Origin of the sequence: Oscillibacter valericigenes (assembly GCF_016902445.1) — a bacterium.
Classification (GTDB): Bacteria; Bacillota; Clostridia; order Oscillospirales; family Oscillospiraceae; genus Oscillibacter; species Oscillibacter avistercoris.
Map to the genome: position 1 here is coordinate 1 of NZ_JACSNX010000010.1, position 56,600 is coordinate 56,600.

Sequence of the window (56,600 nt, forward strand, 5' to 3'; positions counted from 1 at the left end):
GGTGCCATAGGGCTGCAGCGTGCCGTCGGAATAGCCGATGATGTAGGAGTAGTGGTCCTCCGTGTTCAGGGTGGGCCGGCTGGGACGGCTGCTGCCGCCGCCACCGGTGTGGCCGCCGGAGGAACCGCTGTCCTCCTCCCAGAACAGGCCAAAGGGAGAGAAGGAAGTCACTGTGATCTTGATGCCCTGATCGGTAGTCTCCAGATTTTTGTTCTCTTCGGAGTATACTTCGATGAAGAACTCCTCAGAACCTTCGTTCACATCTGCGATCTCGCTCTCCGCCGTTGCGTCGCGGTCCTGGTTCGCATAGTGAACGATGTGGAACTCAGTATCCGCATCGGTTCCTTCGGGATAGGGGAAGAACAGGGTCACATGCTTGTCCTTTGTAGTCACCACGGTGTTTCCGTTGTCCGTGTCCACCAGATCCAGATAGTAGAACTGTGCCTCGTGGCCATTCGTAATGGCGTCGACCTGATCCACGGCGCTGTCCTTCAGATCCTGCACCGCCGTACTCACGACACTGTCCACCAGCAGCTGGACGTCGTTTTCCGACGCGACCTCCAGACTGCTCTCGTTGATGTAGAGATTCGTGTCAGAGCCGATCACAGCGGTGACCTTGTCCACCTTGCTTGTGGGCGCAGTCTCCACGATCTCTGTCGTTGTGGCCTCGCCATCTGCATCGGTGATGCCACGGACGGTGAGTTCACCGCTGCCCACAGTCACGTCGTGATTCGGGATATCCGCAGCACCAGACCAGTCCAGAACCGCCTGGACATCTCCCTGTTTCAGAGCGCCCGGATAGATGGTCATGCCGTAGGTCTGATACAGGTTCTCTTCACTGAGCGTAAAGACATCGTCTGTTGTGGTTACTCCCGCTTCGTCAGTGAACTGGAGCCGGACATCCACCTGGCCTTCGGCAGGCACCAGACGGTAAATATAGCGGCTATAGGCCATGCTGCCGTTGCCGGCCTTATTGTCGTACCGTTGCAGAGACCACTCTCTCGTTACAGGATTTCCTGCATCGTCTACGCTGTCATAGGTGAACTTCAGATACCCGGACAGATCGATGACCTGCCGTGTTTCACCATCAATCGTAACTGTTGTGATATCCTCTGTATCTACCATCTTCAACAGTTTCTCGTTCAGCGCCTCCGGCAGATCGATGTAGTAGCCGGGCTCGGGCAGGCCCTGGGTCTCGGAGGCGGTCACCATGTCGCCGTCTTTATCCACGACTGTGCCGTATCCCTTGCCGCCGGTGTAGATGGTGATATTCGCCGGGGTGATGGTGATGCTGCCGGCCGGGACCTTGATCTCGTCCGTGCTCTCGTCGCCGTTGCCGCTTTCGGCCGTCACAGTGTTGGAGACACTGCCGGCGATCACATCCTCGGCCGTCACGGTGTAGGTGTAGGTGCAGGTCCAGGTCTCACCGGGCTCGAACACAGTGTCCACGCTGCTCACGGGGTTGACCGTCAGAGTACCGTCCTCGCTGACATTGGCCGGAAGGGTGATCGTCTTCCCATCTTCCGTCAATGTCAGATTCACCTGGGTGACCTTACCTTTGACCCACATGTCGTCGGTCACAGTGACCGTACCGGTAATTGCTGCATTGCTGTTGTTTTTGACGGTGATAGTGTAGGTCAGCACATCCTTCTCATTGGCCACCATGCCGTCCACATAGTTTTCGTCATTGATCTTGACCGTCTTGTCCACGTTCAGGCCGGGGTTGAGGACATCGACTTCCTCTGTGACTTCATCCTCTTCGCCGTCCACAATCGCCGAGATGGAGTTGGTCAGAGGCTCCAGACCTCCGTTCCCGTCCTCTTCCACAGTGAAGGTCTTGGTGAAGTAGAGGGTCGCGGAGGTTCCGTTCAGCGTACCGCGGTACTGAGGAGGCTCGCTCAAAGTTTGCATGGGACTGATCTCCGCGCCGACAACACCGATATAGGTCGTCCCGGGTTCCTCTGTCACAAAGAAGTAGGCACCCTCATCGCCATATACGCTGATCTCATACAGCAGGGTGATCTCGTCGCCCGCGCTGGCGGCGATCTGCGGATTGCCCAGATTTCCATGCTCATCCACGGGAGCGGGAGCGGGATAGGTGACCGTCAGGTCCTTCTCCGCAATCACACTCAGAATGTTCTTCGGGACAGTGGTGCCATTCGTCACCACATGCTTCGTCACCTTCGTCGCGGAGGGCAGGATCGTCGTCTCGGTGGAGTCAGAGCCCGGATCGGTAGGATCGTCGGGATCGGGGTCCTTCGTCTGGTCGGAATCCGCCGTGACCACGTTGGCGACTTTGCCAGCTTCCGCGTCCGCAGTTGTCACCGTGTAGGTATAGGTGCAGGTCCAGCTATCACCGGGCTCCAGGCTCTCAACGGAGCCAGATGGCCCATCCGGCATGACAGCGTTCCAGTATCCGCCGTCAACACTGAGATCATAGTCTACTCCGTCAACGCGGATGGTCTCGACCTTTCCCTCGCCCCACATGGAGTCTTTCACACGGACCACATCGGTAATGTCCACATCACCGGTGTTGGTGACGGTGATGGTGTAGGTGATCGTGTCGCTCACAAAGGCTGTTTTCCGATCCGCCGTCTTTTCCACCGTCAGGGACGCCACTTTGGTCTCGACTGTGTTGTCATCCTTGTTGGGATCTTCGGGGGTGTTCGGAACATTGCTGTCCACGTCCACGCTGTTGCGGATGGACTTGTCGCCGGGTTTGACTTTGTAGCTTGCAGAAATGGTGATTGTTTCCGTAGCAGGCAGTTCCCCGAAGGTCCAGCCACCATCGGTTTCGGTCACCGTGCAGCCATCGGGCTTTGTGATTGTTCCGACGGTCAGCGCCGCATCTGGGTTGCCCTCGACCGTAAACGTATCGGTGATGGTGCCGCTCTGCACGGTGTTGCCGGTGTTGGTCACCGTAATGGTGTAGTGCAGGGTGTCGCCCACCTGCGCAACGTAAGTCTCCGCATTGAAGTCGCTCAGTTCCACGCCATCGCGGGTCACGGAGGTCAGCTCCTTCTCCACGGTGAGGCCGGGATTGGCAACAAAGGTCGGCTGGTTGACAAGAGTCAGCCCGCCATCCGTTCCAACATCAAAGGAATCTTCGGGATCGGTCACGATGCCATTCTCAACGGTGATCGTGATGTCGCCCGCCTTGACGTAGCCCTCGGGCACTTTCGTCTCCTCCAGGGTATACGTGTGCCCGGAAGGGATGTTCTCAAGTTTGACAACACCGTATTCATCAGATTCGACGGTAGTGGACCAGTCATCATCCTCCATGGTCAGGGTGAATTCCGCGCCGCTCAGTGCGTCGGAATTCTCATCCACCTTGGTGAACTCCAGCGTCCCCACATAGCCTCTGACCTTGGGGACCTTAAAGTACATGGTCAGCATGGGATTTTCACCTGACTCGATTTCCCGTCCGTCGTTGTCCACAAAAACGGACTCATCATTGGCGGTCTTCGTCAGGTAGTAATCCAGCTGCGTCGGGCCGTTGGTCAGAACATAGCCGCTGGCGCCGTCTGTAAATTCTATGCCATCATCCACCATGGCCGCCACGTCCAGCGTCACGCGATAGGTCAGACTGTAGGTGATCGTGCAGTCCATACCCGGCTCGTAGTCGTCATAGCTGACGGGATTTTCCTGGCTGTCAACAATGGTTGTCGCATCGCTCGCCAAGTCGGCGCGGAGGTCCCAGGTCAGCGTATCACGATTATAAGATACTGCCCTGCTTGCGTGGGAATTTGGGTTTTCAACACCTTCATACTCGATGTATTCGCCCATGGGATCGGTCACTTTCCAGGCGTCCACTGTCAGCTGCAAACGGAAGATGATGTCTTCAAACGCTATGCTCAGGTCATCCCCGTTATCCGCTGTGACGCACAGATCGGAAAAGCTCTCCATCCACTCGGAAACGCTGCTTCCGGCGGTATAGGAGATGGAGTAGAATTCGGTGTCCAGCTCGTTCCGGATGTACATGGCGCGTCTCGCGGGGTTCTCATAGCTTTTTTCATCATAGTCGTTATCTCGCGGATAACCGTCGGGGAGAACATAGCCTTCACGCCTATTCAGTTCATCACCCGTCGACCGGTTGGGTTCGCCGTCGGTCAGCAGCAGCAGGAATTTATTATCGATGTTTTGGACATCACGCTCCCGCAGCTGGTCTTCCGCCGCTTCCAGTCCGGCGTCGGTGTTGGTGCCGTTGCGGTCTGTATAGTCATCGATGTTGTCGATCTCCTCATTGATCGTGTATAACGCATTGCCGCTCGAAACGTCGACCCAGTCCTGCACCACCGCAGTGGCTCCTTTGCCATAATAAGATCCATCGCTATAAGCGATGACGGAGACGTATCGGGCGGCGCCTTCGGCCCCTTGGGCATAATCGGCCAGAAAGGCTTTGGCCGCCTCCTGCGCCGCTTCCAGACGGGTCTGCTCTTGATTGTCACACCAGCGTTCGTGCTGAATCCTCCCACCCTTGCCTGGCTCTCCTCCACAACTGGCACAGTAGTCCATCGACGTGGAGACGTCGATGACCAGTACGATGGCCGCGTCCGGCTGCTTGGTGCTGACCTCAATGGCCTCGTCGGTCTCTACGATCAACGTAATGTCAAACTGGTTCTCAACACCGGTCGCCTGGATCTCCTTGGAGATCGTGACGTTTGGATCGTGGCTCCGGTTCGTGACCTCCGGATCTTCGTCACCGTCCGGGGAGAACTCATGGTCTTGTGGATCATACGTATAGTATGACCCTTCGATTTGTGTGCTGCCGTCAGTGGCAGGTGGGTCCGCCGCCAGCGCGTTCACCGGCAGCATCGTCAGCATCAGGCAGAGGGCCATGCATGCTGACAAGATCCGTTTTCTCATGTCTTTGTTTCCTCCTTTGCTCACAAAATATCCCTCTTCCAGGGAGCACGCGTGTCTTTCAGAACTTCTTTTCGCGGTCCTGACGATCCTCTGCACGCCGCCGCGCCTGCAGGCCGCCCCGTGGGACTGCGCCCGGGCATGACAGCGCCGTTTCCGGTCAGCGCCGCTCCCTCCCTTCTCGCCTTGCTTATCCAGTATCCGGCCGGGCCGGGACATCCCGCCCCTGTCCGGCCGGTCACCAGCCGTGATCGCCCCGCCGACGGGGCCCGCTATCCGCCGGCCCAGCCGGCGGCCAGCTGCTCGGTATCCAGCATGCGCTCGTAGGACTGCTCCGCCAGCTGCCGCACACTCCGCTCAATGTCCGCCTGGGTGGCCCGGCACAGCTTCCGCAGGCACCGGGGGTTGCATTTGGCCTCCTCCACCCGGGCGTCACGGCTCAGGGACTGGGTCTCCGCCGTCACCTGAGTCCGCCCCATCATCTTTCCGTTCCGGGTCACGAACACCGGCCCCGTCCGCAGGCCCTGCCGCCGGACGTAGTCCAGCAGCTCTCCCCGCAGGCTGGCAGGAATGGGGACATACTGCCGCACGCCGCTTCCCCGCAGCAGCAGCCGCCCGGCCTTCACCTGCTCCACCGTCACCTGGGGCAGTTCGCCCACCCGGATCCCCAGCAGGGCAAACACCTTTACCAGCAGATAGGCCCGTTCCTTCTCCAGTGCCCGGGCCGCCTGCAGCAGCCGCAGATACTCCGCCCGGGTCAGCTCCGGCTGGACGGCGGGCTCTGAGACCAGCCGCCCCACCAGCTGCAGATCCCGCCGGCCCAGATGCTCCAGCAGTCCGTTGGCGGCGGAGAGATGGGTGTTCACGGTGCTGGGGGAGTATCCGGCCTCCAGCAGGGCGGACCGCCAGGCGGCCAGCGTATCCGGCCCCACCTGCTTGTCCTGCGGAAGATAGCTGTAGAAGGTCCGCAGCTTGGCGCCGTACATCTGCACCGTCTCCCGGCTGCGGCCCCGGCCGGAGAGCGTCTCCAGATAGGCTTTGATCTTCTCCGGCGTGATCTGCACACCGGCCGGATCTCTGCTCTCCGGCAGTCTGACTGCCTCCGCGTGCTGCATATCCGCACCCCCTGTCAACAGAATCAACATTCCATCCCGCGCACGGCGAAATCTGCCTGGGAAGATCCCGCGAAAAAGGCGCAAAAAAAGCCCGTGCGGCAGGCACGGGCGCGGAAAACCGTATAAGGACCAAAGCCGGACGAAATTCGACGTTCTTCCGGCTTTTTTCTGCTGCCCAAAGAGGGGAAACCCTCTTGCAGGCAGGTGTCCTTTGTGATAAAATTTATCCGTAAATATGTATGGCAGGTTATTTTTTTACTATCATTCGATTCGGAATGTTGATTCCGTGACTAGGATATCAGCCCCAGCCGCTCCAGCGTCCGCTGGTGCTCCGCTCCGGAGGTCACCAGGTAGATCCGGGTGGTCTCGATGCTGCTGTGGCCCAGCAGGTCAGACAGTCTGACGATGTCCCGGCAGGCCCGGTAAAACACCGTGGCGAACAGGTGCCGCAGATTGTGGGGGAACACCTTCCCGGGCTCCACTCCGGCGTATTTGCACAGCCGCTTCATCTCCGCCCAGATCTGCCGGCAGCTCATCTCTCTTCCGCTTTTGGTGCGAAAGATCGCACCGGAGGCGGTCTTTTGTTTTTCGGCGTATCGGAGCAGCTTCCGGCAGAGTTTGCCCGGCAGCAGGATCACGCGGACCTTTCCCTTGAGGGAGATCTCGGCCTTGCCCTGCCGGGCGGCCTCCACTGTGAGATACCGCACCTCGCTGACCCGGATGCCCGTGGCCCCGATGGCCTCCACCAGCAGTCCCAGCCGGTCCCGCCCCAGCCGGTGCGCCGCGTCCAGCAGGCTCTGGTACTCCGCCTTCGTCAGTTCCCGGCCGGCGTCCCGGAACAGCCGCCGCTGGACCTTCAGAAACTTCACCCGGCAGTCCCTGAGTCCCAGGAACTCCAGCAGGCTGTTCAGGGCGGAGAGCTTGGCGTTGATGCCGGTGGGGGCGTAGCCCCGCTCCACCAGATGGGCTTTCCACGCCGCGTTCCGCTCCTTGGTGATCTCCTGCCCATCCAGCCAGCCGGCGAAGGCCCGGACGTCCCGGAGATATTTTTCGATCGTGGCCGCACTTTTCTCCTCCAGCAGGAGATGGCGGGCAAATGCGTGGATCTGCAGGGGTGTCAGTCTGTGTTCGGCCATAGGGAACCTCCTTGTTTGATCTCATACCGGTATTGTACAGGACCGGAAAAGCACACAAGGCCCACAGCGGCAGCTGCCGCTGTGGGCCTTGTCGTTTCCGTGCCGTAATGGTAAGATTTCCGCCGTTTCCGGAAAGATATACACGATCCCGCCATTTTCCCGCCAAGTGCGCCTCCCCGGGAGCGGTGTCCGGCCGCATCGTGTGCCTGACCGCCGCGCGGGGCGCCCGCGCCGGGCTCAGAAAAGGGCCCGGGCTTTACAGCCCGGGCCCTCAGCTTGTCGAAAAAGTCTTTTCGACAAGCTGCCTGCGTTTTTCAGAACTTTGAAAAGTTCTGAAAAACGGTTGATTGAAAACGAAAGGCACCCTTCCTGGGTTTCTTTCGTAGCTATCTTCCTTCCCGTCTCCCAGAATTTCCGGGTTGATCGACAGACTGAGGACCCGGGCTGTAAAGCCCGGGCCCTTTCTGTATATTCTGACTGCGCGGCATGGCGCCTCACGCCAGCACCCGCACGCAGCGGTCCACCAGCGTCATGTGGACCCGGTCTCCCTCGGCAAAGCGCCTGGTCAGCTGGGGATTGTAGACCTCCACGATGATGGGCTGGTCTCCCAGCATGACCTCGTACTCCACCTTGGCGCCGTAGTAGGTGGCCCGGGAGATGACGCCGGGCAGGGGCCCCTCCTCTTCGGAGAGGAGCACAGACTCCGGCCGCACCGTCAGGCAGCAGGGGCCGTCCTTCCGGACGCCCTCCATCCTGCCGGGGGCGGGGATGGGGAACGTGTGGCCGTTCACCTCCACCAGGGCGCTCTCGCCGTCCATGCCGCGGAAGGTGCCGTCGATAAAGTTGGCCTTGCCGATGAAGTTGGCCACGAACCGGCTGCCCGGCTGCTCATAGATCTCCGTGGGGGAGCCCTGCTGGCAGATGACGCCGTCCTTCATGATGACCACCCGGTCGGAGATGGCCATGGCCTCCGACTGGTCGTGGGTGACATACAGAGAGGTGATGCCCAGCCGCTTCTGCAGGGCCCGGAGCTCGTCCCGCATGCTCTCCCGCAGCTTGGCATCCAGGTTGGACAGCGGCTCGTCGAACAGCAGCACGCTGGGCTCGATGACCACAGCCCGGGCCAGGGCCACCCGCTGCTGCTGGCCGCCGGAGAGCTGGTTGGGGAACCGCCGCTCCATGCCGGTCAGCTGCATCAGCTCCATGACGGCGTTGGTCCGGCGGACGATCTCGTCCTGGGGCAGCTTTTCCACCTTCAGGCCGTAGGCCACGTTCTCCCAGATGTTCAGGTGGGGGAACAGGGCGTAGCTCTGGAACACCATGGAGATGCCCCGCTTGTTGGGGGGGACCTTGGCCACGTCCCGCTCGCCGATGAACACGCTGCCGCTGGTGGGATACTCAAAGCCGGAGATCATCCGCAGGGTGGTGGTCTTGCCGCAGCCGGAGGGGCCCAGCAGCGTCACCATCTCGCCGTCCTGGATGTTCAGGTTGATGTGGTCCACGGCCACGAAGTCCTTGCCGGTGTCCGGCTGCTGGAAGATCTTGGTGATGTCCTTCAAAACCACGCCGGAGCTCTTGTGGCCCAGGGTGGACGTTTCCATCTGCTTGCTCATTTCGTTTCCTCCGTTTTCTCGTGAATGCCTGCGCCCTTGGGCACCCTGGAACGGGGAGCCAGCAGCAGGTTGATCAGTCCGTTGAAAATGCCGATAAACACCAGCAGGATGATGACCATCATGGTGACGAAGGCCGCCGCCTGGCTGTACTTGGCCTGGTCAAAGAGGGTGTAGATCTTGCTGGTGACCAGGTCCCAGCGGGGGGAGACCAGGAAGATGATGGCGCTGACGGCGGTGATGGCCTTCACGAAGGAGTACACCAGCCCGGAGAAGAAGGCGTTGCGCAGCATGGGCAGGGAGATCCGGCGGAAGGAGTAGCCGCTGCCCGCGCCCAGGATGGTGGACGCCTCCTCGATGGAGTTGTCGATCTGCAGCAGCGTGGTGGTGCCGGACTCGATGGCCACCGGCATGTTCCGGAACACGAACACGATCACCAGGATGGTGGCGGTGCCGGTGAGCACCAGGAAGCCGGTGTTGAAGGCCAGGATGTAGGCGATGCCCAGCACCGTGCCGGGAACCGCGAACATCAGAACGGAGGACACCTCGATGAAGCGCTTGCCGTAGTAGTCCCGCTTGGCGGTGATGTAGGCGATGACCATGCCCAGCAGGCCGCCGATCAGGGCGGCGACCAGGCCCAGGACGATGGAGTTGCGCAGGCTGTCCCACCCCTGCTGCAGGGCCCGGCCGTACTGGTCCAGCGTGAGCGCATAGTTGTAGCCCCAGGTGGTGACGAAGGAGCCGAACACCACCGTGCCGTAGAACAGGATGATGACCGCGGCCACCAGCATGCAGAAGATGAACAGGGGCCACTTGATGTGGGCCTCGTCGATGAGCTTGCGGGCCTGTGTGGGCTTGCCGGTAACGGTGACGAAGCTCTTCTTGTTGACCCAGTATTTGTTCAGCAGATACGCCACCATGGTGGGCACCAGCATCAAAAGCGCCAGGACAGAGCCCTTCTGCATGTCGTAGCTGCCGGTGATGATCTGGTACACCTCCACGGACAGGGTGGTGAAGTCGCCGCCGATGGTGGCGGGGTTGGAGAAGTCCTCCAGCGACTGGATGAACACCAGCAGGCAGCCGGAGATGATGCCCGGCAGGGACAGGGGGAAGGTGACCGTCCAGAAGGTGTGCCACCGGCTGGCGCCCATGTTGCAGGCCGCGTCCTCCACCGACGCGTCGATGGAGGAGAGGATGCCGGAGAGGGTCATGTAGGCGATGGGGAAGAAGCTGAGCACCTGCACCACGATCAGGCTGCCCATGCCATAGACGTCATTGCCCTCGATCCCCAGCAGGGATTTGGTGATGAGCCCCTGCCGCCCGAACAGGAAGATGATGGACAGGCACAGGATGAAGGGCGGGGACAGGATGGGCAGCGTGGCGATGGTCTTCAGAAAGCCCTTGCAAGGCACGTTGGTGCGGGTGATGGTGTAGGCGAAGACGTAGCCGATGAAGGTGGCGATCACCGCCACGATCACGCCCAGCAGCATGGTGCGGCCGAAGGTCTTCAGATACCGGGAGGTGGAGAAGATCTCCGCCGCCGTGGCCAGGGAGAAGGCGCCGGTCTCATCGGTCAGGCTGAAGAGCAGGACCTTCACCAGGGGATAGACGACGAACAGAAGCAGGAGCACGATGACCGCGAGGATGGCCACCAGCATGATGGGCTGGCGCATGATCATCTTGGTCTCGTTCCGCCTTTTCAGGCGGGCGGCGCTTTTGCCGCCCGAACCAGCAGCGTTTGCCATTTGGGTTCCTCCTGTAGATTTTCAAGCGTTTGGCAAGAGGACTTCCTCCCCGCCGGGGAGGAAGTCCTGCAGGCTGAAAAGGGATATTCCGGGATCACTCCAGGTTCTCGGAGCTGGCGATGTTGGCCTCGAACTGGGCCACGAACTCGTCCTTGTGCTCGGCTGCCCAGACGGCATCATAGTCGATGACGGCCACGGAGTCCAGGGTCACCAGGCCGTCGGCCACGGTGGCCTCGGTGTTGGTGGGCACGCGGAAGGAGTTGTTCTCGGCGTACAGGTTCTGCCCCTCGGCAGAGCACATGAAGTCGATGAACTTCTTGGCGTTCTCCTGCTCGTCGGCGGGGCCGCCCTTGATCAGAGCCATGGCGCCCACCTCATAGCCGGTGCCGTCGGTGGGGAAGGACAGCTCGATGGGATAACCCTCGGTGGTGGGCTGCAGGCCGTCGTGAGAGAAGGTCAGCGCGATGGCCGCCTCGCCCAGGGCCACGCCGTTGGGGGCCGCGGAGCCGGACTTGGTGTACTGGGACATGTTCTTGTTCAGCTCAGCCAGGTAATCCCACACGGCGTCCTCGCCCTTCAGCTGGATCAGGGTGGCCAGCACGGTGTAGGCGGTGCCGGAGGTGGCGGGGTGGGCCATGATGATCATGTCCTGGTACTTGGGATCCAGCAGGTCGTCCCAGCTGGTGGGATAGTCATACCCCTTGTCCGCAAACCAGTCCTTGTTGCAGGCAAAGGCGATGGCGCCCACATAGATGGGATTCCACACGCCGTCGGGATCCAGATAGTTCTCCGGGGTGTTGGACAGCTCCGGAGACTGATAGGCCTCCAGCAGGCCCTGATTGGAGGCGGCGATGTAGTTGTCGGTGGAGCCGCCGAACATCAGGGACGCCTGGGGGTTGTCCTTCTCGGCTGCCACGCGGGTCAGCATCTCACCGGCGGAGAGCCGCAGGGAGTTGACGTGGATGCCGGTGGCCTCCTCAAAGGCGTTGAAGTAATAGGCCACCTCCGCCTCAGGGAACGCGGTGTAGACGGTCAGCTCGTTGCTGCCGCTGGTCTCGCCGCCGTCCTCCGCAGCGGGATCGCTGCCGCCCCCGCAGCCGGTCAGCAGGCTCAGGGACATTGCCAGAGTCAGGAGCAGGGCAAAGATCCGTCTCGTTTTTTTCATCGTTCAATCTTCCTTTCTGTTTTGTTCGCCGTTTGTTATATGGTTACCCATGATGTCATGGGCGGGACCACGCTGTCCGCCGGTGTTTCCTGCAGAGAAAACCGGGAGCCCGCCGATCCGCATTTCATTGATGTAAGCGGATACAGATCAGCCTTTTTCCGAACTTTTGGCCGGAATCCGGCGCGCTTCAAGCAGGCATCCCGCGTGTGCACAGCAATCTCCTCTTCTGGCGGTCTCCTTCGGCAGGTCATTCCTCGCTTTTTTCGCTTTTGCCCAAGGATCGCTTTCGTCTTTGTGTAATCTGCGCAAAATTCGTGTTAATTCTTCGTGAAATTTATTGTATTTGCTATTATAGCAAATCATCCTGCGCAAAGCAAGGGCTTTTTGCCAATTGAGCCTGATGTAACTGCTTACTTCCGCGGCAGCCAAGGGCCGGAAGAACGGACAGAACAACCCCCAGAGCCGCAAGGCCCTGGGGGCTGTTTTGAATATCATGGTCTCCGGTCGCTGGGGCGGTATCCGTCCGGCCGGCTGGTCCGGCAGAGACGATCCCGCTCCGGCGGTCTCACGCCGGCACGGTCTCCATGATCATGGTCAGCAGGGGGATCGTCAGGATGGAGCAGAGCGTGGAGGCAAAGGTGATCTGGGAGGCAAACACCGCGTCGCCGTCGTACTTGTCCGCCAGGATGGAGGCCGTGCTGCCCGCCGGCATCCCGGTCATCAGGATGCAGACGTTCACCAGCGTGGGGTCCAGATGGAAGGGCTTCAGCACCAGCCAGACCAGAAGCGGGAACAGGGCCAGCCGCAGGCAGGTGTACCACAGCACCGGCCCGGAAAACATGGAGCGGATGGGCGCGTCTGCCAGGATCGAACCGATGACCAGCATGGAGATGGGGACGGTGCAGCTGCTGGTCGCAGCGATGGCCTCATCCAGAAACTCCGGGAGGGAGACGGGGGCCACCATCAAAACCAGCCCCACGAACACCGCGATGATGCAGGGGTGCCGCACCAGCTTGCGGAAGGCGTCCTTCCTGCTGACGCTGGTGAACAGGGAGAGCCCCGCCGTCCACATGGTGAAGCGCAGCGGGATCTGGAACATGGAGGTGTAGATGACCCCCAGGTCCCCGAACATCAGATGGGCGATGGGCAGCCCCACGAAGCTGGAGTTGGAGCAGATCATGCCGTAGGACAGCACGCTCTTCTTCTCTGCCGGATACCGGCGGAACAGCAGCTTGCTGCCATAGACCGCGGTCAGCTGGATGCCAACAGAGATGGCCACCGCCAGGACACAGTTCCGCACGAATCCTTCCGGCAGCTGGATGCCGCCCATGAACGACTCCACGATGTTGCAGGGCAGGACCACGTAGATCAGAAGGTCTGACAGCGTCTTCCGCCCCACTTCACTGACGATCTTCAGCTTCTTGATCAGAACCCCCAGCAGGATCAGCAGAAACAGCGTCTCCTGCAGGGAGAGCATCTCCCAGAAAAAGTCCATCTTGGTTCTCTCTTTCCCGCGAACGGTCGCGACAGCCGGGCCTGCGGCCACCATAAAAAAATTGGTTTCATTATAGTCCCTGCCCCGTGAAATTGCAAGGCCGTTCTTGCCGAGCCTGCCGCCGGAAAGAGGGCCTTCCCTTTTGGGCCGATTCCTGTTATATTGGAAAAAACGGACCTGCCGGCCAGCCGTGCCGGCAGGCAGCCGGGCTGCTCCGGCGGGCGATGCCCGCGTGACCGATCCGGGCGGCATCTGTAATGATTACGGAAAGGCGGTACAATGAGATGAAAGTTGTGATCGTGGGCGGCGTGGCCGGCGGGGCCACGGCGGCGGCCCGGCTCCGGCGGCTGGACGAGTCGGCGGAGATCGTGGTGTTTGAGCGGTCCGGGTATGTGTCCTATGCCAACTGCGGCCTGCCCTACTACATCGGCGGCATCATCACCGACCGGGCGGAGCTGACGCTCCAGACGCCGGAGAGCTTCTGGCGGCGCTTCCGGGTGGACATGCGGGTCCGCCACGAGGTGACGGCCATCCACCCGGACACCAAGACGGTGGACGTGAAAAACCTGGCTACGGGCGAGGTCTTTGCAGAGTCCTACGACAAGCTGATCCTCTCCCCCGGCGCCAGGCCCACCCAGCCGGCGCTGCCCGGCGTGGGCATCGACCGGCTGTTCACCCTCCGCACCGTGGAGGACACCCTGAAGCTCCGGGAATTCATCGAACAGCACCATCCCAGGTCTGCGGTGCTGGCCGGCGGCGGCTTCATCGGCATCGAGCTGGTGGAGAACCTGCGGGAGCTGGGGCTGGACGTGACGGTGGTCCAGCGGCCGAAGCAGCTGCTGAACCCCCTGGACGCGGACATGGCCGCCTTCCTCCACGCCCAGCTGCGCGAGAAAGGCGTGAAGCTGATGCTGGGCCGCACGGTGGAGGGCTTTGCCGCCGACGGGGACCGGGTCAACGTGCTCATCAAGGACGAAGCCCCCCTCACCGCCGACATGGTGGTGCTGGCCATCGGCGTCACGCCGGACACCGGCCTGGCCCGTGACGCCGGGCTGGAGCTGGGCATTAAGGGCAGCATCGTGGTGAACGACCGGATGGAGACCTCCGTCCCGGACATCTATGCCGTGGGCGACGCGGTGCAGGTGAAGCACTCCGTCACCGGGCAGGACGCCCTCCTGTCCCTGGCGGGGCCCGCCAACAAGCAGGGCCGCATCGCGGCGGACAACATCTGCGGCGGGGACAGCCGGTACCTGGGTTCCCAGGGCAGCTCCGTCATCAAGGTGTTCGACATGACCATCGCCGCCACCGGCGTCAACGAGAAGACCGCCCGGCAGGCGGGCATCGACTGCGATAAGGTCTTCCTCTCCCCCATGAGCCACGCCGGCTACTATCCCGGCGGCAAGGTGATGACCATGAAGGTGGTGTTCGAGAAGGGCACCTATCGCCTGCTGGGCGCCCAGATCGTGGGGTACGAGGGCGTGGACAAGCGGATCGACGTGCTGGCCACCGCCATCCACGCCGGGCTCACCGGCCCCCAGCTGAAGGACCTGGATTTGGCCTACGCGCCCCCCTACTCCTCCGCCAAGGACCCGGTGAACATGGCGGGCTTCATGATTGAGAACCTGTCCCGGGGGCTGGTGGAGCAGTTCTTCCCGGAGGACGTGGACGCCCTGCCCCGGGACGGCAGTGCCACGCTGCTGGACGTGCGGACCCCCGGTGAGTACGCCGCAGGCCACGCCGAAGGCTTCGTCAACCTCCCGGTTGACGACCTGCGGGAGCATCTGGCGGAGATCCCGGCGGACAAGCCGGTGTATCTCATCTGCCAGAGCGCCCTGCGGAGCTACATCGCCTGCCGGATCCTTTCTCAGCACGGCCTGCGGTGCAGCCACCTCTCCGGCGGCTGGCGGCTGTACACGGCCGTCATGCAGGATCAGGCCGCCGCCCAGGAGGCCCTGCCCTGCGGGATGGAGAAATAATGCGCAAGGCGGGAGCATCACGACAGATGCTCCCGCCTCCCGATTCTGCGGCCTCCTCCAGGCCGTAGTTTTCTCAGGCCGGGAATACGGCTCTCAAACAAACTCCAGCCCCGAAATTTCCGGCATATACGTTTTTACCATTTGTTCTATGGTGGATTTCATTGTTTCCTGTGCCGCCGCTGCCTCCGGGCCTTCCAAGCGGAGCTTCACGACATTTTCCGCCGTGAGTGCAACAAATTTGACGGAAAATCCCCCTTCGCTGGTAAAGGAATTAATCTCCGCGATCAAGTCTTTCACTCTTTTTTCCAAAGCGACTCCTCCCCCCGTCGATTATAGCCTCAGTATATAGTTTTTGTCCCTGGAATGCAAGAGGTGGAGGCAGCGCGTTCGCCTTCTGACGAAAAAGCAGGACACCCAACTCTGGGTGTCCTGTTTCACTCTGGAGCGGGCAACGAGGCTCGAACTCGCTACCTCCACCTTGGCAAGGTGGCGCTCTACCAGATGAGCTATGCCCGCGGAACAAGGGGTATTTTAGCAAAGAAATACCCGCTTGTCAAGTCTCTTATTCAAGATTTTCCGCATTTTCTTCCGCAGGCGGCTGGCCCATCACAAACTCGATGAGTCCCACCTGTCCGGACGGCGGATAGTAGGAGATGGTCCAGGCAGGCGTCTCTGTCAGCCCGCGCTCCTCCCGGAGCTGGGCCACGGCCTCTTCCACCCGCGCCTGGTCGTTTTCGCCCCAGTAGCCGATGCGCACCGCCAGCTCCGTCCGCCCCTCGTCCAAGGCCGTCTCCAGCAGGGCCGGCAGGGCCTCTGTGCTGGTGGCGTTCACCACCGCCTGGATCTGCTCTGCCGTGCGGCGGTAGCTGATCTGCAGGGAGATCTCATAGTACCCCCGCTGGGCCCGGCTGGAGGCAGTGATATACTCCACCGCGTAGGCCCCCATGGAGGTCTCCTGCTGGATCTCCGTGGTGGCCTGCTCCAGCGTGTCCGCCACCGTCAGATCGTCCTCATAGTTATAGAGCCGGACGGTGGCGCTCTCCGTATGCTGGCCGATGAGGATCAGCAGGTCGTTGACGATGTCCTGGTAGTTCTCCGCCCGCAGGGTCCCGGCGGCCTCACTCTCCCAGAATTTGCTGCTGTGGGGCTCCACCGTGGCGTATTCCCGCTCCAGCAGCGCGCTGCAGCCTGTCAGGGCCAGACAGGCCCACAGCAGGCAGATCACCCGGTGCAGCCGCACAGCCACGCGCCTCCTTTCCAGCCGCCGCTTTGCAAGGCGGCCTGTTACAGCCCCAGATCCTCGTCCACCAGAAGGATCTCCGTCTCCATGCCCGTCATGGGTCCCCACAGCGTCACCATGGCGTTGCAGACCCGGTCCGGGCTCTTGCAGTCATAGCACCGATCCGCCTTGACGGCGCAGGGGGTCTTCTTCCCCAGCTGCTGGGCGCGGTGGGGGCCGGCCACGTTCCGGGCCCGCCAGACGGCCTTCTCATAGTCCGGCGCCAGCTTGTTCCGGCCGATGACGAAGTACACCTTCTCATGGCCGAACAGGGTGCCGGCCAGCCGATTGCCCACGCCGTCGATGTTGACGATCTCCCCGGTCTCCGCCAGGGCGTTGGCGGAGGTCAGGTACACCTGGGTCTGCATGGCCGCCCGCCGGGCCTCGTCCGCCGGCTGCTTCCAGTGCCAGAACACGGTGTTGTGGGTCTCCAGCCGCTCATAGATCCCCATCGCGTTCAGGGTCCCGGAGCCGCCGAGGCCCACGGTGGCGCCGTCGATCTGGGCATCCAGATAGTCCGCCGCCTCCGCCGCCGAGGCGAACACCTTCACCTTGTACCGGCGGGCCTCCAGATTCTTCTGCACCTGCTCAAAATTCGCCATGTCAAATCTCCTCCTTTTGATAATCCCCAAATCCCTCGCCGAAGATCTCATGGGCATCGCATACGATGAAGAATGCGGCCGGATCGATCTCCCGCAGCAGCCGCTTTACCTGGACGACCTCCCGCTGCTTGAAGGCCACCAGCAGTACATGCTTCTCCGCGCCGGTATATGCCCCCTGGCCCTGGAGCAGCGTCACGCCCCGGCGCATCTCCAGCAGGGCCCGGGAGACCTCCCGCCAGCGGTCTGTGATGATGTACGCCACCCGGGCAGTGTCCAGCCCGTAGAGCACCGTGTCCATCAGCCGGGAGCAGACGAAGGTCTTGATGAGGCCGTACAGGGCGGCATCCACCGTGCCGAAGACCACCGCCACCAGCGCCACGACCACCATGTCCGGCACCAGGATCAGCTTGCCGATGGGCAGCCAGGAGAATTTCAGCTTCAGCAGCTTGCCGATGATGTCCGTGCCTCCGGTGGTGGCCCCCTGGGAGAACACCAGGCCAAGGCCCACGCCCATCACCACGCCGCCGTACAGCGCCGCCAGGATGGGGTCCATGGCCGGAAAGACGTACACCAGGGAGATGCCGTCGATGGCCAGGGAGCTGACGGCCATGGCATACAGGGAGGAGACCAGCAGGTGTCCCCCGATGAGCTTCCACCCCGCCAGAAACAGCGGGACATTCATCAGAAAGGACAGCACGCCCACCGGCAGGGCCGGCACCAGGGCATTGATGATCTGTGCCAGGCCCGTGAGGCCGCCCATGGCAAATCGGTTGGGCGCGACAAAGGCATCAAAGGCCAGGGCGTAGATCAGCGCGCCCAGCGTAATGATCCCATAGCTCTTCACTCTCTGTGCCATGGCTCTCCTCCTGATCCATTCCAGTCCGCACTCAGTTCAGCAGGTCCATCTGCTGCTCTTCCGCATCCTCCTCCCGCACCAGGGCTCCGGCAGCCGGCAGGCTCCGCACCCGGTAGCGGCTGAAGTTGGTGATGGCCGTCTCCTCCAGGGGCCTCACCGTCTCCAGATGGTACTTGGGCTTCAGGGTCATCACCGCCACCCCCTGGGTGGTGCGGGTGGTCTTGGGGGCCAGCAGGGCGGTGTGGAAGATCAGGCACCGCCGCTCGTTGGAGTACACCGCCAGCTCGCAGTCCTCGTCCAGCTTCCGGACGCAGGCCAGGGGCGCCTTGTCGGAGTAAGCGCCCGTCAGCTTGCGGCGGTTGGAGGTGGTCTGGTACGCCTTCAGGTCCACCCGGGCGGCCTTGCCGTTTGCAAAGAAGAACAGCAGCGCCCCGGCGTAGTCCGGCCCCGGCAGCACGGCGTAGATCACGTTCTCGCCGGCGTCCATGGACAGCTTTGCGGGCAGATAGTCCCCCAGGGCGCTGGCCTTGGTGTCCTCGAACTCGCTGAGGCGGGTCTTGTACACCTGGCACTGGTCCGTGAAGAACATGATCTCCGCGCCGTTGGTGGTCTCAAAGGTCTGGGACAGGCCGTCCCCGTCCTTGTACTTCTGCTCCGCCGCCATCCGCAGGGAGGCAGGCGTGATCTTCTTGAAATACCCCTCTTTGGAGAGGAACACGTGGACGGGATAGTCCTCCACCTGGGCCTCCTCCACATAGGTCTCGATCTCGTGGCTGTACACGATGGAGGTCCGGCGGGGCTCGCCGTACTTCCTGGCCGCCTCCGTCAGCTCGTCCACCAGGATCTGCTTCAGCCTGCGAGGAGAGTTCAGGGTGTCCTCCAGGTCGGCGATCTCGTCCTGGAGGGCGGCGGTCTCGTTGACCCGCTTGAGGATATACTCCTTGTTGATGTTGCGGAGCTTGATCTCCGCCACGTACTCCGCCTGGATCTGGTCGATGCCGAAGCCGATCATCAGGTTGGGGATGACCTCGGCCTCCTCCTCCGTCTCCCGGATGATTTTGATGGCCTTGTCGATGTCCAGCAGGATGCGCTTGAGGCCTTTCAGCAGGTGCAGCTTGTCCTGCTTCTTCTTCATGACGAAGTAGACCCGCCGCCGGACGGACTCGGTCCGCCAGGCGGTCCACTCCTCCAGGATCTGCCGCACCCCCAGCACCTTGGGGATGCCGGCGATCAGCACATTGAAGTTGCAGGCGAAGGCGTCCTCCAGGGGCGTCAGCTTGTAGAGCTTGGTCATCAGCTTGTCCGGGTCCGTGCCCCGCTTCAGGTCGATGGCCAGCTTCAAACCCGAAAGGTCCGTCTCGTCCCGCATGTCGGCGATCTCTTTCGCCCGGCCCGCCTTGATGAGCTCCGCCACCTTGTCCAGAATGGCCTCCACGGTGGTGGAGTAGGGGATCTCATAGATCTCGATGAGGTTCTCCTCTTTGACGTAGCGGTATTTCGCCCGGACCCGGACGCTGCCCCGGCCGGTCTCATAGATCTCCCGGATGGTGCCGGCGTCGTAGATCAGCTCGCCGCCGGTGGGGAAATCCGGTGCCAGGAGCGTGGCCATCAGGTCGCAGTCCGGATTTTTCAGATAGGCGATGGTGGTGTCGCAGACCTCCTTCAGGTTGAACCCGCAGAACTGGGAGGCCATGCCCACGGCGATGCCGCTGTTGGCGGACACCAGGATGTTGGGGAAGGTGGTGGGCAGCAGGGCCGGCTCCTTCATGGTGTTGTCGTAGTTGTCCACGAAGTCCACGGTGTCGCTGTCGATGTCCCGGAACAGCTCGCTGCAGATGGCCGTCAGCTTGGCCTCCGTGTACCGGGGGGCGGCCCAGGCCATGTCCCGGGAGTAGACCTTGCCGAAGTTGCCCTTGGAGTCCACAAAGGGCGTCAGCAGGGCGCCGTAACCCCGGGAGAGGCGCACCATGGTGTCGTAGATGGCGGCGTCGCCGTGGGGGTTCAGGCGCATGGTCTGGCCCACGATGTTGGCGGACTTGGTCCGGGCCCCCGTCAGCAGGCCCATCTTGTACATGGTGTACAGGAGCTTGCGGTGAGAGGGCTTGAACCCGTCGATCTCCGGGATGGCCCGGGAGACGATGACCGACATCGCGTAGGGCATGTAGTTGGTCTCCAGGGTGTCGGTGATGGGCTGCTCCACCACGGCGGCATGGAGGCCGATAACGTTGGACGCGTCTACCTTATGCTTGTTGTCGTCAGTTTTTTTCTTTTTGGGCATGGTTACGATTCCTTATCTCGAGGTTTGAATATTTGTTCCAGGTATTTTTCCGCCTTTTCAGTAAGGCCCAAATATGCCTGCTGCCGGTGGCTGTAACGGATGGACTCCGCAGGCACCCCTCCTCCTTGTGTATGCGTATAGGTATCTTTTCCCAGCGCGTCTACAAGATCATATAGGCAAATCCCATCCTGAATATTCCCCGCGCATGGCGCAACGTCATACAACTCCAGATACACCGGCCATTGCCCGCCATCCGGAATCACATTGGTCTCCCGGAACGCGTGGCACCGCGCTCTCCCGGCAATCATCGGTGCCGGATTCCCGTTACGGTCCCAGGAATGGACCGCTATATAGACAATATCGCCTTCATGCATCCGCTTTGGCTTTCTCGCCTCGGAAAAACGTGTCATATAGATTCCATTTTGATTATGAAAGGTATACGGCTGGCCCGAAACTCTCCGTTCCTTGCTACTGGCTTCAAATTTTATCCAGCAATGGCTGTCATAGTTTATTTTTGGATTCAGTAATTCCTGGACATAGTCCCGCTCCAATTCATCATCTCTGGCAGGCATTTTTGCGCCAAATGGTTTTGCGGTTGTTTTGCATGGTCCCGCATATTTGCTAGATGTATTCTCATCTTTAACCAACTGTTCTTCACGTTTCAGTTTCTCTTCCGTAATATACGTTTCCTGCTCCCTGCATACATCTCGCAATTCCTCAAAATATTCCTGTAAGGAATCCAACAATTCCGGTTCATCCTCAATATACAGCGACAATTCAATGTTTTTGCTCATACCGCTTGCCGTAAAATTTGCAGAACCTAAAATTGCTGTCCTATTGTCAATCAAGTATAGCTTTGTGTGCAAATCCAGCAACGCCAACAGTTCCACACCTGCGTGCAACATTTTTGTTAAGCCCTTTGTACTATTTGCTCCTTTCACAAAAGCCTCATGGTCAAAACGAGTAACAAAGGTGGCTGGTATTTGTTTTCTTTTAATAAGGCTTGAGAAATAATCCGCTGTGTCCTCTGACAAAAATGGAGAAATAATGCTAATCTTCTCATGACTGCGTTCAAATGCCTCTGTCAATTTTTCTTTATGATTATACGTCAATAGTTCAATCGACATTGGCAGTCCCTCCTCACGAAATATCCGCCATCTCCAAATACTTGTACCCGTTCTCCGCAATATGGTCCTTCCGGCCCTGGAGGTTGTCCCCCAGCAGCAGGTCGAACACCGCCGCCGTCCGCTCCACGTCCGCCGGCATCACCCGGATCAGCCGCCGGGTCTCCGGGTTCATGGTGGTCAGCCACATCATGTCCGGCTCATTCTCGCCCAGGCCCTTGGACCGGTCGATCTTGAACTTCTTCCCCTCCAGGGATTTCACGATGTCGTTCTTCTCCTTGTCGGAGTAGGCGAACCAGGTTTTGTCGCCGCTGTTGATCTCGAACAGGGGCGTCTCGGCGATATACACATACCCCTCTCGGATCAGGGTGGGGGTCAGCCGGTACAGCATGGTCAGGATCAGCGTCCGGATCTGGAAGCCGTCCACGTCGCCGTCGGTGCAGATGACCACCTTGCTCCACCGCAGGTTGTTCAGGTCAAAGGGGGCCACGTTTTTCACATGCTTGTTCTGGACCTCCACGCCGCAGCCCAGGACCTTGATGAGGTCCGTGATGATCTCGCTCTTGAAGATGCGGGCGTAGTCCGCCTTCAGGCAGTTCAGGATCTTGCCCCGCACCGGCATGATGCCCTGGTACTCGGCGTCCCGCGCCTGCTTCACGCTGCCCAGGGCGCTGTCGCCCTCCACAATGTAGATCTCCCGCCGGTCCACGTCCTTGGTGCGGCAGTCCACGAACTTCTGCACCCGGTTGGCGATGTCCACGGTGCCGGAGAGCTTCTTCTTCACGTTCAGGCGGGTCTCCTCCGCCTTCTCCCGGCTGCGCTTGTTCAGCAGCACCTGCTCGCCGATCTTCTCCGCGTCAAAGGGGTTTTCGATGAAGTAGATCTCCAGATTGCTGCGGAGGAACTCCGTCATGGCCTCCTGGACGAACTTGTTGGTGATGGCCTTCTTCGTCTGGTTCTCGTAGCTGGTCTGGGTGGAGAAGTTGTTGGACACCAGCACCAGGCAGTCCTCGATGTCCGCCCAGGTGATCTTGCTCTCGTTCTTCTGGTACTTCCCCTGGTCCCGCAGGTACTTGTCGACGGCGGAGACAAAGGCGGACTTGGCCGCCTTCTCCGGAGAGCCGCCGTGCTCCAGCCAGGAGGAGTTGTGGTAGTGCTCGATGACGTTCACCTTATTGGAAAAGCAGCAGGCCACGCTGAGCTTCACCTTGTACTCCGGCTTGTCCGCCCGGTCCCGGCCCTTCTTCTCCGTCTGCCAGAACACCGGGGCTGTCAGGCTCCCCTCGCCGGCCAGCTCCGTCACATAGTCCATGATGCCGTTCTCGTAGAGGAACTCCGTCTCCTCGAACCGGCCGGGCTCCGTCTCGTTCCGGAACCGGAAGGTGACGCCGGCGTTCACCACCGCCTGGCGCTTCATCACGTCGGTGAAGTACTCCGCCGGGATGGCGATGTCGGTGAACACGTCCAGGTCCGGCAGCCAGCGGGTCCGGGTGCCGGTCTTTTTGGCCTGGGACTTGGGCAGGGGCGTCTTGCCCAGCTCCCCCGCGATCTCGCCCCGCTCGAAGTGGAGGGCGTACTCGAACCCGTCCCTCCAGACGGTGACGTCCATGTACCGGGAGGCGTACTGGGTGGCGCAGGCGCCCAGGCCGTTGAGGCCCAGAGAGTACTCGTAGTTGTCGCCGTCGCCGCTGCCGTACTTGCCGCCGGCGTACAGCTCGCAGTACACCAGCTCCCAGTTGTACCGCTGCTCCTTCTCGTTCCAGTCCACCGGGCAGCCCCGGCCCGCGTCCTCCACCTGGATGGACCGGTCCTGGAATCGGGTGACGGTGATCACCCTGCCGTGGCCCTCCCGGGCCTCGTCGATGGAGTTGGAGAGGATCTCGAACACCGCGTGCTCGCAGCCCTCCAGCCCGTCGGAGCCGAAAATGACACCGGGCCGCTTCCGGACCCGGTCCGCGCCTTTTAATGCTGAAATGCTCTCATTGCCGTAATCCTGCTTCTTGGTTGCCATCTGTTCCTCCGTCAAGGCGGTAAACCGCCGGGTTCTCAAAGAAAGGGCGCATATCCGCCCCCGCATGCGGACAGGCTATCACCGCAGCCTCCGGGCCGCGGTGCCGCCGGAAATGTCCCGGATCCCCGTCCGTTCTGCGGATATTGTACCATATCCGGCCATCGGGTTCAAGGGGCCGCCAAAAAGCCGCCCGCTTCTTCCCTTTTCTCCCACTTTACAGAAATTTCACAAAAATGTTGTTGCGTAAAATTTCCCATAACCAGACCGTCACCCGCCTGAAAGTCCCCGCCCCATGGGTTTTGCACATTCTCCACAGAGTTTTCCACACCGTTATGTCAACTCCGTAATTCCGCAAAAAATACGCCCCCTGTCCGGCGCCCGCGCTCCGGCCGGTTTTCCTCCCGTTTTCCTCGGAATTGTTGCATTTGCCATATATAAAAATATTCGGATATGCTAATTTAACATCAGAAATCCTCTCCTGCAGGAGGCGGCGTCCCCAGCGGGATCCGTCATCTGCCCATTCCTTCCAATCTGTCGAAAAAAGGAGTTTTATCATGAAGTTCTATATCTGCAGACACTGCGGCAATGTCATCACCAAGCTCACCTCCGCTCAGGTCCCCGTCAAGTGCTGCGGCGAGGAGATGCAGCTGCTGGAGGCCGGCGTCACCGATGCCGCCCAGGAGAAGCACGTGCCCGCCGTCACCGTGGAGGGCAGCCTCGTGAAGGTGAACGTGGGCTCCGTCACCCACCCCATGACCGCCGAACACTTCATCCAGTGGGTGGTGGTGGAGACGGACCGGGAGGCCCTGATCCACTGGTTCCACCCCGACGAGGCGCCGGAGGCGGTGTTCGCCCTGGCGGAGGGCCAGACCGCCAAGGCCGTCTACGCCTACTGCAACCTCCACGGCCTGTGGAAGCAGGACCTGTAAGCAGTCTTCACCCCGCAAAGACGCCCGGCACCACATGGTGCCGGGCGTCTTGTTTTCTGAGCGGACGGCTGTTTTACCCGTTCAGCAAATTGGTCATGCTCCGCAGGCTGACACCCAGGGTGGACAGGTTGTGGAGCATGGCGGAGGCGGCAGGAGCCAGCGCCCCGGCAGCCCCCAGGGCGATGAGGGTGCCGTTGAAGCCGATGACAAAGCGGTAGTTGGCGTCGATCCGCCGCGATGGTGACGTCGGCGATCTCCCGGGCGATGGCGGCGCCGTCGCTGACGGCGATGCCCACGCTGGCGGCGGACAGGGCCGGGGAGTCGTTGATGCCGTCCCCCGGCATGATGACGGTGTGGCCTTTGGCCCGCCCCGGCAGAACAGCAGCTCCAGCCGGCCCCGGCCGGGCGGCGGCGCGGCACAGCTGCCGCCTGCCGGAAGGACGGCGGCACAGAGCGCCAGCCCCGGGGCGGGGGCCGCCATCCGGACCCCGGCAGCGCTCTGCGGCGGCCCTCATCCCAGCAGCTGCAGGACCACGCCGTAGACCACCGAGGCCACGGTGCCGAACACGATCACAGGCCCGGCGATCAGGAACATCTTCGCCGCCATGCCGGTGACAAAGCCCTCGCTGCGGAAGTCGATGGCCGGGGACACCACGGCGTTGGCAAACCCCGTGATGGGCACCAGCGTCCCGGCGCCGCCGAACCGGGCCAGCTTGTTGTAGAGGTTCAGCCCCGTCAGCAGGGCGGACAGAAACACCAGGGTGCAGGAGGTGGCGGTGCCCGCCTGCTGCTCCGTCAGACCGGCGGCGGTCCAGCCGTTCAGGATCAGCTGGCCTGCCGCGCAGATGGCCCCGCCCACCCCAAAGGCCAGGGCGGTGTTTTTCAGCAGCGGCGATTTTTTCGCCTTCCGCTTCACATACTGCTGATACTCCTGGGGCGTCATATCCATAACGATCCTCCCTTTCAGGCTGTTTTCCATAGGGTCCCCGCTCCATGAAAAAGTATGCGCCCTTGCAAAGCGGGGCGGAAGGGAGTACACTGGTGTCCAATGACCTGTGTGTTTGGAGGAATTCTCATGAAACCCACTCCGGCCCCGCTGGGCCTGTATCTCCACATCCCCTTCTGCAGGAGCAAGTGCGTCTACTGCGACTTCTACTCCCTGCCCCGGTCCGAGGACCGGATGGATGCGTATGCCGATGCCCTCTGCGCCCATCTGACGGAGACCGCCCCCTTCGCCGCCAACCATCTGGTGGACACGGTGTACTTCGGCGGCGGCACGCCCAGCTATCTGGGGGCCAAGCGGCTGGCAAAGATCCTGAAAGTCATCCTGAAAAAGTTCAGGGTGGCCAAGGACGCCGAGATCACCCTGGAGGCCAACCCGGACTCCGCCGGGGACTGGAAGGCGCTGCGGACCCTGCGCAAATGCGGCTTCAACCGCATCTCCCTGGGGATGCAGTCCGCCGACGACACCGAGCTGGCAGAGATCGGCCGGGTCCACACCATGGCCCAGGTGTCCGCCGCCGTGGAGGCCGCCCGCAAGGCCAAATTCCAGAATCTGTCCCTGGACCTGATCTACGGCCTGCCCCATCAGATCCTGGAGGGCTGGCAGAAGACCCTCTCCGCCGCCGCGGACCTGGAGCCGGAGCACCTGTCCTGCTACGGGCTGAAGGTGGAGGCAGGCACGCCCCTCTTCGACCGGAAGGACACCGCCGGCCTGCCCGGGGACGAGGCCCAGGCGGACATGTACCTGTACGCAGTGGAATTTCTGAAGGCCCAGGGCTATGAGCAGTACGAGATCTCCAACTTCGCCAGGCCCGGCTTCGCCTCCCGCCACAACCTGAAGTACTGGACCCTGGGGGAGTACGCCGGGTTCGGCCCCGGCGCCCACTCGGACTTCGGCGGCGTCCGGTACGCCTACACCCGGGACCTGGAGGCCTACATCCGGGGCGTGCGGGACCATGCGCCCATGCTGTCGGAAAGCGAGCGCATCCCGCCCCTGGACCGGGACACGGAGTGGATCATGCTGGGTCTGCGGACCACGGCGGGGCTGGACCCCAAGGTGTTCGAAAACCGCTTCCGCCGGCGCTTTGCCTGCTTCCTGCCCTTCCTTCGCCAGTGCGCCGGGGCCGGCTACGCCGTGGAGGAGGACGGCTGCTGGCGCCTGACGCCCCGGGGCTTTCTGGTGTCCAACCAGATCATCGGCGGAATGCTGGACGCCCTGGCCGCCGACAAGCAGCGCCGGGCAGAGGCCGCCGCCCGGGGAGACTTCCGGGTCCATCTGGACTGAGGCGGCAGTCTGCCTGCGGAAAGCAGGGGCCCGGCAGAGAGATCCGTCTCTGCCGGGCCCCGCTCTTCAGTTTTTCCGGACCCGGATGGCGTTCACCGGGCAGCCGTTGGCGGCATTGAAGGCCCCCGTCTCCTCCGCCGCCGTCCGGGGCTGGGCCTGCACCACAGACACCCGCCCCTCGATTTGGAATACCGCCGGCACCGCCGCCGCGCACATCCCGCAGCCGATGCACCGGGACGCGTCCACACTGACCATCATGCGCTCCCTCCTCTTTTCCGCGGGCTGTGCCCGCTCCTGTTGGATCTTGCCCCTATTGTAATCCTTTTTTCCGCGCTCTCCAAGTCTTTTCTGCGGGGCCGGAACTTTTCCGCCGGGAAAATCGTCTTGTTAAAAGGGCGCAGGCGCGCCCTGTCAGATTTTGTCACCGCTTTGGGATTTACTTTTCCGGCGGTCTATGCTATGCTGGAAGAGATTATGTAGACCACTTCGGCCGCTTATGGAGGTATGACATGAAAACGTTCCTGCGCAAGACCCTGTCCCTGTTTCTGGCATTCACGCTCCTCTGCTCGCTGGGCCTCTCCGCCGCCGCTTCCGATGCGCTGGGGGAGGATCTGACCTCCGAGAACACGCTTCTGAACCAGAAGACCCAGCTCTCCACCAACGTGTTCTGGAGCACGGCCTACTCCGATCTGCGGACGGAGAACGTCATCACCTACGAGCCCAACGAGGACGTGACTCCCATCGTCACCTACGGCGGGTCCCTGACGGCCCGCACCACGGTCACTGCCGCGGCCCGGGCGCTGGAGGCCCAGGGCTACCGGGTGGTGGCCGGCATCAACGGCGACTTCTTCAACACCTCCAACGGCCTGCCCATCGGCCTTCTGGTGTCCGACGGGAAGCTGCTCAGCAGCGACGGCGGCTACTACGCCATCGGCTTCCGGGACGACGGCTCCGCCGTCATCGGCAAGCCCTCCCTCTCCGTCAGCGCCGATCTGGGCTATGCGCTGGCGGACAGCACCGGCTATACCGCAGAGGTCGTCCGTACCATCGCCGGCGTCAACAAGGCCCGGGTCTCCACCGGCGGCATCTACCTCTATACATACGACTTCAACGACCGGCACACCACCGGGAACACCGAGGCCGGCGTGGACGTGCTGTGCACCATCGTGGACGGCGCCCTCTCCATCGGAGAGACCGCCACGCTGCGGGTGGACCAGGTCATCGAGGCCACCTCTGCCACCTCCATCGGCCCGGACCAGGTGGTCCTCTCCGCCAACAGCCTCTCCAGCACCTATTACACGGACGCCCTGCGGAACGTTCCGGTGGGCAATGAGATCACCCTGACCATCACGGCCGGGAACGAGGACTGGAACGACGTGGTGTACGCCGTGGGCGCCCTGTACTCCCTGGTACAGGACGGCGCCGTGGTCTCCGGACTGCCCTCCGGCACCAACCCCCGCACGGCCGTGGGCGTCACCGCCGACGGCAGCGTGGTGTTCTACACCATTGACGGCCGCCGCTCCGGCCACTCCATCGGCGCCAGCCTGACCCAGGTGGCCCAGCGGATGATCGAGCTGGGCTGCGTGGCCGCCATCGGCCTGGACGGCGGCGGCTCCACCACCATTACGGTCACCCAGCCCGACGACACCACCGCCGCCACCATCAACCGCCCCTCCGACGGCAGCGAGCGGGCGGTGACCAACCACCTGTTCCTGGTGGCCAGCAATGAGCCCACCGGCCGTCTGGACCACTTCTACGTCCAGGCGGACAACGCCTACGTCCTGGCCGGCAGCAAGGTGGAGATCTCCGCCGCCGCCGTGGACACCAACTTCATCCCCATGGAGGACGAGGACTACGACCTGGACGCCTCCGACGGTGAGCTGGACGGCAACATCCTCACCACCCCCAGAGAGGGCGGCGAGATCACCGTCACCGCCTCCAGCGGCCGCAGAGAGGGCTCCACCACCGTCTACGCCATTGCCGATCCCACGGACATCGCCATCCGGAATGCCAGCGGCACCGTGGTCACCTCCCTGAACACCACCCTGGGCGCATCCACCCAGCTCACCGCCACCGCCGCCTGGAACCACATCTCCCTGAAGGCGGACGCCGAGGCCTTCACCTGGGAGGTGTCCGGCAGCATCGGCACCATCGATGAGACCGGGAAGTTCACCGCCTCCGCTCCCGGCACCGGCACCATCACCGTGTCCGCCGGCGGGCAGCGGATCTCCATCCCCGTCACGGTCTCCGGCACGGTGTCCTCCGGCGGCGTCATGGCGGTGGAGGACTTCGAGGGCTCCACCACCATCTTCCGGGGCACCGGCAGCAACATGGACTTCAGCCTGAACCACAGCGCCGACACGGTGCGGATGGGCAGCGGCTCTGCCAAGGTGGACTACACCCTGACAGAGACCGGAGCCTCCCAGGGTTCTTATACCTCTGAATGGCGGGCCTCCAACAGTACCGACATCGATCTCAATACCTACACCGCCCTCCACATGTGGGTCTACGGCGACGGTTCCGGCAACCAGCTCTATCTGTTGTACAGCAATGGCACCAAGGGCTATCTGGGACAGCTTGTCACCACGCTGGACTTCACCGGCTGGAAACAGGTGACGGTCTCCCTCACTTCGGAATACTTTGAGATCCAGGGCCTTTTGGTCCAGGCCCCCGCTACTTGGACTGAGACCGGCACCGTGTATGCCGACACGCCCCGCACCGGAACCATCTACATCGATCAGATCACCGCCACCGCGTCCGGCACGCCGGACACCGCCGTGCCGGAGATCACGCTGACCGCCGGCGGCGACACGCTGACGGCCACCGTCGCCGACGCCGTGGACGGCATCCTGCCCCAGTCCAGCATCTCCGTCACCTGGGACGGGGCGGACCAGACCTTCACCTACGACTCTGACACCGGTGCCCTCAGCACCACCCTGATCTCCGACGGACGGCCTCACCGCATCACGGTCACTGCCCGGGACGCCTCCGGCAACATCGGCCGGGCCTCCTACGACGTGCCCACCAGCGCCGACTGGGTCCCCTCCTTTACGGACACCCAGGACTACTGGGCGGCCTCCTATGTGGACTTCCTGTACAACGCCGGCATCACCACCGGCTATGACGACGGCACCTTCCGGCCCAACGACAACATCTCCCGCCAGCAGTTCGCCGTGATGCTGTTCCGCTATCTGGGGCTGGACGGCAGCCAGTATGAGAGCGTGACGCTGCCCTTTGCGGACACCGCCTCCATCGGCAGCTACGCCCTGACGGCGGTGAAGGCCCTGTACACGGAGGGTATCATCAGCGGCACCACCGGCAGTGACGGAAAGCTGTACTTCAATCCCGGCGGGTCCCTGACCCGTGCCCAGGCCGCCGCCATGATCGGCCGGACCCAGGACAAGGGCTACGCCACCGTGGAGCTGACCTTCTCCGACGCGGCCTCCATCCCCTCCTACGCCACCTTCTATATCCAGACCATGGCGGCCCAGGGGGTCATCAGCGGCTATGCCGACGGCACCTTCAAGCCCGGCTCCAACATCACCCGGGGCCAGATGGCCAAGATCCTCTACACCCTCATGTAACAGCCCTGCAAAAGTCCGGCGCGGATGCGCCGGACTTTTTTGTGGGTTTTTCCGTTGACGGGGCCGGGGAAAAGTTGTAAAGTAAATGTATCACACAGCCCTTCCGCGGCAGGAGGGCCGGCAGTTTTCTGCTGTTCCGGCGCCGGACCGGCGCACATGTCAGGGGGGATCCGCCGCCGGGCCGCTGGCGCGGCCCCTTCCAAATCCGGAATACAGATCCGCCCATCTGACATTCTGCCCCGGCGGGGCGGGATGTCTTATTTTGTCAGGAGGGGATCGGATGGCCCTGCGGCGCGCTGCCCATCTGGATACGATGTACCAGGAGCTGCCGCTCCCGGACCGCTTTCAGGCGGCCAGGGACGACGGCTTTGACGCCGTGGAGCTCTGGAGCTGGGAGGACCGGGATCTGGCGGCAGTGCGGGCCGCGGCGGACCGGGCGGGCATCTCCATCTGCTGCTGCGACGGAGACGGCCCCGTCTCCCTCATCGACCCGGACCGGCGGGAGGCGTATCTCGGGTACCTCCGCCGCTCACTGGCGGCCGCCTGCCTCCTGGGCGTCCCCGGCGTCACCATCCACTCCAACGGCCTGGGGCCGGACGGCGGTGTGCTGGACCCCCGGGACGACCTCTCCCACACCGTGAAGCTCTGCGCGCTGTACGACGGTCTGCGGGCCTCCGCCGCCCTGGCGGAGCAGGCGGGCGTCGACCTGTACCTGGAGCCCCTGAACGTCACCACGGACCATCCGGGCAACTTCCTGCGGGATACCCGGACCGCGGCGGAGCTGGTGCGGCTGGTGGGCTCCCCCCGGCTGCGGGTGCTGTTCGACCTCTACCACATGCAGCTGAGCGAGGGGCACCTCTGCGACACCATCCGGCAGTATGCCGACACCTTCGGCCACGTCCACGCGGCGGACGCCCCCGGCCGCCACGAGCCCGGCACCGGGGAGATCGCCTTCCCCCGGGTGTATCAGGCACTGGAGCAGGCCGGCTACACAGGCTTTGTCAGCTATGAGCTCTTTCCCGCCCGCTCCACGGCGGAGGCGGTGGCGGCCATCCGGGCCTCCGGCTGACCGGACTCACATTTTCAAAGAAAGGAAGGGCCCCGTATATGCGGTCTCTCAAGACATATCTCCCCCGGTACCTCTGGTTCCTGGCCGGCGTGCTGATCAACTCCTTCGGCGTGGCGCTGATCACCCGGGCCGCTCTGGGGACCTCTCCCATCTCCAGCCTGCCCTATGTGCTCAGCTTCCGTTTCCCGGTGACGCTGGGGCAGTTCACCTTTGCCATGAATCTGTTCTTCATCCTGGGACAGGTCCTGCTGCTGCGGCGGGATTTCCAGCCCATCCAGCTGCTCCAGGTCGCCGTGAACGCGGTGTTCAGCGCCTTTATCGACGTGAGCATGGGGCTGCTCTCCTGGCTGGAGATCTCCTCTCTTCCCATGGCGGTGCTGGTCCTGGCCCTGGGCTGCGCCGTGCTGGCCTTCGGCATCAGCGTGGAGGTGGCGCCCCGGGTGCTGATGGTCCCCGGCGAGGGCATCGTCCAGGCCATCGCCGCCGTCACCGGCTGGCGCTTCGGCAATGTGAAGGTGGGCTTTGACGCCGCGCTGGTGGCCACGGCCCTGGTGCTGTCCCTGCTGTTCTTCCACAGGCTCCAGGGGCTGGGGGCGGGGACCATCCTCTCCGCCCTGGCGGTGGGCCGGTTCGTGAATCTGTACAACCGCAGGCTGCCGCTGATCTCCCGGATCTCTGCCCTGGCATCCTGAGATGCGAAAATGAGTGTTGCACTCGTGCAATTTTTATGGTATATTAGCAGATAAGTAAGTTGGCCTGCCGGCCAGGAAGGATCTGTGAACCCGCGTGGACGAACCTCCGTTGCCCACCCATACATATTATCAGAGCGTCTTTGGAAGGACAGTCTGCCCCTGTCAGGGGTGAGGCTGCCCTTTTCGTGTTTTGGTCCCTTTTTCTGCGTATTTTTTTGAGGAGTGATGATTTCCCCTATGGACAGTTCCACAATATCCATGATCGCGGCCATCGTTGTTCTGGTGACCATGTCAGCCTATTTCTCCGCCACGGAAACCGCCTTTTCCAGCATGAACAAGATCCGGATGAAGAGCCGGGCCGATGCCGGCGACAGGCACGCCCTCCTGGCCATGAAGCTGTCGGAGGACTATGACCGGCTGATCTCCACCATTCTCATCGGCAACAACATCGTGAACATCTCCGCCTCCACCGTGGGCACGGTGCTGTTCACCAAGCTGTACGCGGCCTACGGCCCCACCATCTCCACGGTGGTGCTGACGCTGGTGGTGCTGATCTTCGGCGAGATCTCCCCCAAGAGCCTGGCCAAGGAGCACGCGGAGGGCTTCGCCATGTTCTCCGCCCCCATTTTGCGGGTGCTGCTGGTGATCCTGCGGCCGCTGAACTTCCTGTTCTCCCAGTGGAAGCGGCTGCTGAACCTGATCTTCCGCCCCTCGGAGGACCCGGGCATCACGGAGGAGGAGCTGATCACCATGGTCTCCGAGGCGGAGAACGAGGGCGGCCTGGACCAGCATGAGAGCCAGCTGATCCGCTCCGCCATCGAGTTCGGCGATCTGGAGGCTGGGGACATCCTGACGCCCCGGGTGGACATCGTGGCGGTGGAGGACTCCGCCACCATGGAGGAGATTGCCGCCACCTTCGCGGAGAGCGGCTATTCCCGCCTGCCGGTGTACCACAAGGACGTGGACGACATTGTGGGCGTGATCCATGAGAAGGACTTCAACGCCGCCCGCTACCGGGGGCAGACGGACATCTCCGGCTGCATCACGCCGGTCCATTACACCACCGCCAACGCGGAGCTGGGGGCGCTGCTGCGGACGCTGCAGAAGAAAAAGACCCACATGGCCATCGTGGTGGACGAGTACGGCGGCACCGAGGGCCTGCTGACCATGGAGGACATCCTGGAGGAGCTGGTGGGCGAGATCTGGGATGAGCACGACGAGGTGGTGGAGTCCTTCCGCAAGCAGGCGGACGGCAGCTTCCTGGTGTCCGCCGGGGCGGATCTCACCGATCTGTACGATCTGTTCTCCATCAAGGGGGACTGCGACGCCAGCACCGTCTCCGGCTGGGTCATCGACCAGCTGGGCCGCCTGCCCCAGGCCGGGGACCGGTTCCAGGCGGAGGGCCTGGACGTCACCGTCACCCGTGTGGACCACCGCCGGGTGCTGGAGGTCCGGGTGGCTGTGGCCGCAAAGGAGCCGGAGCCTGCCGAGGCCGGAGCTGAACACTGATCCTCCGCCGCCCTGCCGGTGCATCGCCGGCGGGCGGCGGAGCTTTCTCACAAGGAGGTTTCATGTACGTCTATACCCTGGGCCAGTGGCTGCTGTTCTTCTTTCTCTACTGCTTTCTGGGCTGGGTGTGGGAGTCCTGCTACGTCTCCGCCAGGCAGCGCCGGTGGGTGAACCGGGGCTTCCTCCACGGCCCGTTGCTGCCCATCTACGGCTTCGGCGCCGTCATCATCCTGTGGGCCACTCTGCCGGTGCGGGGCAGCCTGCCCCTCATCTTTCTGCTGGGGATGCTGGCCGCCACGGCGCTGGAGTATGTCACCGGCGCCGCCATGGAGGCCCTGTTCAAGGTCCGGTACTGGGACTACTCCGGCAAGCCCTTCAACCTGAACGGCCACATCTGCCTCACCTGCTCTCTGGCCTGGGGGGCCTTCTCCGTCCTGCTGGTAAAGGTCCTCCACCCGCCCTTTGAGGATCTGGTGCTGCGGCTGCCCGCCTTCCTGGCGGACGCCCTGGCCTGTGTGCTGACGGTCTATTTCACCGCAGACACCGTCCGGTCCTTCCAGGCCGCCATGGACCTGCGGGAGATCCTCACCCGGCTTACGGAGGAGAATGAGGACCTGCGCCGCCTTGCCAAGCGGGCAGAGGTGATCTCCGCCTTTGCGGAGGAGGACCTGCGCCGCTTCCGGGAGAAGACGGAGGTAGAGCGGCTGCTGCGGCAGGAGCGCTGGGAGGATACGCTCCAGCAGCTCCGGGATGCCCGCATCAAGCGGGCCCGGCGGCGCCAGCTGCTGCTGGAGGAGTCCCTCCGCCGCCGGACCACTGCCAAGCTGAAGGCCCTGGACAATATCCGGGAGGCCCTGGAAGCCTACCGGGACCGCCTGGAGACAGCCAGGGACCTGACCGGAGAGGCCCTGGAAGCCCGTATGGCGGAGGTCCAGCAGCTGCTGGAGCAGCTCCGGGACCGGGAGGCCGTCATCCGCGCCCGCACGGCCAGGCGGTACCGTCAGTCCCTGCGGATCCTGCGGGGCAATCCCTCCGCCACCGCCAAGGCCTTTTCCGAGGCGCTGGAATCCCTGCGGAAGCTGGGCGACCGCCGGGAGGACGGCAAGTAAGCGCACAGCGGCACAGCCTTTCGGCTGTGCCGCTGTCTGTCTGCTGTCAGGAGGGCAGAGGGGCCTTCCCCTCCCCGGCGGGCGGGGAGGGCGGAAAATTCAGGATCCGGCGGATGGCCAGCGCATACACGGCGATGCTGACGACGGGGCCCAGAATGTCGGAGATGGGCTCGGCGTAAAAGGTGGCCCGGGCGCCGAAGGCCGCCGGCAGGGCGAACAGGGCGATAAAGTACACCGCCTTCCGGAAGGCGGACAGGGGCAGGGCCAGCTGCACCTTCCCCATGCCGGTGAACCCGTCCACAATGGCGTACTGCAGCCCCAGGGGGATCAGGGCCAGGGTGCAGATGTGGATGGCGTCCAGGGCCTCCGCCGCCAGCGCCGGCTCCGTGGTGAAGAGCCGCACGAACAGCGCGCCCCCCAGTCGGGCCGCCAGGAACAGCAGCGTCACATAGACCGCGCACAGCCCGGCGATGAAGGCCTGGGCCTTCAGGATGCGGTCCCGCCGCCGGGCGCCGTAGTTGTAGGCCAGGATGGTGCCGGTGCCGGCGGAGATGCCGCCCAGGGGCATGGTCACCACCAGCATGAAGCTCTGGGCGATGGTGGCGCAGGTCACCAGCCGGTCCCCCAGCTCCGCCCCGCCGTAGGACTGGAGGATGGCGTTCATGGAGATGATCATGATATTGTCCACGCCGATGATGAGGAAGGGCGTCATGCCCACCGCCAGGATGCGGAGCATCAGCCGCCCGTCATACCCGCCGAAGGTGACGGCGACGGGCACGGACTTGCTGAAGAGGAACCGCAGCACATACAGGCAGCTGGCCAGCTGGGAGAGCACCGTGGCCACAGCGGCCCCGGCCACCCCCATGTCGAAGCCGAAGATGAACACCGGGTCCAGAATGATGTTCAGCGCCGCCCCCAGCATGACGGAGATCATGCCCTTCCGGGCGTAGCCCTGGCAGATGATGAACTGGTTCAGCCCCAGGGCCAGCAGGTTGAACACCGTGCCGCAGAGGTAGACGGTGAAGTACGTATTGGCATAGCCGTAGGTGGCGCCGCTGGCGCCGAAGGCCATCAGCATGGGCTGCCGCAGGGGAAAGACCACCGCCATCAGGGCCACGGAGCAGACACACAGCATCAAAAAGCTGTTGGAGAGGATCTTCCGGGCCTCCTCCGTCTTGCCGGCCCCCATGCGGATGCTCATGAGGGGCGCGCCCCCCACGCCGATGAGGGAGGCAAAGGCGCCGATCAGCGTCACCACCGGGCCGCAGACTCCCACCCCCGCCAGGGCGGTCTCCCCGATCACCGGGATGTTGCTGATGTAGATGCGGTCCACGATGCTGTACAGCACGCTGACGAACTGGGCCAGCATGCTGGGGATGGCGATCCGCAGCACCAGGGGCCGGATGGGATCCGTGCCCAGATTGTTCTCCAGCTTCATAACAGGTCTCTCCTGAAACACACAAAAATCGGGCTGCCCGCATCGGACAGCCCTCTCATTATAATACAAGATTTTCAGTTTGCAACCCCGGATTCGCCCCGGAGAAGGTTGGCCAGCTCACGGCTCAGTGCCTCCGCCGTGCCGTTCCCGAAGTAGTCCAGCCGGACGATCCTGCCGTTCAGCCAAATTTTCCCGGTGCCGCTGTAGACATCAAACTCCCGCTCCGTGTCCTGGGGATCATACAGCGTCACGCTCAGGCTGCCGATGCCGGAGATGCCGGTCTCCCCCGTCAGGGTGTCCCAGCAGGGGTGCCAGGTGTAGCCGTCCAGCAGGGCCAGCACCGCCAGGGCCTGTTCGCTGCCCGCCGGGAGGGTGTACCGCTCCATGTCCATGGTGGGCCGGTTGTAGAAGTTCCCCTCGTCCCGGACTTCCTCCCAGCCGGTAGTGACAATGGAGGCGCTGATCTCCCGCCCCTCCAGACCCAGGGTGCCGGTGAGAGACCGGGGCCACAGCATCCAGAGGGCGAAGGCCAAAACAGCCGCCGCCAGCAGGATCAAAATCCCGTTTCGGAGTTTTCGAGCCATGAAAGCACCGCTCCCTTCCCGCAGTTACCCTCAGAATACCACAGGCAAAGGGCAGCTTCCATCAAATCCGTGTAAAATTTCCAGGCTTTACAGCCCCCGCAGGTCAAAGTCCGGGGTGTACTCCTCTTTGGCCGACGTCCGTTCCTGGGTGTAGCCGTCGGTGATGCCGCAGTTTTCCATGTACGCCACCGCCGCCCGGTACTCCGCCTTCGTCACGTGGCGGGCCATGCTGCCCACGGCCCCCGGCTGGGGGGTGTACTGGGCCATCAGGGAGAACAGCACCTCCCCGGGGCGGAAGGTCTCCGCCACCCAGTCGATGACCCGTCGGGTGTTTTCCAGCTCCCCCGGCAGCAGCAGGTGGCGGATCAGCACGCCTTGCTTCAGCAGTCCATTCTCCATCCGGTACGGCCCTGTCTGGCGGAACATCTCCAAAATGGCCCGGCTGGCCCAGTCAAAGTAGTCCGCCGCGGCGGAGTACTTCCGGGCGGGCTCGGGGAGGGCGTACTTCAGGTCCGGCAGATACACCCGGACCTTCCCCTCCAGCCGCCGGAGGGTCTCCGGCTTCTCGTAGCCGCCGCAGTTCCACACCACCGGCACGGGCCACTCCTCGTCCCCCAGGGCCTCCAGAACGGCGTCGGTGAAGTGGGTGGGGGTCACCAGGTCCAGGCAGGCGGCGCCCTGATCGATCAGCTCGTGAAAGATCTCCCGCAGCCGCTCCACGGTCAGGGGCTTCCCCACGTCCCCCTGGGAGATGGGCTTGTTCTGGCAGAAGCAGCACCGGAGATTGCAGCCGGAGAAGAACACCGTCCCGGCCCCATGTTCCCCCACCAGGCAGGGCTCCTCCCACTGATGGAGCATGGCCCGGGCCGCCACGGGAAGGCTGGGCTGGCGGCACACGCCGCCCCCCTTCGTCTCCGTCCGCTCCGCGCCGCAGTCCCGGGGGCACAGGCGGCAGATCACAGCAGGTCCTCCGGGTGGAAGTCCGGGCCCAGGTCCCCGGCCATCCAGTGTCTGCGGCACAGGCCGATGTACTGGTCATTGGCCCCCAGCACCACCTGCTCGCCCTCCTTGAGGACCTTGCCGGTGTGGTCGAACCGGGCGTTGAAGGTGGCCTTCTTGCCGCACCAGCAGATGGTCTTGACCTCCTCGATCTTGTCGGCCATCACCAGCAGGGCCTCGCTGCCGGGGAACAGGTCCCCCTTGAAGTCCGCCCGCAGGCCGTAGCAGATGACGGGGATGCCCAGGTCATCCACCAGACCCACCAGGTACATGACCTCCTCCTTTGTCAGGAACTGGGCCTCGTCCACGATGACGCAGGCGTTCTGCTGCAGCTCCATGACGGAGAGCTGCTGCATCTCGTCAAAGTAGATGCAGGGGTAGGTGAGGCCGATGCGGGAGACCACCATGTGGTCCCCGTCCCGGGTGTCCAGCCGGGGCTTGACCAGCAGGGTTTTCTGCCCCCGCTCCTCGTAGTTGAACCGGGTCATCAGGGCGTTTGCGGTCTTGCTGGAGCCCATGGCCCCGTATTTGAAATAGAGCTGTGCCATTTGTCTGTTTTCTCCCTCTCTATGTATCTTCTGTCTCGTCTGTCCGGCAGTCTGCCGGCGCTGTCCGCTCTCCGCTGTTCTCCGCCGGGGGGATCTTCCACATGTTCCCGGGGGCCTCCAGCACCATCCGGCGGCAGGCACGGCAGAGCCAGGCCGTGCGGTGGGGTGTCATAAGGCCCCCTTCTGTGTCTACCCGGATGATATTGCCTCTCCCCGCTCCCAGCCAAAACTTCCTGGCAGTCGGAACGCCCCGGATCCAGAACACTCCCCGGGAACCGGAGAGATATCCCATTTCCATCTCCCGCCCGCACCAGGGGCAGGCCATGGGCGGGGGGCTTTGTGATCCCGCATCTCTTGACTGAAACGGTATCCTGCATGCGCTCCGGTCCTGTGTCTCGCCGTCAGGGGATACCGGAGGTTCCTCCTCCCGCCTGACCGGATCCCGCCGCTCCGGCGCATAGTCCCAGGGGTCCTCGCTTTTCTTCCAGAAGGGCATCACACATCCTCCTCGTCCTGCGTCCGCGCCCGGCGGACGTGGGCATCAAAGGTCTCTCCCGTCCGCCGGGGCAGAAAAGAGATGGGCGCCGGCGTCTCCCGGCCGTGGTAGTAGCACCACAGCCACCGCAGGCACCAGACCAGCTTGCGGATCAGCAGGGCCAGCAACAGCAGCCCCGCCAGATTGATGAGTTCCATGGTGCCTCACTTGTCCTTTTCGTCCTCGTCGTCCACGTCCTTGTAATCCACCGTGTACACGGGGCCGTGGAATTTGGGCTCCTGCCTGTCCTCGTCCCGATAGCGGGCAGAGGTCTTTTTCAGCCGCCGTGCCACCAGGATCACCGCCACGATCAGCAGGATGGGCACCGCGAACCGCAGCGCCAACAGCAAAAAGCTCCCCAGCAGCCGGAACAGCGTCAGGGGCAGGCCCACCAGCAAGCTCATTTGTCAGTCCTCCTTCCAGCCGCCCAGGCGGCGCTTTGCCTCCTCGGAATACCGGGCAAAAGCCGAGGGCACCGCCCGCTCTCCCAGCTCTTCGGCGCCGGCCCAGACAAAGTCCGCCGGACCGTCTCCGGCCACCTCCAGGGTGTAGCCGGTCATGTGCCACTCCACATGGGTGAAGATGTGCTTGGCGGTCAGGCGGCTCTCCCACTGTTTAGGCGTCAGCCCCCAGCTCTCCACCACGGCGGAGGCGGCAGCCTCGTCCAGAGTCCCCTCCGCATTGGGGAACTCCCACAGCCCCGCCAGCAGCCCGGTCTTGGGCCGCTTCCGCAGGGCCACCTGCCCCTGCCGCAGCAGCAGGAACACCGTCCGCTCCTCCACCCGGCGGGGCTTTTTGGCCCCCTTCACCGGCAGGTCCTCCGCCGTGCCCCGGAGACGGCCCAGGCAGAAGTCCCGGGCCGGGCACTCCAGACACCGGGGCGGGCCGTTGGGGGCGCAGACCGTGGCCCCCAGCTCCATGGTGGCCTGGTTGAAGACGCGGATGTCCTCCGCCGTCTCCGGCATGACGGCCTGGACCTGGGCCCGGACCGCCTTTTTGACCTTCGGGTCCGCGATGTCGTCATGGCAGTCCGTCAGCCGCATCACCACCCGCAGCACGTTGCCGTCCACCGCCGCCTCCCGCTGCCCGAAGGCGGCGGAGGCGATGGCGCCGGCAGTGTAGTCCCCGATGCCGGGCAGTTTCAGCAGTCCCGCATAGGTGTCCGGGAATCGGCCGCCCTGCTCCGCCACGATCCGGGCGGTCTTCTGCAGGTTCCGGGCCCGGCTGTAGTAGCCCAGGCCCTCCCACAGCTTCATCAGCCGCTCCTCCGGGGCGGCGGCCAAAGCCTCCACCGTGGGGAAGGCCGTGAGAAACCGGGCATAATACCCCAGCACCGCCGCCACCCGGGTCTGCTGCAGCATGATCTCCGACACCCAGATGCGGTAGGGGTCCCGGGTCCGCCGCCAGGGCAGGTCCCGGGCATTGGCCCGGTACCAGTCCAGCAGAGGCGCCGGCAGGCGCTGTAAGATGTTTTCAGTTGTCAAATTCTCCTGGGACATGGTATGATTGTACCAGATCCGCCAAACGGATACGGCACCCTTTCCGAAGGTCCGCCGCCGTGCCGCCCCCGGCCGCACAGGCACTGCGTTTCGGTTATTGTACCACATCCGGCGGAAACTTCCCACCCCCTGGGCAAAAATTTTGAAAGTTCCTTGACCTTCCCCCGGGTGGAAGGTGTATGCTGCCCACAGATGTGAGGTGATACGCTTGAAGATCAACGAGGTGGAGGCCCTGGTGGGCATCACCCGAAAGAACATCCGCTTCTACGAGGCGGAGGGCCTGCTCTGTCCCCGGCGGAACAGCCAGAACGGCTACCGGGACTACGGGAACGCGGAGGTGGAGGCCCTGCGGCGGATCAAGCTGCTGCGGAAGCTGGGGGTGCCGCTGGAGGAGATCCGGCAGATGCAGCAGGGCGTCCACACGGTGGGAGACGGCATGCGCCGCCATCTCATCACGCTGGAGCGGGAGCGGAAGAACATAGAGTCCTCGCTCCGTCTGTGCGCCGGCCTGACGGACCGGCAGGAACCGCTGGAGGAGCTGGACGCCCAGGCGCTTCTGGACGAGATGGCCCAGCTGGAACGGGAGGGAACGACCTTTATGAACAAGCAGAAGCAGGACACGAAGCGCCGCCGGTATGTGGCGCCCGTGCTCGCAGCGATCCTGATGGCGGTGCTGATGGCAGGGCTGATCTGGCTCTTCCTGTGGGCCTTTGCCGTGGACCCGGCGGGGGCGCCGCCGCTGCCGGTGCTGGCCCTGTTCGTGGTCATTCCGGCCGCAGTGGTGGTGGGCGTGATCATCGCCCTGGTCCAGCGGATCCGGGAGATCGAGCAGGGGGAGGAAGACGATGCGAAACGATATTGAGAAGGCCCGGGAGCGGCGGCAGGCCATCCTCTCCGCCATCGTCTGCGGGGCGATCCTGCTGGTGCTGGCCGCCGGCCTGCTGTGGCTGCGGACGATCCCAGGCGTGTCGGGCTGGCTCTCCGGCCTGCTTCTGATCCTGGTGATTTTTGACCTTGCGCAGCTGGTGTCCCTGGGCAGAGCCCTGTGGGAGCGGCTGCGGGAAATCGAGAAAGGAGAACTGTATGATTCTGTTGACGATTGAGTATGTTCCCGGCAGGGAGATCGAGGCCCTGGGCCTGGTAAAGGGCACGGTGGTCCAGTCCAAAAACTTCGGCAAGGACTTTATGGCGGGCATGAAGACCATCGTGGGCGGTGAGATCAGGGGCTACACAGAGATGCTCATCGAGGCCCGGCAGATCGCCACCAAGCGGATGGTGGACGAGGCGGAAGCCCTGGGGGCCGACGCCGTGGTGGGCCTGCGGTACGGCTCCGCCTCTGTGATGCAGGGGGCGGCGGAGGTCATCGCCTACGGCACGGCGGTGAAGTTCAAGGGATGACCGTCACCTTTCTGGACCACAGCGGCTTCCTGGTGGAGCTGCCGGGGGTGTGTCTGCTCTTCGACTGGTGGAAGGGAGAGCTGCCCCCTCTGCCGGCGGGAAAGCCCCTGCTGGTGTGCGCCAGCCACCGGCACCCGGACCACTTCGACCCCAAGATCTTCTCCCTGGACGACGGCCGGCGGGAGGTCCGCTTCCTCCTGGGCAGGGGCATCCGCCTGACGGACCGGAATCGGGAAAAATGGGGGCTTTCAGAGGAAACCGCCGCCAAGTGCCAGGTGCTCTCCGGCGGGGAGACCGCCTCCCCCCTGTCCGGCGTCACGGTGGAGACGCTGCCCTCCACCGACGAGGGCGTGGCGTTCCTGGTGACGGCGGACGGTCAGACCATCTTTCACGCCGGGGACCTGAACTGGTGGCACTGGGAGGGGGAGGATCCCGCCTGGAACCGGAACATGGAGGCGGATTTCAAGCGCTATGCGGAGCCCCTCCGGGGCCGGCGGATCGACCTGGCCATGCTGCCTCTGGACCCCCGGCTGGGGGCGGACGGCTTCCGGGGTCCCCGATCCTTTCTGGAGCTGGCGGACATCCGCCGCTTCCTGCCCATGCACCAGTGGGGGGACTTCGCCTTTACGGAGCAGTTTCTGGCGGCCTGTCCCCAGTTCCGGGACCGGACCGTCCCTGTGGTGCGCCAAGGCCAGCAGTTCACATGGGAATAAGCGGCAAAAGCCGGACCCTTTCGGGTCCGGCTCTTTTCTGCGTGGAGCGTTCCGTGATCGTCACTCTCCACTCCTCGCTCTCTTTTCAGGCCTGGGGCAGGATCAGGCAGCTGCCGGTCACATCGGGACCGTAGGCCGTCAGCTCCGCCGCGAAGTCCGCGGCCTCGCTGGCGGCGGTGACCGCTGCCGTCAGCGCCGGGATCTGGTCCGCCGTGGTGACGGCGTAGATCCGGTCCACCAGGGGGGCGATGTCCGCCAGCACCAGGCCGGCGGTGTCGTCAGTCCCGGCGGTGAGGACCTCCGCCGGCAGCTCGATGGAGATGACCACGTCATATTCCGCCAGGGCGCTCCGCAGCTCCTCCAGGAACGTGCGGATGCTCTCCGCCCGGTCGGCGCCGTTGTAGTCGATCTTGTCCAGGGGGCCCGTTGTGGGATAACCCACGTCCGTCAGCAGGATCTCGTCAAAGCCCAGATCCGCGATCTCCCGGGCCAGGCCGCACAGGTACTGCCGGGCCGCCGGCTTGCTGGGGTCCAGCCAGTTCAGATCGTTCCCGTCATAGTAGATATAGCCGCCGGTGTTCTTCAGGCCCATGCCCTCCACGTCCGCCCGGGCAGCGATGGGGTCCAGGAAGCAGCTCATCCGGGCGATGGTGTGGTAGCGGCTCTCCGTCACCTCTGCCAGGGCCGCGGCGGTGTCCTCCGCCGTGCTCACCGTGCCGGCTGCGGCGCCGGCGGCTGCAAAGCAGATGTGTCCGGCGCTGTCCTTCAGCGTGACGGCGGCGGCGTTCCAGGCAGGGGCGGACATCATAGTGGCCCCCATCCATGTCTCCTGCCAGTCCGCCCGGGTCAGCGGTGCCGCCCCGGCGGAAAAGGCCGCCAGCTCTGCCGGTGCCTCCGGCTCCTGGACCGTGATCTCCACATTCTGCAGGGGATCCTCCTCTTCCGCAGGCGGAACGGATGCCTCCTGCCGCCAGGGCAGGTCCAGGCGGGCGTTGCCGTCCGCGTCGTAGACGATATACTCCTGCAGCCACAAAAAGCCCACTGCCGCCAGGATGATCAGCACCAGCACCACGGCCAGCGCGATCTTCCCCTTGGAAGTCCGGCCCCGGTAGCTGCGGTAGCCCTTTGTTCCTCCCATGCGGTCACCTCACTTCCGGAGAGCTGTCTCTCGTTCAGGGCTGGATGGCGTTGAGCTTCTCCACCCGCCGGGCGTGGCGTCCGCCCTCGAAATCCGTGGAGAGGAAGACCTCCACCATCCGCTCCGCCAGGTTCTTGCCGGTGAAGCCGGCGCCGATGGCCAGCATGTTGGCGTCGTTGTGGCGGCGGGTCATCTCCGCCTCCAGGGAGTCGGCGCAGTGGGCGCAGCGGATGCCCTTCACCTTATTGGCAGCGATGGAGATGCCGATGCCGGTGGTGCAGATGACGATGCCGTAGTCATATTCGCCGGAGGCCACGGCCCGGGCCGCCGCCTCGCCGAAGTCGGGGTAGTCGCAGCTCTCCGTGGAGTAGCAGCCGAAGTCCTTGTACTCGTGGCCCAGCTTTTCCAGCAGCTGGATGATGTCGCATTTCAGCGCGTACCCGCCGTGATCGGAACCCAGAGCGATTTTCATGGTGATCGATCTCCTTTTCAAGTTCTCCCATCCGCCGCCCGGGGATGGGAGTTGGAATTGCCTTTATTATAGCCAGATTTTCCCCGAAATGCAAATCACAAATCGTGCCACACCGGCTGGCCCTGCCGGAAGGTGCAGAACCGCCGGAAGCCGCACTCCCGGAGAAGGGCCTGCCCCTCCCGGATGGCGCAGCCCACGGCGTCCGGCGCGTGGGCGTCCGTGCCCAGGGTGATGACCTCGCCGCCCATGCCGCGGTACAGCTTCAGCCATTTGGCGTCCGGCAGGGGCGTGTTGCCCCGGTTGGTGTTCAGCTCGATGCCGATGCCCTTGGGGATGATGGTGCGGAAGATGTCCTCCATCTCTGCCTCAAAGCCGTCAAAGCTGACGTGCATGCCCCGGTTCTCGTTGAGATACCGCAGGGGCAGCGTCAGGTGGCCCAGCACGTGGAAGCCGCCCCACCGGGCCAGCCGCTGGATCTGGCCCAGGTAGTCGGCCAGGCAGGCCTGGGTCTCCGCCTCGTCCCTGGGGGCCAGGCTGTACAGGTCCCGGCCGTCCATCTGCTCCGACAGGATGTGGATGGACCCGATGACGAAGTCCAGCGCCGGGGCCCGGGCCATGATGGCCTCGCTCCTGTCCAGGTCCCAGACGGCGTCTCCCAGCTCCACGCCCAGCCGCAGGCGGATCCGGTCCCCCACCGCCGCCTGGGCGGCGCGGAACTCCTCCGTCAGCGGGGCCCAGTCATAGGTTTTGCGGGGCGCCGTGTTGCCGAACCAGATGGGCTCCACATGGTCTGTGAAGCAGATCTCCTGAAGCCCCTGCCGGATGGCGGCCTCCGCCATCTCGGTCATGGAGGAAAACGCGTCCGGCGAGACCCGGGAGTGGGTGTGATAGTCCGCGAAATACATGGTGCCTCACTTCTTGAACTTCTTGAAGAAGTCCTTCCGGCCCTGAGTCTCGCTCTCGCCCATGGTCTCGGCGAACTTCCGCAGGGCCTCCTTCTGCTCCTTGTTCAGATTCTTGGGCGTCTCGATATAGACGGTGACGTACTGGTCGCCCCGTCCCCGGCCGTTGATGGAGGGGATGCCCTTGCCCTTCAGGCGGAAGGTGGTGCCGGACTGGGTGCCCTCCGGCAGGGTGTACTTCACCTTGCCGTCGATGGTGGGGATCTCCAGCTCCGCCCCCAGCACCGCCTGGGTGAAGGTGATGGGCGCCTCGCACAGGACACTGGTGCCCTCCCGCCGGAACAGCTCATGGGGCCGGACGGTGATGGTGATCAGCAGGTCGCCCGCCGGGCCGCCGTTCTTGCCGGCGTTGCCCTGGCCCCGGATGGAGATGGTCTGGCCGTTGTCGATGCCGGCGGGGATGCTGGCCTGGATGGTCTTTTTCTTCCACACCATGCCGCTGCCCCGGCAGTCCTTGCAGGGCTGGTGGATGATGCGGCCCTTGCCGCCGCACTTGGCGCAGGGGGCGGAGGTGGCAAACACGCCCATGGGCGTCTGCCGCCGGACCTGGACCGTGCCGGTGCCGTGGCAGTCCGGGCACACCTCCGGCGAGGTGCCGGGGGCGCAGCCGCTGCCGTGGCAGGTGTCGCAGGTCTCGTACCGCTCCACGGTGACTTCCTTCTCACAGCCGAAGGCCGCCTCCTCAAAGCTGATGGCGATGGACATGCGGATGCTCTCGCCCCGCTGGGGGGCGTTGGGATTGGTGCGCCGTCCGCCGCCGAACCCGCCGCCGAAGAAGCTGCCGAAGATGTCCCCCAGGTCGCCGAAGTCGAAGCCCCCGTCGAACCCGCCGCCGAAGCCGCCGGCGCCGAAGTTGGGATCCACGCCCGCGTGGCCGTACTGGTCGTACCGGGCCTTCTTGTCCGCGTCGGAGAGGACCTCATAGGCCTCGTTGACCTCCTTGAACTTCTCCTCCGCCGACTTGTCTCCGGGGTTCAGGTCCGGGTGGTACTTCCGGGCCATTTTCTTATATGCCTTTTTGATCTCGTCCTCCGAAGCCCCGCGGCTCACCCCCAGGACCTCGTAGTAGTCTCGTTTCTGTTCTGCCATAGAATCACCAACTTTTCAATTAGGAATTAGAAATTAGGAATGAGGAATTGTGGTGTCCGGCAAGGCCGGACGGATCTTATGGTTCCATCCGCCTGCGGCGGATTTCATAACTCCTAATTCCTAACTCCTAATTCCTAACTCGCGCGAGCGTGCCGCGCAGGCGGGGTGTCCCCCCGCCCGCGCGGCCGCATGATGTCTTGTTACTTCTTGTTGTCGTCATCGTCGACCACCTTGTAGTCGGCGTCGTAGTACTGGCCCTGCTGGCTGCCGGCATCGCCGCCGGCCTGCTGCTGGGCACCGCCCTGGGCGCCCTGGGGATTGGCCTGCTGGTACAGCTTCTCGCTGACGGCGTAGAAGGCCTGGGTCAGCTCGTCGGTGGCGGTCTTGATGGCCGCGGTGTCCGTGCCCTTCAGGGCCTCCTTCAGCTTGTCGATGCCGGCCTGGACCTTGTTCTTGTCGTCGGCGGGGATCTTATCGCCCATCTCGGAGAGGGTCTTCTCGCTCTGATAGACCATCTGGTCGGCCTGGTTGCGGACCTCGACCTCCTCCTTCAGCTTCTTGTCCTGGGCAGCATACTGCTCGGCTTCCTTCACAGCCTTCTCGATGTCCTCCTTGCTCATGTTGGAGGAGGAGGTGATGGTGATGTGCTGCTCCTTGCCGGTGCCCAGGTCCTTGGCGGAGACGTTGACGATACCGTTGGCGTCGATGTCGAAGGTCACCTCGATCTGGGGCACGCCGCGGCGAGCCGGGGCGATGCCATCCAGGTGGAAGCGGCCCAGGGACTTGTTGGCGGCAGCCATCTCCCGCTCGCCCTGGAGGACGTTGACCTCCACGCTGGTCTGGTTGTCGGCGGCGGTGGAGAAGATCTGGCTCTTCTTCACGGGGATGGTGGTGTTCCGGTCGATCAGCTTGGTGAACACGCCGCCCATGGTCTCAATGCCCAGGGACAGGGGGGTGACGTCCAGCAGCAGCAGGCCCTTCACGTCGCCGGTCAGCACGCCGCCCTGGAGGGCAGCGCCCATGGCCACGCACTCGTCGGGGTTGATGCCCTTGAAGCCCTCCTTGCCGGTGAGCTTCTTCACCTCGTCCTGCACGGCGGGGATCCGGCTGGAACCGCCCACCATCAGGACCTTGGAGATGTCGCTGCCGGTGAGGCCGGCGTCGTTCATGGCCTGGCGGACCGGGCCGGCGGTGGCCTCCACCAGGTGGGCGGTCAGCTCATTGAACTTGGCCCGGGTGAGGGTCAGATCCAGGTGCTTGGGGCCGGTGGCGTCGGCGGTGATATAGGGCAGGTTGATGTTGGTGGTGGTGACGCCGGACAGCTCCACCTTGGCCTTCTCGGCGGCCTCCTTCAGCCGCTGCATGGCCACCCGGTCGGTAGACAGGTCCACGCCGTCGGTGCGCTTGAACTCGCTGACCATCCACTTCATGATGCACTCGTCGAAGTCGTCGCCGCCCAGGCGGTTGTTGCCGGCGGTGGCCAGCACCTCGATGACGCCGTCGTCAATGTCCAGGATGGACACATCGAAGGTGCCGCCGCCCAGGTCGTACACCATGATCTTCTGGCTCTGCTCCTTATCCACGCCGTAGGCCAGGGCCGCGGCGGTGGGCTCGTTGATGATCCGCTTCACATCCAGGCCGGCGATCTTGCCGGCGTCCTTGGTGGCCTGGCGCTGAGAGTCGGTGAAGTAGGCGGGGACGGTGATGACCGCCTCGGTGACGGGAGCGCCCAGATAGGCCTCGGCGTCCGCCTTCAGCTTCTGCAGGATCATGGCGCTGATCTCCTGGGGGGTGTAGGACTTTCCGTCCACGGTGACCTTGTAGTCAGAGCCCATCTCCCGCTTGATGGAGGAGATGGTGCGGTCGGGGTTGGTGATGGCCTGGCGCTTTGCCACCTGGCCCACCATCCGCTCGCCGGTCTTGGAGAACGCCACCACAGACGGGGTGGTGCGGTTGCCCTCCGCGTTGGGGATGACCACGGCCTCGCCGCCCTCCATGACGGCCACGCAGCTATTTGTCGTACCTAAGTCGATACCGATAACCTTAGACATAATGATTGCCTCCAATTTATCTCGAAATTTTTATCATTGATTGGAAATATACAGAATTAGGAATGAGGAGTTAGGAATTAGGAATTGTGGAATCCGCCTCCGGCGGATGAATTGGAATCTGCCCGGCTTTGCCGGACGCTCAATTCCTCATTCCTAATTTCTAATTCCTAATTCAGTTCGCCACCTGCACGATGGCGTGCCGGATGACCTTGTCGCCCAGCATGAAGCCCGCCTGGAATACCTGGCTCACCACATTCTCGCCGAAGTTCTCGTCGTCGATGTGCATGACGGCGTTGTGCTTCTCCGGGTCGAAGGGCGCTCCCTGGGCCTCGATCTCCGTGACGCCCAGCTTCTTCAGGATCTCCTGGTACTGGTGGAAGATCATCTCCAGCCCCTTCTTGTGGGGGGAGTCCTCGTCGCCCTCTGTGGACACGGCCCGCTCCAGGTTGTCGTACACCGCCAGGAACTCCCGGATGGTGTCCGCCTTGGCGTCCTGATAGAGGCTGTCCTTCTCCTTGGCGGTGCGCTTGCGGTAGTTGTCGTACTCCGCCGTCAGCCGCACGAACTGGTCCTTCACGGACTCCAGCTGCTTGGCGGCCAGCTCCGCTGCCTCCATCTGCTCCCGGGTCAGGGTGTAGGTCTTCTCCTTTTTCTTCCTGCCCTTGGGGGCCTTCTCCGTCTTCTCTGCGGTCTCCGGGGCTTCCTCTGCGGGGGGCGCCTCCTCCTGGGGCACCTCCTTCGGCTCCTCCGGAGTCTCTTCCGCGGGCCGCTTCGTCTCTTCGCTCATTTGTCTGTATCCTCCTTCGGGGGCAGCTCCTGTTTTCCAAACAGCCGCGTCAGCCCCTCCGCAAAGCCGGAGAGCCGGGCGGCCACCGCCCCGTAATCCATTCGTGTGGGTCCCACCACGCCGATCAGGCCCCGCATGTCGTCGCCGATGTCATAGCTGGCCACCACCACGCTGGTGTCCTGCAGGGCCTCGCTGACGTTCTCCGGGCCGATCAGGATCTTCATGGGCCCCTCGTCCGGCACCGGGAGGTTCTCCTTGCTGTCGGACAAAAAGCTCATCAGCTGGTGGGCCTTGTCGGCGTCCCGGAACTCCGGCAGCTTCAGAAGCTGGCTGGCGCCCACGGTGAACACCTCTTTCTGCCCCGCCTCCTCCAGCACATCCGCCGCATAGGCGATGGTCTGGCTCAGCAACAGGAACATCTGGGGGGACACCTGCTCGGACACGTCCATCAGCCGCCGGTTCATCTCGTCGGCGGAGACGCCGGTGAAGTTGCTGTTCAGCAGATTCACCAGCACAGGCATCTGCTCGGCGTCCACCTTCAGCTGCATCCGCAGCAGCTGGCTCTTCACCCGGTTGTCGCCCATCATCATGACCACGATGCAGCTGTGCTCATCCACCTGCAGCAGCTCGAACCGCCGGGCGGTCATCTGCTTCTTGCCGCTGGCGGCCACATAGGCGGGATAGTTCATCAGGGAGCTCACCGCCCGGCCCGCCTGGGAGATCACCCGGTCCAGCTCCTCCATCTTCATCTGGAGGGACTGGTTGATCCGCTCCGTCTCCGCGATGGAGAGCCGCTGGCGCTCCATCAGCTCGTTGACGTACAGCCGGTAGCCCTTGGGGGAGGGCACCCGTCCGGCGGAGGTGTGGGGCTGTTCCAGATAGCCCAGCTCCGTCAGGTCCGACAGCTCGTTGCGGATGGTGGCGGAGCTGACGCCCCCCATCTCCGCGGCGATGGCCTTGGACCCCACCGGCTCTGCCGTGCGGACGTAGTCCTCCACCACCACCTTCAGTATTTGCTTTTTCCGGTCCGTGAGCTCCACAAAAAGCACCTCTGGTCCAGAAGATCTGCGCATTTGGTTTTAGCACTCCTTCTCCCGGAGTGCTAAAATGAGTTTACCACCACGCCCCTCCATTGTCAACGGATGGATATAAACAAATTGTAAACAAATGTTGTGGGATCTTTGAACGTTTTTCCGCCCCTCAGACGCAGCGGGGCCAGCCGCCTGAGGCGGCTGGCCCTCTGGACTCTCAGATGCGGTTTTGAGGGGCTGCCGCGGCCGTGCGGGGCAGCATCCCCATCTGCCGGAGAGCCGGCTGCAGCGCCCGCAGCAGGACCACCAGCAGCACCGTCTGCACCGGCAGCATGATGAGGTTCTTTGCCGCGCTGAGGGAGGCGCTGGCATACCAGGTCTCCAGGCTGAAGCGGCCGTTGCTGTTGAGGATGGCCATCCACAGCGCCCCCAGCACCACGTTCTGCACGTTGGTCAGCAGCTTGGCGCAGAAGATGCGCCAGATCCGCAGGGGCGCCCGGTACAAAAACAGGGCGTAGGTCAGCACCCCCAGCATGGTGGTCAGGGTGTAGCCGGGGAAAAAGGGATACCCGCCGCCCCCGGTGAGGAAGAAGCTGAGGATGTCCTCCGCAAAGGCGAACAGCAGGCCCAGCACCGGGCCGCAGACCCAGGCGCAGACGGACCGGGCCAGGAACCCCCAGGTGACTTTGGCGCCGCCGAACAGGGGCACCGACGGCACCTGGGCCAGCACCACGCACATGGCGATCATCAGGGCGGCGAACAGCAGCTTCCGCAGGTCCCGGAGCTCCCGGGAGGCGTCCCGCCAGTACCAGGCGGAAAAGGGGTGGGTGTACATGAAAAGACCTCCTTCTGTTTTCGGCAGTCCGAAGCTCGGAAATGCCGCACAGAGGAAGGCCGAAACATCCCAGTATGCGGCAGCGGGATGCGGGACACACACTGCGGGCTCGCGGCCCTTTCGTCCGGAAAGCAACTCCCCGTCTTTCCGGCACTGGAATGACACGTATGTCCCTACTCTGCCTAGTTGGTTCCTGTCCATTATACGGCTTTCGGGGAAAAAAGCAAGGCCTTCCTGCTTTTCTGCAGCAGGGGCCTGTCCTTTCCGCCGCCCCGGCTTGCGGGGATCCCTCCCCTGTGCTAAGATGGCGGTAACCCGGAGGGAAGGAGAGGTCTTCACACCATGGTCATTCTGATCACAGGCGCCTCCCACACAGGCAAGACCCTGCTGGCGCGGAGGCTTGTCAGAAAATACGGCTGTTCCTGCCTGTCCATGGACCTTCTGAAAATGGGGCTCATCCGAAGCGGCAATACGCATCTCACCCCGGAGGATGACCAAGAGCTGGAAGCCTGTCTGTGGCCCATCGTGCGGGAGATCATCAAGACCGCCGTCGAGAACCGCCAGGACCTGATCGTGGAGGGCTGCTACGTCCCCGCCCGCTGGAGGTGGGACTTCCCGCCCGCCTATCTCCGGGAGATCCGGTTTTACTGCCTGGTGATGACCCCCGCATACGTCGAAGCGCATTTTTCGGACATCCAGAAATACGCCTGCGTGGTCGAGCGGCGCCTGGACGACTCCGCCTGCACGCAGGAAGCCCTGCTGGCAGACAACGCCCACTACCAGGAGATGTGCCGGACCTGGGGGTATCCCTGCATCCTGATCGACCGGTCCTACCATGTGGAGCTCCCCGAATAGGCGGAAAACACCCCAGGCCCGTTGGGCCTGGGGTGTTCTTTTGCTGAAAAGCCAGCCGTTACTGCGCGGCGCCGGCGGTCTCCGCAGCCTTTGCGGCAGCGGCCTTCTCCGCCTGGGCCTTCTTGATGGCCTTGTACTTCTCCTTCTCCTCCGCGGTGGCGATGGGAAGGATGGCGTCCCGCGGGCAGACCTTGGTGCAGAGCTTGCAGCCCACGCACTTGTCGTAGTCGATGACGGCCACGCCGTTCACCACGTGGATGGCGTCCTTCTTGCACTCCTTCTGGCACAGGCCGCAGCCGATGCAGGAGTGAGAGCAGACGCTCATGGCGGCCTTGCCCTTGTCCTGGTTGGCGCAGGCCACGTGGACCTTCTTGGAGACGGGCACCTCGGTGATCAGGTGGCGGGGGCAGGCCTTGGCGCAGGCCATGCAGTCGGTGCACTTGTCCGGATCCACCACGGCGGCGCCGTTGGGGCCGATGGACATGGCGCCGAACTGGCAGGCGGCCACGCAGGAGCCGAAGCCCAGGCAGCCGAACTGGCACTCCAGAGGACCTGCGGCCACCTTGGTGGCGGACAGGCAGTCCTTCACGCCGATGTACTCATACCGCTTGACGGCGTTGGTGCCGCCGTTGCAGCGGACGAAGGCCACCTTCCGCTCGCCGGAGGGGGCAGCCTCGCCCATGATGGCGGCGATGGCAGCGTGGTTCTCCGCGCCGGCGGGGGCGCAGGCGTTCACCGGGGCCTCGCCGGCCAGGATGGCGGCGGCGCAGCCGGAGCAGCCGGGATAGCCGCAGCCGCCGCAGTTGGCGCCGGCCAAGTGGCTGAGGATCTCCTCTTCCCGGGGGTCCTTCTTCACCTCGAAGATCTTGGAGGCCACGGCCAGGACGAAGCCGAACACGGCGCCGAGGACACCCAGCACCACGACGGCAGCAATGACATTACCGATATCCATTTTTCCTCTTGCCTCCTCTTACCAGACCTTCAGGCCGGAGAAGCCCATGAACGCCAGGGCCATCAGACCTGCGGTGACCAGGGCGATGGGGAAGCCCTCAAACGCCTTGGGATAGTCCGCGAACACCAGGCGCTCCCGGATGCTGGCGAACAGCACGATGGCCAGCAGGAAGCCCAGGCCGCCGGTGATGCCGTAGACCACGGACTCGATGAAGTTGTAGCTGTTCTGCACGTTCAGCAGCACCACGCCCAGCACGGCGCAGTTGGTGGTGATCAGGGGCAGATAGATGCCCAGGGCCGTGTACAGGGAGGGCATGGACTTCTGCAGGAACATCTCGATGAACTGCACCAGCGCGGCGATGACCAGGATGAAGGCCACGGTCTGCATGTAGTCCAGGCCGAACCGGCCCAGCACGAACTCATCCACCACATAGCACACGGCGGAGGCCAGGCCCATGACGAACGTCACGGCGATGCCCATGCCGACGGCGGTGTCGACTTTCTTGGAAACGCCCAGGAAGGGGCAGCAGCCCAGGAACTGAGAGAAAATGAAGTTGTTCACCAGGATGGCACCCAGGGTGATGGAGAGAAGATTGGTGATCTGATCCATTATTTGCTCTCCTCCTTATTCTTGGATTTGCTCAGGGCCCACTGCATGGCGGCGATCAGGCACGCCAGCACCAGGAAGCCGCCCACCGGCAGGGTCAGCATGCCCATGGGGAACTGCTCCGGCAGGATCTGGATGCCGTCCCCGCCGTTGAGGATGCCGCCGCCGAAGGTGCCGGCGCCCAGGAACTCACGGATGACGCACATGACCACCAGCACGGCAGTGTAGCCGATGCCCTGGAAGATGCCGTCCCAGAAGGAGGCCACCACGCCGTTCTTGTAGGAGAACGCCTCGGCCCGGCCCAGGATGATGCAGTTCACCACGATCAGGGGGATGAACACGCCCAGAGACTCCGACAGGGCCGGCACGAAGGCCTGGATCAGCAGGTCCACGCAGGTCACGAAGCCGGCGATCACCACGATGAACATGGCGATGCGGATCTTGTCGGGAATGATCTTGCGGATCGCGGCGATGATGATGTTGGAGAGGGTCAGGATCACCGTGACGGCCACGCCCATGCCGACGCCGTTGAACAGCGAGGTGGTGATGGCCATGGTGGAACACATACCGATGACCTGCACCAGCACGGGGTTATTGGTGATCAGGCCCTCCATAAACTGTTTGCGCAATTTCATGTAAATCGCTCCTCCCTTCTCAGCCTATGGCACCCACGGCGGCCAGGGCCGCGTTGACGCCGGTGGTGATGCCTCTGGTGGAGACGGTTGCACCCGTGATGGCGTCCACATTGGTGCCCACAGTCAGCGTGCCGTCCGCGGCGCTCTTGCCCACGAACTGATCCAGCACGCCCACGCCGGAGGCGGTGGGCTCATTGCCCACGACCTTCGTGCCGATGCCGGAGGTCTCGGAGTGGTTGATGACGGAGACGCCGGTGACAGCGCCGGACGCATCCACGCCCACCATCATCTCGATGGTGCCCTGAGAGCCGGAGGCAGACACGGTGACGGCATAGCCGCCGGCCTCACCGTTCACCTGGACCTCGTAGATGTCGCCCAGGGTGCCGCCGGCGGCGCTGGCCGCGTCGGTCATGGCCTGGGTGTTCTCCAGCGGAGATTCGGAGAAGGTGGTGTTGTCCGGGTCGGCCACGACTGCCAGCATGGCCTCCTGGGTCTTCTGCAGGTTGATCTCAGCGATGGGGCCGGCCGTCACGCCGTTGACCAGGCCCAGCAGGCCCGCCACGATGACGCAGGTGATGAACAGCGTCACCGTCAGCGTGATGATGTACTTGGGGTCCATATCGACCTTTTCCTTGGTCTTGACTTCGTTGCTCATTTCGCAGCCGCCTCCTTCTTCTCAGCGGATTTCACAACGCCGAAGCGAGAGGGCTTCACAGCCTTGTCGATCAGCGCCACCACCAGGTTCATGATCATGATGGAGTAGCACACGCCCTCGGGATAGGAGCCGAAGTAGCGGATGAACACGGTCAGCAGGCCGCAGCCCACGCCGAAGATCAGCTGGCCGGCCTTGGTGACGGGAGAGGTGGTGTAGTCAGTGGCCATGAAGAACGCGCCCAGCATCAGGCCGCCGCCGAAGATGCTGTACAGCATGAACTGCAGGTTGTCGGCGCCGCCCTTGGGGAACAGGAAGGTCAGCACGGCCACGGTGGCGATGTAGGCCGCAGGGGTCTGCCAGTTGATGACCTTGCGCCAGATCAGATACAGGCCGCCCACGATCAGCAGCAGGGCAGAGATCTCGCCCAGGGAGCCGCCGATGTTGCCCAGGAACATGTCCGTCACGCTGTACTGGCTGGTGAGACCGGCCATGTCGCCGCTCTTCATATAGGCCAGGGGCGTGGCGGCGGTGACCACGTCGGCGGTACCCACCACGGGCACCCAGCCGGCCTGGGGATCCGCCCAGGCGCCGCTCATGGTGCCGGCGTAGCTGGCCACCAGGGCGGCACGGCCCGCCAGCGCGGGGTTGATGAAGTTCTTGCCGATGCCGCCGAACAGCTGCTTGACCACCACGATGGCGAAGAAGTCGCCCACCAGGATCATCCAGTAGGGCATGTTCACCGGGCAGACAAAGGCCAGCAGGATGCCGGTGACCACGGCGGAGAGGTCGTTCACGGACTGGGGCTTCTTCATGATCTTGCGGTAGCCCCACTCAAAGAAGACGCAGCCGGCCGCGGACACAGCCGTCAGCAGCAGGGCGCGGAAGCCGAACTTCACGATGGCCCAGATCAGGGCGGGCATCATGGCGATGATGACATCCAGCATGATGGAGCGGGTGTTCTCCGCCGCCCGGATGTGGGGAGAGGAAGTGGCGATCAGTTTGAGATTCTTGTAGTCAGTCATTTCGCAGCGGCCTCCTTTGCTTCTTCGGCCTTTTTCTTTGCCTCGGCGGCGGCCCGGTCAGCCGCGGCCTTGTCCTTCACCAGCTGCTTGCCGGTCTTGAACATGTGGGTCAGGTGCATCCGGGCCGGGCAGATGTAGGAGCAGGCGCCGCACTCCATGCAGTCCATGATGTGGGCGGCATTCAGCTCCTCCACCATGCCCTTGGAGGCGTACTGGTACATGAACAGGGGCTCCAGGTGCATCGGGCACACGGACACGCACTTGCCGCAGCGGATGCACTGGGGGTTCTCCACGGTCTTCTCCTCATTCTCGCAGAAGGCCAGGATGGCGCCGGTGCCCTTGGCCACGGAGATGTCCGCGGTGTACTGGGCCATGCCCATCATGGGGCCGCCGGCGATCAGCTTGAAGGTGCCGTCCTTCAGGCCGCCGCAGGCATCCAGCAGATTGGTGACGGGGGTGCCGATGGGGCACTCCAGATTCTTGGGCTCCACCACGCCGGAGCCGGAGACGGTGACGATCTTGCGCACCACGGGCATGCCGGTGGTCAGGGCCCGGTAGATGGCGCAGGTGGTATTGATGTTGAACACGGCGCAGCCGATGTCGGCGGGCAGCCCGCCGGGGGGCACCTGACGGCCGGTGATGGCCTGGCACAGCTGCTTCTCACCGCCCTGGGGGTAGCGGCAGCGCAGGGGCTCCACCACCACGGGGGCCTTCTGCTCCGCGATGACCTTGTTCATGGCGTCGATGCCGTTCTGCTTGTTGTCCTCCACGCCGATGACGACCTTGTCCACGCCGAACATCTTGGCCAGGAACTTGGCGCCGCCGATGATCTCCTCGGGACGCTCCAGCATGGTGCGGTGGTCGCCGGTGATGTAGGGCTCGCACTCCGCGCCGTTGATGATGACGGTGCTGACCTTGCCGATGCCGCTGGTGATCTTCACGTGGGTGGGGAACGTGGCGCCGCCCATGCCGACGATGCCGGCGTTCTTGACGATCTCCACCATCTCCTCCACGCTCAGGGCGTTGGGGTCGGCGGGGGCCTTCACCTCTTCGCTCAGCTCGTCCTGCATGTCATTCTCGATGACCACGGACATGATGTTGCCGCCCATGGAATAGGGACGGGGCTCCACCGCCTTCACCGTGCCGGACACGCTGGCATGGATCGGGGCGCCCAGGCCGTGGAATTCGCCGATCTTCTGGCCCACCTTCACGTGGTCCCCGGCCTTGACCAGGGGCGTGCAGGGCGCGCCAAAGTGCATCGACATGGGGATGACCACAACAGCCGGTGGCGCCAGCTGCTCGATGGCCTTTTCATTGGTCGCGGCCTTCATGTCATGGGGATGAACGCCGCCAAAGAAAGCT

At 63.5% G+C, this 56,600-nt stretch carries 52 protein-coding genes, 1 tRNA gene, 1 pseudogene and 1 riboswitch (1 of these 55 running past the window's edge); of the genes and pseudogenes, 13 read left to right on the forward strand and 41 right to left on the reverse strand.

The window, feature by feature from the left end; translation table 11 throughout:
* The 8 genes from H9X91_RS08040 to H9X91_RS08075 all read right to left on the reverse strand — a co-directional run.
* The coding region (locus H9X91_RS08040; RefSeq protein WP_204804153.1) for a DUF7507 domain-containing protein at positions 1-4,866 on the reverse strand (4,866 nt) is incomplete at its 3' end.
* Between the two features lie 269 nt (positions 4,867-5,135).
* Positions 5,136-5,978 carry a tyrosine-type recombinase/integrase gene (locus tag H9X91_RS08045; RefSeq protein ID WP_204804155.1) on the reverse strand — a complete coding sequence of 281 codons (843 nt, stop codon included), beginning with the start codon at positions 5,976-5,978 and terminating at the stop codon, positions 5,136-5,138.
* Between the two features lie 290 nt (positions 5,979-6,268).
* Complete coding sequence (locus H9X91_RS08050; protein WP_204804157.1) at positions 6,269-7,114, reverse strand: tyrosine-type recombinase/integrase; 846 nt, start codon at positions 7,112-7,114, stop codon at positions 6,269-6,271.
* 494 nt (positions 7,115-7,608) lie between these two features.
* The gene (locus H9X91_RS08055) at positions 7,609-8,727 is read right to left on the reverse strand and encodes an ABC transporter ATP-binding protein (protein ID WP_243414489.1); all 1,119 of its coding nucleotides are present in this window, start codon (positions 8,725-8,727) and stop codon (positions 7,609-7,611) included.
* Positions 8,724-10,469: an ABC transporter permease gene (locus H9X91_RS08060; RefSeq protein WP_204804159.1), complete on the reverse strand. Its 1,746-nt coding sequence runs from the start codon at positions 10,467-10,469 to the stop codon at positions 8,724-8,726. Before H9X91_RS08060 ends, H9X91_RS08055 begins: the two co-directional genes overlap by 4 nt.
* A gap of 94 nt (positions 10,470-10,563) precedes the next feature.
* Complete coding sequence (locus tag H9X91_RS08065) at positions 10,564-11,634, reverse strand: ABC transporter substrate-binding protein (protein WP_204804161.1); 1,071 nt, start codon at positions 11,632-11,634, stop codon at positions 10,564-10,566.
* 147 nt (positions 11,635-11,781) lie between these two features.
* On the reverse strand, positions 11,782-12,129 hold the full coding sequence (locus tag H9X91_RS08070) for a hypothetical protein (RefSeq protein WP_204804163.1): 348 nt from the start codon (positions 12,127-12,129) through the stop codon (positions 11,782-11,784).
* Positions 12,130-12,199: 70 nt separating this feature from the next.
* Positions 12,200-13,129 carry an AEC family transporter gene (locus tag H9X91_RS08075; protein ID WP_204804165.1) on the reverse strand — a complete coding sequence of 310 codons (930 nt, stop codon included), beginning with the start codon at positions 13,127-13,129 and terminating at the stop codon, positions 12,200-12,202.
* A gap of 284 nt (positions 13,130-13,413) precedes the next feature.
* Here H9X91_RS08075 and H9X91_RS08080 point away from each other — a divergent pair, with 284 nt between their 5' ends.
* Positions 13,414-15,105, forward strand: coding sequence for an FAD-dependent oxidoreductase (locus tag H9X91_RS08080; RefSeq protein WP_204804167.1), 1,692 nt, complete (start codon positions 13,414-13,416; stop codon positions 15,103-15,105).
* Positions 15,106-15,198: 93 nt separating this feature from the next.
* Here the strand turns inward: H9X91_RS08080 and H9X91_RS08085 are convergent, their stop codons facing one another.
* From H9X91_RS08085 to H9X91_RS08120, 8 genes are all read right to left on the reverse strand, one after another.
* Positions 15,199-15,414: a NifU family protein gene (locus H9X91_RS08085; protein ID WP_204804169.1), complete on the reverse strand. Its 216-nt coding sequence runs from the start codon at positions 15,412-15,414 to the stop codon at positions 15,199-15,201.
* A gap of 131 nt (positions 15,415-15,545) precedes the next feature.
* Positions 15,546-15,621 (reverse strand) — tRNA-Gly (locus H9X91_RS08090).
* Between the two features lie 46 nt (positions 15,622-15,667).
* Entirely contained in the window at positions 15,668-16,345 is a 678-nt protein-coding gene (locus H9X91_RS08095) for a hypothetical protein (RefSeq protein WP_204804170.1), read from the reverse strand.
* Positions 16,346-16,389: 44 nt separating this feature from the next.
* Positions 16,390-16,986, reverse strand: coding sequence for a lactate utilization protein (locus H9X91_RS08100; protein WP_204804171.1), 597 nt, complete (start codon positions 16,984-16,986; stop codon positions 16,390-16,392).
* A gap of 1 nt (position 16,987) precedes the next feature.
* A complete protein-coding gene (locus H9X91_RS08105; protein ID WP_204804172.1) occupies positions 16,988-17,842 on the reverse strand; it encodes a YitT family protein in 855 nt (284 codons plus the stop codon).
* Positions 17,843-17,873: 31 nt separating this feature from the next.
* Complete coding sequence (locus H9X91_RS08110) at positions 17,874-20,120, reverse strand: DNA gyrase/topoisomerase IV subunit A (protein WP_204804173.1); 2,247 nt, start codon at positions 20,118-20,120, stop codon at positions 17,874-17,876.
* 2 nt (positions 20,121-20,122) lie between these two features.
* Positions 20,123-21,247: a phospholipase D-like domain-containing protein gene (locus tag H9X91_RS08115; RefSeq protein ID WP_204804174.1), complete on the reverse strand. Its 1,125-nt coding sequence runs from the start codon at positions 21,245-21,247 to the stop codon at positions 20,123-20,125.
* 13 nt (positions 21,248-21,260) lie between these two features.
* Entirely contained in the window at positions 21,261-23,255 is a 1,995-nt protein-coding gene (locus tag H9X91_RS08120) for a DNA gyrase/topoisomerase IV subunit B (protein ID WP_204804176.1), read from the reverse strand.
* Positions 23,256-23,809: 554 nt separating this feature from the next.
* On the opposite strand from H9X91_RS08120, the gene H9X91_RS08125 reads away from it, so the two are divergent.
* Complete coding sequence (locus tag H9X91_RS08125) at positions 23,810-24,184, forward strand: desulfoferrodoxin family protein (RefSeq protein WP_204804178.1); 375 nt, start codon at positions 23,810-23,812, stop codon at positions 24,182-24,184.
* 73 nt (positions 24,185-24,257) lie between these two features.
* On the opposite strand, the pseudogene H9X91_RS08130 reads toward H9X91_RS08125, so the two are convergent.
* Positions 24,258-24,600: pseudogene (locus tag H9X91_RS08130) on the reverse strand (heavy metal translocating P-type ATPase); the annotation flags it as partial.
* 95 nt (positions 24,601-24,695) lie between these two features.
* Entirely contained in the window at positions 24,696-25,133 is a 438-nt protein-coding gene (spoVAC, locus tag H9X91_RS08135) for a stage V sporulation protein AC (RefSeq protein ID WP_204804180.1), read from the reverse strand.
* A 126-nt stretch (positions 25,134-25,259) separates the two neighbouring features.
* Between spoVAC and hemW the strand changes: the two genes are divergently transcribed.
* The gene (gene hemW / locus H9X91_RS08140) at positions 25,260-26,471 is read left to right on the forward strand and encodes a radical SAM family heme chaperone HemW (RefSeq protein WP_204804182.1); all 1,212 of its coding nucleotides are present in this window, start codon (positions 25,260-25,262) and stop codon (positions 26,469-26,471) included.
* A 66-nt stretch (positions 26,472-26,537) separates the two neighbouring features.
* On the opposite strand, the gene H9X91_RS08145 is transcribed toward hemW, so the two are convergent.
* Complete coding sequence (locus tag H9X91_RS08145; protein ID WP_204804184.1) at positions 26,538-26,729, reverse strand: ferredoxin; 192 nt, start codon at positions 26,727-26,729, stop codon at positions 26,538-26,540.
* Between the two features lie 251 nt (positions 26,730-26,980).
* On the opposite strand from H9X91_RS08145, the gene H9X91_RS08150 reads away from it, so the two are divergent.
* The 5 genes from H9X91_RS08150 (at position 26,981) to H9X91_RS08170 (ending at position 34,434) form a co-directional block, all read left to right on the forward strand.
* Positions 26,981-30,055 (forward strand): S-layer homology domain-containing protein, encoded by a 3,075-nt coding sequence (locus tag H9X91_RS08150; protein ID WP_204804185.1) that lies wholly within the window; start codon positions 26,981-26,983, stop codon positions 30,053-30,055.
* 280 nt (positions 30,056-30,335) lie between these two features.
* Positions 30,336-31,124, forward strand: coding sequence for a TIM barrel protein (locus tag H9X91_RS08155; protein ID WP_204804186.1), 789 nt, complete (start codon positions 30,336-30,338; stop codon positions 31,122-31,124).
* 38 nt (positions 31,125-31,162) lie between these two features.
* The gene (locus H9X91_RS08160) at positions 31,163-31,816 is read left to right on the forward strand and encodes a YczE/YyaS/YitT family protein (protein WP_204804187.1); all 654 of its coding nucleotides are present in this window, start codon (positions 31,163-31,165) and stop codon (positions 31,814-31,816) included.
* A gap of 237 nt (positions 31,817-32,053) precedes the next feature.
* Positions 32,054-33,325: an HlyC/CorC family transporter gene (locus tag H9X91_RS08165; protein ID WP_204804188.1), complete on the forward strand. Its 1,272-nt coding sequence runs from the start codon at positions 32,054-32,056 to the stop codon at positions 33,323-33,325.
* A 62-nt stretch (positions 33,326-33,387) separates the two neighbouring features.
* Positions 33,388-34,434: a putative ABC transporter permease gene (locus tag H9X91_RS08170; protein ID WP_204804189.1), complete on the forward strand. Its 1,047-nt coding sequence runs from the start codon at positions 33,388-33,390 to the stop codon at positions 34,432-34,434.
* Between the two features lie 46 nt (positions 34,435-34,480).
* Here the strand turns inward: H9X91_RS08170 and H9X91_RS08175 are convergent, their stop codons facing one another.
* The 8 genes from H9X91_RS08175 to mutY all read right to left on the reverse strand — a co-directional run bounded on the left by H9X91_RS08175 (position 34,481) and on the right by mutY (position 40,037).
* Positions 34,481-35,872, reverse strand: coding sequence for an MATE family efflux transporter (locus H9X91_RS08175; RefSeq protein ID WP_204804190.1), 1,392 nt, complete (start codon positions 35,870-35,872; stop codon positions 34,481-34,483).
* A gap of 74 nt (positions 35,873-35,946) precedes the next feature.
* Positions 35,947-36,456 carry a hypothetical protein gene (locus tag H9X91_RS08180; protein ID WP_204804192.1) on the reverse strand — a complete coding sequence of 170 codons (510 nt, stop codon included), beginning with the start codon at positions 36,454-36,456 and terminating at the stop codon, positions 35,947-35,949.
* An 87-nt stretch (positions 36,457-36,543) separates the two neighbouring features.
* A complete protein-coding gene (locus H9X91_RS08185; RefSeq protein WP_204804194.1) occupies positions 36,544-37,416 on the reverse strand; it encodes a radical SAM protein in 873 nt (290 codons plus the stop codon).
* A complete protein-coding gene (locus H9X91_RS08190; protein WP_204804196.1) occupies positions 37,413-38,003 on the reverse strand; it encodes a thymidine kinase in 591 nt (196 codons plus the stop codon). Before H9X91_RS08190 ends, H9X91_RS08185 begins: the two co-directional genes overlap by 4 nt.
* Before the next feature lie 19 nt (positions 38,004-38,022).
* A complete protein-coding gene (locus H9X91_RS14705; protein ID WP_338111959.1) occupies positions 38,023-38,499 on the reverse strand; it encodes a PF20097 family protein in 477 nt (158 codons plus the stop codon).
* Positions 38,499-38,696, reverse strand: coding sequence for a hypothetical protein (locus tag H9X91_RS08200; protein WP_204804199.1), 198 nt, complete (start codon positions 38,694-38,696; stop codon positions 38,499-38,501). The genes H9X91_RS14705 and H9X91_RS08200 overlap by 1 nt, the downstream gene beginning before the upstream one ends.
* A gap of 6 nt (positions 38,697-38,702) precedes the next feature.
* Positions 38,703-38,942 carry a hypothetical protein gene (locus tag H9X91_RS08205; RefSeq protein ID WP_204804200.1) on the reverse strand — a complete coding sequence of 80 codons (240 nt, stop codon included), beginning with the start codon at positions 38,940-38,942 and terminating at the stop codon, positions 38,703-38,705.
* Positions 38,943-38,945: 3 nt separating this feature from the next.
* Complete coding sequence (gene mutY, locus H9X91_RS08210; RefSeq protein WP_204804263.1) at positions 38,946-40,037, reverse strand: A/G-specific adenine glycosylase; 1,092 nt, start codon at positions 40,035-40,037, stop codon at positions 38,946-38,948.
* Between the two features lie 199 nt (positions 40,038-40,236).
* Here mutY and H9X91_RS08215 point away from each other — a divergent pair, with 199 nt between their 5' ends.
* Genes H9X91_RS08215 through H9X91_RS08230 form a run of 4 tightly spaced genes read left to right on the forward strand, consistent with a single transcriptional unit; the run spans position 40,237 to position 42,148 of the window.
* Positions 40,237-40,899: a MerR family transcriptional regulator gene (locus H9X91_RS08215; RefSeq protein ID WP_338111961.1), complete on the forward strand. Its 663-nt coding sequence runs from the start codon at positions 40,237-40,239 to the stop codon at positions 40,897-40,899.
* Positions 40,883-41,140 (forward strand): hypothetical protein, encoded by a 258-nt coding sequence (locus H9X91_RS08220; RefSeq protein ID WP_204804202.1) that lies wholly within the window; start codon positions 40,883-40,885, stop codon positions 41,138-41,140. The genes H9X91_RS08215 and H9X91_RS08220 overlap by 17 nt, the downstream gene beginning before the upstream one ends.
* Positions 41,121-41,435, forward strand: a complete 315-nt coding sequence (locus tag H9X91_RS08225; protein ID WP_204804203.1) for a YbjQ family protein — start codon at positions 41,121-41,123, stop codon at positions 41,433-41,435. The genes H9X91_RS08220 and H9X91_RS08225 overlap by 20 nt, the downstream gene beginning before the upstream one ends.
* Positions 41,432-42,148, forward strand: coding sequence for an MBL fold metallo-hydrolase (locus H9X91_RS08230; RefSeq protein WP_204804204.1), 717 nt, complete (start codon positions 41,432-41,434; stop codon positions 42,146-42,148). Before H9X91_RS08225 ends, H9X91_RS08230 begins: the two co-directional genes overlap by 4 nt.
* 85 nt (positions 42,149-42,233) lie before the next feature.
* Here the strand turns inward: H9X91_RS08230 and H9X91_RS08235 are convergent, their stop codons facing one another.
* The 8 genes from H9X91_RS08235 to H9X91_RS08270 form a co-directional block, all read right to left on the reverse strand.
* Positions 42,234-43,286 carry a putative glycoside hydrolase gene (locus H9X91_RS08235; protein ID WP_204804205.1) on the reverse strand — a complete coding sequence of 351 codons (1,053 nt, stop codon included), beginning with the start codon at positions 43,284-43,286 and terminating at the stop codon, positions 42,234-42,236.
* Between the two features lie 34 nt (positions 43,287-43,320).
* The gene (gene rpiB / locus H9X91_RS08240; RefSeq protein ID WP_204804207.1) at positions 43,321-43,758 is read right to left on the reverse strand and encodes a ribose 5-phosphate isomerase B; all 438 of its coding nucleotides are present in this window, start codon (positions 43,756-43,758) and stop codon (positions 43,321-43,323) included.
* A 95-nt stretch (positions 43,759-43,853) separates the two neighbouring features.
* Positions 43,854-44,663 (reverse strand): histidinol-phosphatase HisJ family protein, encoded by an 810-nt coding sequence (locus H9X91_RS08245; protein ID WP_204804209.1) that lies wholly within the window; start codon positions 44,661-44,663, stop codon positions 43,854-43,856.
* Between the two features lie 6 nt (positions 44,664-44,669).
* Positions 44,670-45,809 carry a molecular chaperone DnaJ gene (dnaJ, locus tag H9X91_RS08250; RefSeq protein ID WP_204804211.1) on the reverse strand — a complete coding sequence of 380 codons (1,140 nt, stop codon included), beginning with the start codon at positions 45,807-45,809 and terminating at the stop codon, positions 44,670-44,672.
* Between the two features lie 200 nt (positions 45,810-46,009).
* Complete coding sequence (gene dnaK, locus H9X91_RS08255; protein WP_204804213.1) at positions 46,010-47,860, reverse strand: molecular chaperone DnaK; 1,851 nt, start codon at positions 47,858-47,860, stop codon at positions 46,010-46,012.
* A gap of 172 nt (positions 47,861-48,032) precedes the next feature.
* On the reverse strand, positions 48,033-48,647 hold the full coding sequence (gene grpE / locus H9X91_RS08260) for a nucleotide exchange factor GrpE (protein WP_204804215.1): 615 nt from the start codon (positions 48,645-48,647) through the stop codon (positions 48,033-48,035).
* Entirely contained in the window at positions 48,644-49,687 is a 1,044-nt protein-coding gene (hrcA, locus tag H9X91_RS08265; protein WP_204804217.1) for a heat-inducible transcriptional repressor HrcA, read from the reverse strand. The genes grpE and hrcA overlap by 4 nt, the downstream gene beginning before the upstream one ends.
* Before the next feature lie 208 nt (positions 49,688-49,895).
* Positions 49,896-50,513 carry a folate family ECF transporter S component gene (locus H9X91_RS08270; RefSeq protein WP_204804219.1) on the reverse strand — a complete coding sequence of 206 codons (618 nt, stop codon included), beginning with the start codon at positions 50,511-50,513 and terminating at the stop codon, positions 49,896-49,898.
* Positions 50,514-50,591: 78 nt separating this feature from the next.
* A riboswitch (THF riboswitch) is annotated at positions 50,592-50,696 on the reverse strand.
* 159 nt (positions 50,697-50,855) lie between these two features.
* Here H9X91_RS08270 and H9X91_RS08275 point away from each other — a divergent pair.
* On the forward strand, positions 50,856-51,368 hold the full coding sequence (locus H9X91_RS08275; protein ID WP_204804221.1) for a P-loop NTPase family protein: 513 nt from the start codon (positions 50,856-50,858) through the stop codon (positions 51,366-51,368).
* Positions 51,369-51,426: 58 nt separating this feature from the next.
* Here H9X91_RS08275 and H9X91_RS08280 read toward each other — a convergent pair whose 3' ends face one another.
* The 6 genes in view from H9X91_RS08280 to rsxC are tightly spaced (at most 19 nt apart) and all read right to left on the reverse strand, a layout consistent with a single transcriptional unit that may run on beyond the window.
* The gene (locus H9X91_RS08280) at positions 51,427-52,320 is read right to left on the reverse strand and encodes an RnfABCDGE type electron transport complex subunit B (RefSeq protein WP_207752541.1); all 894 of its coding nucleotides are present in this window, start codon (positions 52,318-52,320) and stop codon (positions 51,427-51,429) included.
* 18 nt (positions 52,321-52,338) lie between these two features.
* On the reverse strand, positions 52,339-52,929 hold the full coding sequence (rsxA, locus tag H9X91_RS08285; protein WP_204804223.1) for an electron transport complex subunit RsxA: 591 nt from the start codon (positions 52,927-52,929) through the stop codon (positions 52,339-52,341).
* On the reverse strand, positions 52,929-53,561 hold the full coding sequence (gene rsxE, locus H9X91_RS08290) for an electron transport complex subunit RsxE (RefSeq protein ID WP_204804225.1): 633 nt from the start codon (positions 53,559-53,561) through the stop codon (positions 52,929-52,931). Before rsxE ends, rsxA begins: the two co-directional genes overlap by 1 nt.
* 19 nt (positions 53,562-53,580) lie before the next feature.
* A complete protein-coding gene (locus H9X91_RS08295) occupies positions 53,581-54,216 on the reverse strand; it encodes an RnfABCDGE type electron transport complex subunit G (RefSeq protein ID WP_204804227.1) in 636 nt (211 codons plus the stop codon).
* On the reverse strand, positions 54,213-55,238 hold the full coding sequence (locus H9X91_RS08300; protein WP_204804229.1) for an RnfABCDGE type electron transport complex subunit D: 1,026 nt from the start codon (positions 55,236-55,238) through the stop codon (positions 54,213-54,215). Before H9X91_RS08300 ends, H9X91_RS08295 begins: the two co-directional genes overlap by 4 nt.
* Positions 55,235-56,600, reverse strand: the 3' portion of a protein-coding gene (gene rsxC / locus H9X91_RS08305) for an electron transport complex subunit RsxC (RefSeq protein WP_204804231.1). Its footprint extends 8 nt past the window's final position; the window shows 1,366 of its 1,374 coding nt (coding positions 9-1,374); its start codon lies beyond the right edge, outside the window; it ends in the stop codon at positions 55,235-55,237. Before rsxC ends, H9X91_RS08300 begins: the two co-directional genes overlap by 4 nt.

Excerpts from the sequence above, each read along its gene's own strand:
- H9X91_RS08065 (WP_204804161.1), bottom strand. The coding sequence starts at position 11,634 with ATGAAAAAAACGAGACGGATCTTTGCCCTGCTCCTGACTCTGGCAATG.
- H9X91_RS08295 (WP_204804227.1), bottom strand. The coding sequence starts at position 54,216 with ATGAGCAACGAAGTCAAGACCAAGGAAAAGGTCGATATGGACCCCAAG.
- H9X91_RS08055 (WP_243414489.1), bottom strand. The coding sequence starts at position 8,727 with ATGAGCAAGCAGATGGAAACGTCCACCCTGGGCCACAAGAGCTCCGGC.
- grpE (WP_204804215.1), bottom strand. The coding sequence starts at position 48,647 with ATGAGCGAAGAGACGAAGCGGCCCGCGGAAGAGACTCCGGAGGAGCCG.
- H9X91_RS08200 (WP_204804199.1), bottom strand. The coding sequence starts at position 38,696 with ATGGAACTCATCAATCTGGCGGGGCTGCTGTTGCTGGCCCTGCTGATC.
- H9X91_RS08060 (WP_204804159.1), bottom strand. The coding sequence starts at position 10,469 with ATGGCAAACGCTGCTGGTTCGGGCGGCAAAAGCGCCGCCCGCCTGAAA.
- H9X91_RS08110 (WP_204804173.1), bottom strand. The coding sequence starts at position 20,120 with ATGCCCAAAAAGAAAAAAACTGACGACAACAAGCATAAGGTAGACGCG.
- H9X91_RS08230 (WP_204804204.1), top strand. The coding sequence starts at position 41,432 with ATGACCGTCACCTTTCTGGACCACAGCGGCTTCCTGGTGGAGCTGCCG.
- H9X91_RS08270 (WP_204804219.1), bottom strand. The coding sequence starts at position 50,513 with ATGTACACCCACCCCTTTTCCGCCTGGTACTGGCGGGACGCCTCCCGG.
- H9X91_RS08165 (WP_204804188.1), top strand. The coding sequence starts at position 32,054 with ATGGACAGTTCCACAATATCCATGATCGCGGCCATCGTTGTTCTGGTG.
- H9X91_RS08105 (WP_204804172.1), bottom strand. The coding sequence starts at position 17,842 with ATGGCACAGAGAGTGAAGAGCTATGGGATCATTACGCTGGGCGCGCTG.
- H9X91_RS08045 (WP_204804155.1), bottom strand. The coding sequence starts at position 5,978 with ATGCAGCACGCGGAGGCAGTCAGACTGCCGGAGAGCAGAGATCCGGCC.
- H9X91_RS08280 (WP_207752541.1), bottom strand. The coding sequence starts at position 52,320 with ATGGATATCGGTAATGTCATTGCTGCCGTCGTGGTGCTGGGTGTCCTC.
- H9X91_RS08075 (WP_204804165.1), bottom strand. The coding sequence starts at position 13,129 with ATGGACTTTTTCTGGGAGATGCTCTCCCTGCAGGAGACGCTGTTTCTG.
- H9X91_RS08080 (WP_204804167.1), top strand. The coding sequence starts at position 13,414 with ATGAAAGTTGTGATCGTGGGCGGCGTGGCCGGCGGGGCCACGGCGGCG.
- H9X91_RS08050 (WP_204804157.1), bottom strand. The coding sequence starts at position 7,114 with ATGGCCGAACACAGACTGACACCCCTGCAGATCCACGCATTTGCCCGC.
- H9X91_RS08220 (WP_204804202.1), top strand. The coding sequence starts at position 40,883 with ATGCGAAACGATATTGAGAAGGCCCGGGAGCGGCGGCAGGCCATCCTC.
- H9X91_RS08245 (WP_204804209.1), bottom strand. The coding sequence starts at position 44,663 with ATGTATTTCGCGGACTATCACACCCACTCCCGGGTCTCGCCGGACGCG.
- H9X91_RS08300 (WP_204804229.1), bottom strand. The coding sequence starts at position 55,238 with ATGACTGACTACAAGAATCTCAAACTGATCGCCACTTCCTCTCCCCAC.
- mutY (WP_204804263.1), bottom strand. The coding sequence starts at position 40,037 with ATGTCCCAGGAGAATTTGACAACTGAAAACATCTTACAGCGCCTGCCG.
- H9X91_RS08175 (WP_204804190.1), bottom strand. The coding sequence starts at position 35,872 with ATGAAGCTGGAGAACAATCTGGGCACGGATCCCATCCGGCCCCTGGTG.
- H9X91_RS08145 (WP_204804184.1), bottom strand. The coding sequence starts at position 26,729 with ATGATGGTCAGTGTGGACGCGTCCCGGTGCATCGGCTGCGGGATGTGC.
- rsxE (WP_204804225.1), bottom strand. The coding sequence starts at position 53,561 with ATGAAATTGCGCAAACAGTTTATGGAGGGCCTGATCACCAATAACCCC.
- spoVAC (WP_204804180.1), bottom strand. The coding sequence starts at position 25,133 with ATGGATATGACGCCCCAGGAGTATCAGCAGTATGTGAAGCGGAAGGCG.
- dnaJ (WP_204804211.1), bottom strand. The coding sequence starts at position 45,809 with ATGGCAGAACAGAAACGAGACTACTACGAGGTCCTGGGGGTGAGCCGC.
- H9X91_RS08235 (WP_204804205.1), bottom strand. The coding sequence starts at position 43,286 with ATGGGAGGAACAAAGGGCTACCGCAGCTACCGGGGCCGGACTTCCAAG.
- H9X91_RS08180 (WP_204804192.1), bottom strand. The coding sequence starts at position 36,456 with ATGGCTCGAAAACTCCGAAACGGGATTTTGATCCTGCTGGCGGCGGCT.
- H9X91_RS08070 (WP_204804163.1), bottom strand. The coding sequence starts at position 12,129 with ATGATATTCAAAACAGCCCCCAGGGCCTTGCGGCTCTGGGGGTTGTTC.
- H9X91_RS08205 (WP_204804200.1), bottom strand. The coding sequence starts at position 38,942 with ATGAGCTTGCTGGTGGGCCTGCCCCTGACGCTGTTCCGGCTGCTGGGG.
- H9X91_RS08120 (WP_204804176.1), bottom strand. The coding sequence starts at position 23,255 with ATGGCAACCAAGAAGCAGGATTACGGCAATGAGAGCATTTCAGCATTA.
- H9X91_RS08150 (WP_204804185.1), top strand. The coding sequence starts at position 26,981 with ATGAAAACGTTCCTGCGCAAGACCCTGTCCCTGTTTCTGGCATTCACG.
- H9X91_RS08225 (WP_204804203.1), top strand. The coding sequence starts at position 41,121 with ATGATTCTGTTGACGATTGAGTATGTTCCCGGCAGGGAGATCGAGGCC.
- H9X91_RS08170 (WP_204804189.1), top strand. The coding sequence starts at position 33,388 with ATGTACGTCTATACCCTGGGCCAGTGGCTGCTGTTCTTCTTTCTCTAC.
- H9X91_RS08190 (WP_204804196.1), bottom strand. The coding sequence starts at position 38,003 with ATGGCACAGCTCTATTTCAAATACGGGGCCATGGGCTCCAGCAAGACC.
- H9X91_RS08115 (WP_204804174.1), bottom strand. The coding sequence starts at position 21,247 with ATGTCGATTGAACTATTGACGTATAATCATAAAGAAAAATTGACAGAG.
- H9X91_RS14705 (WP_338111959.1), bottom strand. The coding sequence starts at position 38,499 with ATGCCCTTCTGGAAGAAAAGCGAGGACCCCTGGGACTATGCGCCGGAG.
- H9X91_RS08100 (WP_204804171.1), bottom strand. The coding sequence starts at position 16,986 with ATGGCGAATTTTGAGCAGGTGCAGAAGAATCTGGAGGCCCGCCGGTAC.
- hemW (WP_204804182.1), top strand. The coding sequence starts at position 25,260 with ATGAAACCCACTCCGGCCCCGCTGGGCCTGTATCTCCACATCCCCTTC.
- H9X91_RS08275 (WP_204804221.1), top strand. The coding sequence starts at position 50,856 with ATGGTCATTCTGATCACAGGCGCCTCCCACACAGGCAAGACCCTGCTG.
- H9X91_RS08160 (WP_204804187.1), top strand. The coding sequence starts at position 31,163 with ATGCGGTCTCTCAAGACATATCTCCCCCGGTACCTCTGGTTCCTGGCC.
- H9X91_RS08125 (WP_204804178.1), top strand. The coding sequence starts at position 23,810 with ATGAAGTTCTATATCTGCAGACACTGCGGCAATGTCATCACCAAGCTC.
- H9X91_RS08155 (WP_204804186.1), top strand. The coding sequence starts at position 30,336 with ATGGCCCTGCGGCGCGCTGCCCATCTGGATACGATGTACCAGGAGCTG.
- rpiB (WP_204804207.1), bottom strand. The coding sequence starts at position 43,758 with ATGAAAATCGCTCTGGGTTCCGATCACGGCGGGTACGCGCTGAAATGC.
- rsxA (WP_204804223.1), bottom strand. The coding sequence starts at position 52,929 with ATGGATCAGATCACCAATCTTCTCTCCATCACCCTGGGTGCCATCCTG.
- dnaK (WP_204804213.1), bottom strand. The coding sequence starts at position 47,860 with ATGTCTAAGGTTATCGGTATCGACTTAGGTACGACAAATAGCTGCGTG.